Raw genomic sequence first — 44722 nt, forward strand, 5'->3', positions numbered from 1 at the left:
CATAATAAGCGCCTATCATCCATATACCACTTAAAGCAAATCCAGCTATGTTATTCAATACATTATTTCCATCATAATCTTTTCTATAAGCTATACTTGCTGCAATATATGCCATAACTCCTTTTATAACAAAGGTAAAAGGTGCCCATACAGCGTATGGTGAAAGTAAATCAAACATACACATTCCTATAGCTGCAGATAAAAATGCCTTTTTTCTTCCAAGTAGCACTGCTGCCAAGAAGATCATAGTATCTCCAAGATGAACCACACCTTTTACAATAACACCACTTGGTATATTAATAACAGCTGTAGCAATATAAGTCATTGCTGCCATAAGTGCTACTTGTACCATATCTTGAACCTTTACACTACTTGCCGTAACTTTTTTATTTTCCATTACTTAAATTCACTCCTCTTCTATACAAAAACTTTTGTCAAAATTTTTATTCAGTATTAATTATATTGTCATACAAAAAAATATCAAATGTACCCATACAGTTTTATGAGTTATCCATTCCAAGTCAAAAAAACTATATTAATAATTTTAGTGAAAATTGTTAACACTAAAATTACTAACATGGTTTCTTTGAAATAAAAATAAATATCAAAAAGGAGGTGGAGAACTGATTTCTGTAGTAATTGAATCCTGTGATACTACCGTTCTATTTAGTTAATAGAATGAAAAACTATGCAAAAATCAATTTGTCATGGTTTTAGAAATCAGGTAATTGCATATGACTATTTTACGTTGGATAGGCGGTTTCGTATTATTGTTTTGGGTTATAGGTCTTATATTTAGAATAGGAGGCAGCTTCATTAATCTACTATTACTTATAGCTGCAATAGTATTTATTATAGACGCACTATTTGGCAGAAAAAAGGTGTAATAGATTGTAAAAGAGTTCAGTTTATATCTGGGCTCTTTTTGTTTTCAGTATACTTTATAATAGCTAAAATTCTGTGTATACTTAAAGTAATATTGTATGTTATAATTTATTCTGTGTAAGAAGGGGGATATTTTTATGTCTAATTTTATGGAAACAAGGGTATTTAATATAGCTAAAATTTTATTTACTAGAATTGTAGATTTTTTGAATAGATACTATTTTATCTTTATAGGTTTATATTTTTTACGTAAAGCTATACTAACTGCCCTTCACTCTAATTCAGGGGTTGATTATAAAACCTACATATTTGTACTAGCTTTTGCTAGTTTTACGGCATATTCTGAAATAAGAAAAGATGTAAACTGGATTCCATTTATAGCATTAGCCATTCCTTTTATGTTGTTTATATCTTATATAAATGTTCACGGTTATGAATTTTGGGGAAAAATGCTTAGCTGGCAAATTAGCCGGAATATAGTGGTAGACTTAAATCCTATATTTAAAAATATACCATTTAATGACGCTGCATTTATTAGATCATATAAATCAGAAACTCTAACTTGGATTCTCAGAATGGTGTATAATAATGGATTTGTTCTTCCCATATTACTTCCACTTTATAGAGCCTTCGTTTCAAAGGATTTTAAGAAAATGGTTAGGTATGCGTTATCTGGACATGTATTGCAAGTGTTTTTAATAACACCATTTTATCTTACTTTCCACTTGCAAGAAGTATGGTATGTTCTTGGTCATCCTGATGGTCTCGATAGACACTTAAGCCCAGAAGCTGCAGCAGGAGTAGCATTAAACTGTTTTCCTTCAATGCATACATCTATAGCCTTTGCAGCATTTTTACTAGCTAGAAGAGAAAGTAATAAAATCTTTAGTTACCTATGGCAATTTTTCTGCTTAAGCGTCATATTCTCTACAATGTATTTAGAGATACATTGGATTATAGATGTATTTGCCGGTATAATATTTGCTTACGGAACTGTAAAGTTAGTAGATTTTCTACTTGATAAAAGCAAAATATTTCTTCACAAACCTCTTAACATTATCTACTATAAAAAAACGAATTCCAATTATATTGGAAACTACTATACCAACTCTTTACAGTAGCAAAATAAAGAAGGTTTAAACTTTAATCATATTTTAAATGTTAAAGTTTAAACCTTCTTTATGCATATGTTATATCTAAGTTAACTATTCTGATTTACCAATATCTGATAGCACTAATCCTTTATTATGTTCTAATGCCCAACCTATAGCCCATTCGCTTTGGAATATTAGAATATCTCTATCTTTTAAATCCTTAACAATCTTAGTGTCACTTGTCAACACAAGTTTATCCGCACTAACCTCTGAACTTTCTATCCATCTAATTGCTCTATAAGCTAGTCTATCCATTTTTATATCTACATTGTATTCATGCTTCATCCTATATTCTAAAACTTCAAACTGAAGCACACCAACTACACCTACAATAATTTCTTCTATACCTATATTCAATTCCTTAAATACCTGTATAGCTCCTTCTTGAGAAATTTCAGTTACACCTTTTATAAATTGCTTTCTTTTCATAGTATCTAATGTTTTAACTCTAGCAAAATACTCTGGTGCAAAAACTGGTATACCTTGAAACTTAAATTTTTCCGAACCTGAGCATAGTGTATCCCCTATATTAAAAATTCCTGGGTCAAAAACACCTATTATATCTCCAGCGTAAGCCTCTTCTACAATCTCTCTATCCTGTGCTAAAAATTGCTGTGGCTGAGCAAGCTTAATCTTATTACCACCCTGCATATGAAACACTTCCATACCTTTTTGGAATTTACCAGAACAAATTCTCATAAAAGCAATTCTGTCTCTATGGGCAGGATTCATATTTGCTTGAATTTTAAATACAAATGCAGAAAAGTTATCCTGGAACACGTCTACTTCACCTTGATTTGATTCTCTTGGTAAAGGTGATGTTGTTAAGCCTAAAAAGTCTTTCAAAAATGGTTCTACTCCAAAATTAGTTAAAGCACTACCAAAGAATACGGGAGTTAAGGATCCCTCTCTAACCTTTTCTAAACTAAATTCATCTCCAGCTATATCAAGTAACTCTATATCTTCCATTAGTTTTTGATGAAGTGGGACTCCTAACAAATCCTTAAAGACCTCATCATCAACTTTACCTGCTATTGCTTCTACTGCAGTTTGACCATGGTTTCCACCATCAAATACTTCTATTAAATTTTTATTTCTATCATATATGCCTTTAAAGTCCGCTCCTGATCCTATAGGCCAGTTTATTGGATAAGATTTTATTCCTAAGGTATTTTCTATATCTTCCATTAGTTCGAAAGGATCCTTACTTTCTCTATCCATTTTATTTACGAAAGTAAAAATAGGTATACCTCTCAAACTACATACATGAAAAAGCTTTTTTGTTTGTTCCTCAACACCTTTTGCTGCGTCAATTACCATTACAGCGCTATCTGCAGCCATCAACGTTCTATATGTATCTTCACTAAAGTCTTGGTGACCAGGTGTATCTAATATATTTATACAGAACCCATCATAATTAAATTGCATAACCGATGAAGTAACTGAAATACCTCTTTGCTTCTCTATTTCCATCCAGTCAGAAACAGCATGCTTTGATGCTTTTCTAGCTTTTACTGAACCTGCTAATCTTATTGCGCCTCCATATAATAAAAGCTTTTCTGTTAACGTAGTCTTTCCAGCATCCGGGTGTGATATTATAGCAAAGGTTCTTCTTTTCTCAATTTCTCTTACTAATTCTGCCACAGCTCTCTCTCCTCTTCTTATTTTGCTTTCAACAATGATTTTAACTTCATTATATATTAATGTCAACTTGTGTACCTACTTATACTTTAACACTAATTTTTTACTTTTATTTCAATTATGTATAATAAACCCTATATTATTTATATTAAGTATAGATAACCACGCCCGAAATTTAATTTACACTCTGGGATATATTACCATGTTTCGTCACGTTAAATATTTTTAATTAGTCTAAAGCTCAAATTTGATAAAAATCTAAGAACTTTGATAAACTCGCTATGCTCAAACATATCTAAAGTTCTAAGATTTTTTATCAAATTTTCGCTAAGACTAATAAAAAATATTTAAATGTGACTTCAACATTGGTAATATACCCCTACGCATAAATTAAATTTAAGTTGAGGTTATCTATATATACAAGTTTCTATTAAATATATTATAAAACCAATTCATTAAGTTAAACGTTTAGAATATCTTCAAGTTAAACCTTATTTTATTATATAAATCTACAATCATTATTTATTTTACTACTATAAATGATATAATAATTATGGGTCTGTGACAAATTATTTTTATAAAAGTTATCTTGGGGAGGGTTATAATGTATAAATTAGTAGCATTAGATATGGACGGTACTCTATTAGACAAGGATAAAACTATTTCAGAGGAAAACTTTAAAGCAATTCAGGATGCCAGAAAAAAAGGCGTAAAAGTTATTTTAGCTACTGGTAGACCTTTAAAAGGAATTGAAAATTATTTACAGCAGTTAGACTTAGTAAGTGAAGAAGACTATGCTGTAGCCTTTAACGGTGCAGTAGTTCAAAACGTTAAAACTGGAGAAGTTTTGGCTAAAAATTATATGAATATGAATGACATTAAATACCTATATAACTTAAGTAAGGAGCTTGATGTAAATATTCATACTTTAACATTAGATACATGTTTAACACCTAAACTTAACAAATACAGCGAATTTGAAGCTGAAATGAACAATATACCACTTAAAGTAGTTGACTTTGACAACTTAGATCCCAACACTACAATAGTAAAGGTAATGTTTATAGATGAAGAAAATATACTTAACAGAGTAATAGCTAACCTTCCTAGTGAAGCTTATGATAAGTACACAGTAATTAGAAGTGCTCCGTATTTCTTAGAATTTATCAACAAGAAGGTACATAAAGGTTTTGGAATTGAAACCTTAGCTAAAAACCTTGGAATAAAACAAGAGGAAATTATCTGTATGGGGGATGCCGGCAACGATATCCATATGATAGAATATGCTGGTCTTGGAGTAGCAATGGGGAATGCTTTTCCAGAAGTTAAAGAAATAGCTAACTATGTAACAAAGACTAATGATGAACACGGTGTTGCTCATGTAATTAATAAGTTTATACTAGACAAAGAAAAAGTATGTTAAAAAACTGTAGATTGCAGGGTAGTTTCTTACTTCTGCAATCTACAGTTTTTTATACAATGTAACTTTATTTACCAGGTATAAAACCTACCTTTTTCTGCATCTTTCTAAGAACTTTATTTGATGTATAATATGCTTTTTCAGCACCTTTTTTATATACACCTTCAAGGTAATCCTTATCAGATAATATGTCATTAACTTTCTTTTGTACTGGTTCTAATTCGTTAACAATTGCTTCTGCCACATCTGATTTGAATTGAGCATACCCTTGACCTTCATATTTTTTCTCGATTTCATCAAAGCTCATTCCAGTTATTGCACTTAGTATAGTTATTAGATTTTTTATTCCTGGCTGATCATCATTGTATCTAACTAAACCTAAACTATCAGTAACACATCTGTTTATCTTCTTTCTTATAACCTCTGGTGGATCCATGATTAATATATAGCTATTTGGGTTATCTGAGGATTTTGACATTTTCTTAGTTGGCTCCTGTAAGTCCATAATCTTTGCTCCTGTTTCCGGTATATATGGTTCAGGAATAGTGAAAGTTGGACTATATAAGCTATTAAATCTTTCAGCAATATCTCTTGTAAGCTCTAGATGTTGTTTTTGATCTTTTCCAACTGGTACTAAATCAGTATTATACAATAATATATCTGCTGCCATTAATACAGGATAGTTTAGCAATCCTGCACTAACAGATTCCCCATATCTTTTTGACTTATCCTTATACTGAGTCATTCTTCCAAGTTCCCCTATATAGGTAGAGCAATTTAGTATCCATGCCGCCTCTGAATGAGTTGGTACATGAGATTGAATAAATATAGTGTTTTTATCTGGGTCTATTCCTGCTGCTAAGTATATGGCAAGTACTTCTAAGGTTCTTCTTCTTAAATCTTTCGGCTCCTGTTTTACTGTTATTGCATGCAAATCTACCACACAATAATAGCAGTCATATTGATCCTGTAGCTTAACCCAATTTTTTAAGGCTCCTAAATAATTTCCTATAGTTAAGTTACCTGATGGCTGAATTCCACTAAAAATCACTTTCTTCTTGTCTTCCATAAAAACTACCTCCAAGTTATCTCATAAAATATTAAAGCTCTTTACTCAAAAAAACCCTATGATTAAAAAATCATAGGGCGTGTTATGGGCGCTGTACCACCTATATTCGAAAAAACCATAGTAAGTCTTTTCCTCATTAAAGATACATAAACATATCCAGTCTTATAACGTAAGACTCACGTCCAAGAACTACTTTGAATTCATTCTGCTCCTCCAGAACCCATTCAACTTAAACATAACTACTGTAATCCCACCATCTACAGCTCTCTTCCAGTCTGTTTTTAAGCTTACTTGCTTTCTATCAAAAGATTTTATATATTATTCATTTCTAAAATTATATTATTCATTAAATGAGGATTTGTCAATACTTTCATAGAACTTATTATTAAAATAAGTGCCATGTTATAGCTTCATGGTACTTTTATAGATGTTTACTTTTTCCATAATCCATGTAGATTACAATAAGCTCTTGTAAATACTACATCTTCACCCAATCTAAATACAGCTTCTGGTTTTTCACCTGGCTTAAACCACTTTCTATATACTTTATTTGCGGTGTGTACTTCAACCCATTCAATATAATGTTCATCTGTCATAGGATGTTCTACTTCCCCTACTTTTACAATTACTCCATCTAAAGTTTTTTCTATGAATGGAACGTGTTTTTCAACAGCAGCATCTGTTGTATTTTCTGTGAGAAGAGTCATTGGTCTTCCACAGCAGTTCAAAGTTCCTCCAGCTTTATGAAGTACCTCTACTATATTACCACAGACCTCACATTTGTAAACTTGCCTTACCTCTGTCATTATAAAACCCCTCCTTGTTACAACACCTTATATTTATTAATAATTATTCTACACTTATAATTATTCTGCATAAGTTAAAATATTCCTTCTTATTTTATATTTTTAATTTTTCACACTTTTAAATTTAAAAGTTCCAGTTCTATATAGTGGACAAAGCTAGAAATTTAACTTATACGTAGGAATATGTTGTCAAAACTGAAAGCACATTTAAAAACTTTTTTATCAGTCTTAGTGAAGTGTTTTAGAAAATCTTAGAACCTTATATATGTTTGAGCGCAGCGAGTTTATATAAGGTTCTTAGATTTTCTTAAACACGAACTTTAGACTGATTAAAAGTTTTTAACGTGCTGAAGTGTGACAACATGTTCCGGAGTATAAGTTAAATTTCCATCCATGAACCTTACAATTTTATATAACCACTTTAACCTCATGTGAACCTTCCTTCAATATAGGAATTACTCCATCTTCTAATTTGTTGTTATCCAGCCAAATTCCTTTGCCTTCTCCTCTAACAACATTTATATTATACTTACATTGCTCTCTAGTATAATAAATATTGTAACTTTTCCAATCATCGGGTACACAAGGCTCTACAGTAAATCCTTTCTCCCCTTTAAACTTCAGTCCAAGTATGCTTTCAATACCTGTTCTATACATCCAGCCAGCAGCTCCTGTATACCAACTCCAGCCGCCTCTTCCTGTATGAGGTTCCACTGCATAAACATCTGCAGTCATTACATAGGGCTCTACCTTATAAACCTGGGAATTTAAATATGACTTTGAGTGATTTATAGGATTTATCATATGGAAAGTTCTCCAGGCCTTATTATTATACCCCATTTTAGCCATAGCCAATATTACCCATATAGACGCATGTGTGTATTGACCACCATTTTCTCTTACACCTGGTACATATCCCTTGATGTATCCTGGCTCTAAGGTAGATTTATCAAAGGCTGGAGTTAATAAAAGCACTATTCCCTTGTCATCTTTTATAAGATTTCTTTCCAAAGCCTCCATGGCCTCTTTTCTCCTAGACTCTCTTGCGGCACCAGATATTACTGACCAGGATTGTGATAAAGAATCTATTTGACATTCATCATTTTGCAGTGATCCAAGAGGAGTTCCATCATCAAAGTAGGCTCTTCTATACCAGCCTCCATCCCAAGCATTATGCTCTAAGTTTTCCTTTATGAAATCTTTTAGTTCTTTATATTTGTCTGCAGTATCTTTATCTTGTTTTTTCATACATATATCTATAAATTTATCTAATATACTATATAAGAACCAACCAAGCCATACACTCTCTCCTTTACCCTGGTTACCAACAGTACTCATACCATCATTCCAATCTCCAGAGCCCATTAACGGAATATTATGAGGACCAAATTTTAATGATTTTTCTATAGCCTTTATACAGTGTTCATATATAGTTCCTTTTTTATCAGATACCTTAGATATGTTATATCTTTCATCCTCACCTTCTTTTAATTCTTCATCTTCTAAATATGGGGCCTCTTCTTCTAAAATGCTATAATCCCCTGTATTTTTTATATAATCTATAGTGACGTAAGGTAACCACAATAAATCATCAGAGAATCTTGTTCTAATACCACTTTCTACTACAGGATGCCACCAGTGCTGCACATCTCCTTGTAAATATTGTTTAGATGCACTATATATAATATGCTCTCTAGTTATATTGGAATTAAGATAGCTTACAGCCATTACATCTTGCAGCTGATCTCTAAAGCCATAAGCACCTCCTGATTGATAAAAGGCAGTTCTAGCCCAGAATCTGCAGGATATAACCTGATACATAAGCCATCCATTAAGTATTAGATCCATAGACTTATCTGGAGTTTCTACATGTATTGTATTAAGCATCTTCTTCCAGTAAGCTTTACATTTATTTAATTCTTCCTCAGCCTTATTTTCTATACTGTACTTTTCTATAACCTTGTGAATATTTTCAAAACTTTCTTCTTGACCAAACAATACTGTAATTTCTTTTTCTCCATTAGCAGCTACAGTAACCTTAACATTTTCTGCAATACAAGGATCATATCCAGCTCCAACCTTATTAGAAAGCTTAATTTGTTTAAGTGATTTTGGTTCCTCTACACTTCCTCCTCTACCAATAAACTCTTTTCTGTCTCCAGTAAAAGATAACTCATCTCCACCTAATGCCTTCATATAACAAATCAATTTTCCAAAATGTTCGCTATAGGGATTTCTAGCATATATATATTCTTTCTCACTATTAAAACCTGTAAAAATGTATTGGGCTGTTTGTTCATGAGTTACTCCAAGTACCAATTTAGCATAATAACTTATGGACAATTTTCTTTCAAGTTGTGTGTTATTTTTAAGTTTTATTCTGCAAACTTTCACACTTTCATTAATATCAGCAAACATAGTCATTTCGCCCAGTATTCCATACTCTTCATGTTTAAAGGTTGAGTATCCAAATCCATGTTCTATGAAATACTCTCCCTTATTCCTTATAGGTTTAGGTGATATACTCCATATACTTCCTGTAATTTCGTCTCTTATATATACACTTTCACCTTCATTATCTATTACAGGATCATTTGACCAGGTTGTTAACTTGTTTTCTCTACTATTTTTGTTCCAAGTATATGCAACACCATTCTCTGAAACATGAAAACCAAAATTTCCGTTAGAAATTACATTTATCCAAGGAGCAGGTGTATTTTCATAATCCTTTAATAATATAATGTATGAATTACTTGCTTCATCAAAACCACCTATGCCATTAAAATAGTGCAAGTGAGGAAGTGTAAATTTATGTGATACAAAACTATATTCCTTACTTTCTACAGGTAAAAGTTCTATAGTGCTTTCTGTGTTTTCCTCTTCATCTTTAATTTGTGACTTTAACATACCTTTATCCCCGTATATTACAAGTCTAGAAATAGCAATTAGCAGGTTTATATCCTCTTCAACTATAGTAGCTCTATTGTGTAAGAAGATTCCTCCAGACTTATTTTGCTTATCTCTTGCATGGCTTGAGCTTATTAAGTCTCTTACAGCATCCTGAAGTGATTGTATATATGAATTTTCTTGTAAATTAACTACAACTAGATCTACCTTTAACCCCTTTGTACTCCAATACTCATGGGCATTAATCAGTTGCCTTACTAAATCTACATGATGCTCCTCTTTTATTATTAGTAGTACTATAGGAACATCTCCAGAAATACCATAGGTCCATAAAGCCGACTGTCCTTTACTTAAATTTGTAATATATTCATGTCTTTTCTTTAATGAGGTATTAAGAAATAAAATTTTCGATGCCATTGATTGATACATATTTGCTTGTGTTGATTTTATGCCTAGATAGCTTAATTCAAGCTGTGTTGCCGACCAAGTTAAATCAAAGGCTCTATCTACATTACCCAGGTCTTTGTATTTTTTTGCAATATCAATTATTTCCTCTTTTGAATCTGCTACAGCTGTAGTATAAGCTACTCTACAAGTTTCACCTTTTCCTATTGTCACCCTAACTCTCATACTTATTATAGGATCTAAAACTGCTCCTACAGTCATTTTTAATTGTGCATCATTATCCATAGCCAGGGGATTTGATAAAGTTCTCCCTCTGCCTATAAAATTTGCTCTATTAGTTTCGCATTGTGTTTTTCCAATAGCAGTTCCTTCTACTGCTACAGTTTGCATAATCCAAGGCCTTTTCTGCCCTTTGGCTCTCGGTCTTCTATTGGCAATAACACAATCTAATTCCTCTAAATATTCAGTTTTGATAAATAAATTACCAAAAGTAGGATGCACTAAATCTGCATTATATGGAGCTAAGGTTACCTCACAATAGCTGGTAATTTCAATTTCTCTTGTATAATCACTGTTATTTGTTATACTAATTGTTCTAACCTCAGCATTATCTTCATTAGATACTGTTATTTCTGTATTTGTTCTTAAATTACCATCTTTTCTTTTGAACTCTACTTTGTCAAGGGAAAATATAGCTTCATATTCTTCTCCTTCGTACTTGCAAGGTTCGTAGGTTGAACTCCAGTATTCATTTGAATTTAAGTTCTTTATATAAAAAAACATCCCTGTATTATCTGTAGTTACATCCTCTCTCCACCTATAGACCATCATGTCATCTTTTTTCGCATATCCACCACCACTGTTAGTTATCATTAATGAATAAGCACCATTTGATATCAGTTGACATTCTGGCATTTCTGTATTGGCTGTATCATATGGTCTCACAACTAAGCTTTGATTTTTATTTGTAACTTCACGGCTATCATACTGTTGCTCCCTATCATAAATAATAGCCTTAGGAACTCTTTCCTGAAGCAATAGTTCCGTTGCCTTCACAGCAGGAATTTTATGAAATCTCTCCTGAAGAACATTATTGTTTAATACGTTATCTAAGGCCATTAGACTCATTCCCTCATGATGAACCATAAAACATTTTACTATTTCCGCTTCTCTTCCTTTAGCAAGTCTTTCTTTAGTATAATCTATAGCTTCATAAAATCCATATCTTCCTTCCATTCCAATATCTATAAGCTTTTTAATGTTATTTATAGCACCTTGTAATTCAATTTGAAGTGCCATAATAGTAGAATATGGAGATATTACTAATTCGTTAACCAGCCCTCTCTTAAGTCCTAATCCAGGAACTCCAAAGGCCTTATACTGATAATTAGAGTTAACATCAAAATAGTAGAATGCTGATTCAGATATTCCCCATGGGACATTTCTATTTTTACAATATTTCTTTTGGCCTTCAACTACTGATATATAGGTTTTTTCTAACAAGGTGTTAGAGTAGTTTCTCATAATTATAAGAGGCATAAAATACTCGAACATTGTACCGCTCCAAGATACTAAGCTCTTATTCTTTCCAATAGCGGTCATAGCTCTCCCTAGTCTAAACCAGTGAGATTGCTCTATCTCCCCTTTAGCAATGGAAACAAAACTAGCTTGCCTTGACTCTGATGCCAATAAATCATAGTAGCTGTTACCTAGACTATCTCTTTCTACGTCATACCCTATAGAAAAAAGCTGTCTCTTATAATTGTAAAGCATTTTAAAATTAGTATTATTAGATATGTTATCCAATATTTCTCTCAGCTTTTCTATTTTCTTTATTAAACTATTTACTTCTCTCTTACTAGTCACAAATAGTTGCTTTAGTTCTCCTATCCAAGGTTCATTTTCATTTGAACTTTTATATAGTTCATTTAATTGAAGTTCTAGTTCATCAACGTTATCAGAAAAATTAATCAAAGATATATTGGAGCTTATGTTGTTAAATTTATTCATAATATGTGGTTCATCACTAGTTTTCTCTGTTATTAAATCAAGCCACGGAAATATTAATTTCATTTCTTTTAAATATTTTCCTATATCTTCTCTAAGCTTAGTATTCCAATATAGCTTCTTTGTTTTACCAGCTTCTTCTAATCTTATAACCACTGCCCATAATTCATGCAAAAATTCCTTCCATGAAACAGCATTAAATTTCTCACTATTGATTTCATCTGTTATTTGTCCATAGTAATTATTTAAATCATCTATATCTGATAACTCTTCTTTTGCTAGTTTTAAGGTATCTAATAATCCTAGTGCTAGATTTTTATTAAATATAGGTGTAGTTAAGTACTCCTTTAAAGACTGATTAGTAAGCCACAAATATCCAACTAAGTTTCCGCTATCTACTGTAGATATATATCTAGGATAAAGTGGCTGTTTTGTTTTAGTGTCATACCAATTATAATAATGCCCGCTATATTTCTCTAAGGATTCCATGTTATTAATTATAGTATCAATTCTTTCCACTAACTCTAAAATACCTATATAACCTAGGTCAAAGGCTACCAAGTTAGAAGTAATACCCATACCCATATTAGTAGGAGAAGTTCTAGTTGCAATACCATTGCTAGGATCTTCTTGATAGTTATCTGGTGCAAGCCAATTATTTTCTTGTGCTACAAAATCCTCAAAATATGCCCAAGTCTTCCTACATAATCTTCTTAGCAGCGTTTTCTGTTCACTGTCTATGTCTTCTTTCACATCTTTTATATGTCTGCTTATGTTATAAGCAATCCATGGACTTAAAAACCATATTACACAAGATGGAAGCATTAGTATCACAGTCTCTTCAGAATTTCTTAGAGCCATAAATATTATAAATACACTTATTAAGCTGCCAATCCACATAGAGGCTAAAAAATCTTTTAATTTTCGCCCTGAATTTGCTTCTACATCTGCCGCTGTTTGCCATTGCAAGAGATGTTTTTTACTAATAAATAATCGATACAAAGTTCTGACAATAGCATCAAGCATCAGATATGCTTGATAAGGTAAAAAACAAAATATTAAAAAAAACTGTTCAACAGCAATCTTCCAGCTGCTAATTTTTCCCGATAAACTTATTCCTCTGATTGGTGATACTACAATTTCCGATACGTCAAAAAATATGGGACACAGTAATGCAATAAAGGCAACTATAAGCCATTCATCTGGGTTTTCAAATATAATCAATGATACTATTACTAAGATTATAATAGATGGCGCTAAAAGACTTCTTCTCATGTTATCTACTATTTTCCACTTAGATAAACTATTCAATGGGCTCTTTCTAAATAACCAAGGAAGTAATTGCCAATCTCCCCTAACCCATCTGTGTAGTCTTTTTGAACTTGAATTATAATAAGCTGGGTATCCATCCACTAATTCAATATCTGTAACTAATGCAGCTCTAGTATATGATCCTTCTAGTAGATCATGACTTAATACTGAATTTTCAGGAATTTCATCCTTAAGTATACTAATAAATACATCTACATCATATATTCCTTTACCTGTAAAAATACCCTCATCAAATAAATCTTCGTATACATCGGATACAGCACTAGTATATAAATCCATTCCTGTTTCTCCAGAAAATATTCTAGAGAATAAAGTTTTATTAGCGCTTAAGCTTCCTACACTGACTCTTGGCTGCATTAGTCCATGCCCTCTAATCACCTTTTTCTTTGCGTTATCTACATAAGGTCTGTTTAGTACATGAGCCATAGCACCAACTAATTTTTTTGCACTATCCCTTGGCAGCTGTGTATCTGCATCTAAAGTTATAATATATTTAACTTTAGATAAATTATTTATATCTCCACTAATTACATTGTAACTTGTATCTTTGTCTCCTCTAATTAGATTATTGAACTCAACAAGCTTACCCCTCTTTCTTTCCCAGCCAAGCCAAATACCTTCTTTAGAATTATATTGTCTATATCTATTGAAGAAATAAAATATATCCTCTCCACTACTGCTATACTTTTCATTTAATTTTTTTACTAAACCTAGGGCTGTTTTCACTATGGTGTCATCTTCTTCCTCATGTTCTTTATCACTATCTTTAAAATCTCCCAATAACGCGAAATACAAATTTTCTTCTTTGTTTGCTAAATAATAAACCTCTAAATCATTTATCAGATTCTTAACTCTTAATTCTGCATCTAATAGTGTAGGTATTATAACTATGGTGCTGAACTCCTCTGGAATTCTACCTTTAAATTCAATCTTTGGAATATACCTAGGTTTCACAATTTTACTTATATTCCAATTAAAGGTAGATACAATTATTTCACTACAAGGTATTAAAATAATTAATGCTGCTATAATATATTTCCATATTACAGGAGCTGTATCATAGTAGAAACTTATGCTTACTATTGCTGCAGTTAAAACTATTGTTCCTAAAAGTATACTCCCTATATAAAAGCTAACATTTTTACTTCTAGCTTTACTGTCTATAGTATTTATTCCAGCTTCATCAAACTTTATCTTATTTTTTAAACACTGTACTCCATAGTCAACAATATAATATCCCACATGTTTCTTATATTCTTCTAAGCTATGGTTATTCATAGCATCTTCTGCACATTCAATAGCTTTTTTTGCTATAAAAGATTCTGGCATATTTATCTTTCTAGATAGTCTTTCTATATAATGTCTGTAATAATCCCTAGATTGAAAATCCATTTCTTCATATATATGTAGTGGATCTTTTCTTAAGATATTTTCTACATAACTTAATTTTTCAAAGCTATCCCTCCAATTTATAGCCTCAACTTCTCTAATACTGTTAATTGAGTTTCCTATAGATGCTTGGTATGATATTTCTTTCTGATGTTCCACAATAATTATTTTTTCTGCACTAGTTTCTTGACTATCTAATAGTTCATCTATCCACTTATAAACTATAGGATTTTCTACTCCATTATCTCTTATTACTTTCAATAACCTTTCAATAAGCTTAGGAGTAAAAGTTATTTGCTCTGCAGATAGTTTTTTAATTTCATCCTCTATTTTTTCATTAATGGAAGCATCTATAATTCTTTCTGCGATGCTGTCTCCTTTTTTTCTTTCCTTTTGAATAAAGACTATCCTATCTGTTATTTTACTTATATTTTGTATTAGCGCTATTTTAATCATTGCAGGAAGGGCCCATAATTCCCCACTTGTAAGCACAGTATTACTCTGGTATGAATTTATAAAAGTTTCTATAGTTTCTTCATCAATTTTACCATCAGTGTGTGCTACCAATTGTACAGCTAAATAATATACTCTTGGATAACACTTCATGCTACCTTTACTTATGACAGGAAGCTTCTTATAATACTCCTCTGGCATGTTGTGTCTTATATCCTTATACTCCTTTTGGATTAAATAAAGATTATCTAGAAGCCAATCCGCAGCTTGAATAACTTCATTTTTATTTTTAGCTTCTATATCTAGGTAGTCATAACCATCAAGTATTTTTCTGTAACTGGAATCTAAACTTTTTATTAACATCCTCCTGCAATTTGTTCTTTTAGTTACCTTAGAATAATTAGATATCTCAATAGCATGCTTTTTGAGTTCCTCCTTATTTATTTTTAAGCTTGGAACTTCCTCCATTATGTTTTCTTCATCTCTTTCGTTTCTATTAGGTATTATATAGACAGCCGCTATCAATATAATTAGTGCCAATAATATAATATAAAGCATAAAAATCCATCCTTTCATGTAAAAAGAATTCGTGCTTAGATTATTATTCCCACTATAAAGGAAAATATAAATATTAATATAATAAAAATACGCTGTGCAGAAAACTCTACACAGCGTATTTTTATTATATTAATATTTCATTTTCTATAACTTCTTCAAAAGTCTGTCTTCTACAGATTAAAGTGGCTTTTCCTTCTTTCACCATAGCTACAGCAGCTTTAGGTATCTTATTATAGTTGTTTGACATAGAGTATCCATATGCTCCTGTAGCTAGTACTGCTAATATATCTCCACTTTTAGCTTCTGGTAATTGCACATCCGTTAATAAAATATCTCCAGATTCGCAACACTTTCCTGATATAGTGACAACCTCTCTAGAGTTGTCCTCAACTTTGTTAGCTATAATACATTCATATTCAGCATTATATAATGCTGGTCTTATGTTATCAGTCATACCACCATCTACAGATACATATTTTCTAACATCTGGAATATCTTTTATAGACCCTACAGTATATAGAGTAATTCCAGCATTACCAACTATAGATCTTCCTGGTTCTATAGCAAGTGAAGGCAATTTTATATTAAGTTCTTTCGCTACTACTTCAGCTTTATCTAGTATAATTTTACAAAAATCTTCTAGCTTTTTAGGCGAATCCCCTTCTTTGTAATATATACCAAAGCCTCCACCTAAATCCAATTCTTTTACATCATATCCTGTTTCATCTTTAATACTTTTTACTATAGAAAGCATTATTTCTACTTCATCTTCATAAGGCTGAGTTTCAAATATTTGAGATCCTATATGGCAATGAAGTCCCATTAGTTCAATATTTGTCAGTTCTAAGGCTTTTTTTACTGCATCTGTAGTATTATTATTTAACACAGTAAATCCAAACTTCGAATCTATTTGACCTGTTTTTATATAGTCATGAGTATGAGCTTCTATACCAGGTGTTATTCTAAGTAATATTTTTTGTTTAATACCCTTTTCTTTTGCAATAGCATTTATCTTTTCTATTTCATAAAAATTATCTACTACAAATCTTCCTACTTGAAGATTTATTCCCATCTCCATTTCATCTAGAGTTTTATTATTACCATGAAAATATACTTTATCCATTGGGAAACCACTTTTCCAAGCTGTATATAGTTCTCCTCCTGAAACAACATCAAGGCATAAACCTTCGTCATTGATAACTTGGCACATAGCTAAAGTTAAAAATGCTTTTCCTGCATACGCAACTCTGTTAACACCCTCTTCTACTCTAAAAGCCTTATAATATCTTCTACATTGATCTCTTATTAATTCTTCGTCCATTACATACAGTGGTGTTCCAAATTCCTTTGCTAAATCTACTGTGCTTACTCCCCCTACATACAGGGTATTATTTTTAATTTCCATACTTCCGGTTGTTCTCATGCTAGATTTCCTCCTTAAAAAATACTATAGATTGAATTCATTGGCTACTATATTTATTGCTTTTAATTTATCTTCCTGTTTAATGGCACAGGTAATTCTAATTTCAGAAGTAGTAACCATTTTTACCTGTATTTCATTTTCACTAAACAGCTTAAACATTCTTGCTGCCACCCCTGAAGTAGTTTTCATTCCAATTCCTACTATTGAAAACTTTGTTATATCTTCATCAATAGCTATTTGCTCTGTATCTTTACAATATTTTTTTACAATTTGTAGACCTTCATTTAAATCAATTTTTGGAATAGTAAAGGATAAATTAACTTTATTATTTATTGGTGCTGTTTGGCTAATCATATCTATATTAATTCTCTTACTTGCAACACTTTCGAATAAATTTGAAAGTGTGTTTATGTTATTCGGAATATCCTTTATTGTTATAGCTACATCTTCATCGCTTGTTGCTAACCCTGTTACTGGTTTACCTTCCATATTCATATTATCTACCCCCCTAATAACGGTTCCTTTAGTATCACTATTACTTAATCCAACATATATTGGTATGTTATATTTTTGTGCAAGTTCAATAGATCTGGAATGCATTACCTGTGCTCCAAGACTTGATAACTCTAACATTTCTTCATAATCTATTTGTTCTAACTTTTTTGCTTCTTTATATTTTCGTGGATCAACGCTATATATTCCATCAACATCTGTATATATTTCACACACCCCATGAAGATTTACAGCTATAGCAACAGCCGTAGTATCAGAGCCACCTCTTCCTAAAGTTGTAATGTTTCCTTCATGGTTAATTCCTTGAAAACCAGCCACTATAACAATTTTCCCTTCACTTAAACTCTTCTTTATATTTTTTCCATCTATGCTTTCGATTAATGATTTACCATATTGTCCAGTAGTTTTTATTCCAATTTGGTATGCTGTATAGCTTACTGCGTCGTGACCTAAGCTCTTAATAGCCATAGCCAGTAATGCACTTGATATCATTTCTCCAGTAGATAGAAGGGCATCTAACTCTCTTTTATCAGGATTGTCAGTAATTTTATTAGCCATATCTATCAAATCATCCGTAGTATCTCCCATAGCAGAAACTACAACTACAATACTATCTCCTGCAAGCTTCCTTTTTATAACAGTATCAGCTACCATTTTTATTTTATCTATATTTCCAACAGAACTTCCACCATATTTTTGGACTATAACTGCCATAATATCACTCCTAAAAATTTCATATATTTAGAAACATATTCTTATAAAACATAAGTGCAGCAAAGGAACACCTCTGCTGCACAAAAAATTACATACGCAACGTCGTGTACCTTTGTAGCTCTCCACCTTCGTTAATAATTCAAATAAATCAGTAACGAAACTTCTCTTTATAATTTAAGAAAAGCAAGCACTCATTATAAAATCAAAGATTTTATATATGTACTTAAGTGACAACCTTACATATATTATATGCAAAGCCAGACAGTAGTTTCGCCAAACTACTCTCTTCGGCTATAATTCCTTTCCTTGCTCCTCACAGTCCGCCGACTAAAAACAAGTACTATTAATTACAGCACCTCTACCCTAGGTAGTATCCTCTATTAAATTATTTTTAGTTTATCATAAATGCATAGTCATTTCAACATTTATTTATAGATAACCGCAGCTTAAATTTAACTTATACGTAGGGATATATTACTAATGTTGAAGTCACATTTAAATATTTTTTTATTAGTCTAGTGAAAATTTGAGAAAAAATCTTAGAACTTTAGATATGTTTGAGCATAGCGAGTTTATCAAAGTTCTTAGATTTTTCTCAAATTTGAACTTTAGACTAATTAAAAATATTTAACGTGACGAAACATGGTAATATATCCCGGAGTATAAGTTAAATTTCGGGCGCGTTTATTTATATTCAGCACTCTTATGCTCTATAAAATTCGCTAAAAGATTTTAGTGAGTATACATAATCCTTAACTCCGCATAGCTCCCTAATAGAGTGCATAGACAGAATAGCCATTCCCATATCAACTGAATTTATATTTACATGACTAGAAGATATAGGCCCAATAGTAGATCCCCCTCTTTCATCAGAACGATTTACAAAGATTTGTACCGGAACTCCCGCTCTTTCACAGATACTCCTATATATAGCACTAGAAACACTGTCAGAAGTATAACTTTGACTTGCACTTACTTTAATTATTGGTCCCTTATTAATTATAGGTCTATTAACAGGATCACTCTTTTCTCCATAGTTCGGGTGAAGGGCATGACCTAGATCAGCAGAAATCATAAATGAGTTAGATATTGCTCTATAATAATCCTCTTTGTTAGTACTTTCACTTAAAATAATTCGCTCCAGTGTGCTTGATAAGAAAGGTGAATCCGCTCCTTGTTTTGTAGTACTTCCAACTTCTTCGTTATCAAAGCATACCATGACATTAGTACTTTCTGCAGCTTCAGCTCCAACTAAAGCCTTTATTCCTGAATATACTATTGATAAGTCATCTAGTCTTCCACTTGATATAAACTCATCATTAAGTCCCATGATACTTCCTTTTTCAAATTCATATAGAAACAGATCAAAATCTAGTATGTCACTCTCTTCCACATATAGTTCTTGTGCTATAGTTTTAATTAAATATTTTCCTTTTTCAAAGTTTTCGTTTACTAATGAGAGTAACGGTAGTATGTCTTTTTGTTTGTTAAGTTCAACTCCGGAATTTACGCTTCTATTCATGTGTATTGCCAAATTAGGTATTATCAAAAGTGGTCTGTTTATGTTTATAAACTTTATTTGTGGATGAAAAGGATCCTTACTCTTTATTGTAACTCTTCCCGCTATGGACAACGGTCTATCCAGCCATGTATTTATTATAGGCCCTCCATAGACCTCAGTATTTAATTTTATATAAGCTCCCTCTACTTCCATATCTGGATTTGGCTTTACTCTAAAGCCAGGTGAATCCGTGTGTGCTCCAATTATTCTAAAACCATTTTGTGATAACTCACCCTTTCCCACCACAAAAGCAATTAAAGCTGATTGATTTTTTACTACAAAATATTTTCCGCCTTTTTTTAAACTCCAGCGTTCTCCTTCCTTCAACTCAATAAAGCCTTCACCTAATATTATACTTTTTACAGATTCAACAGCATGAAAAGCTGTTGGGCTTTTATAAATAAAATCTATTAACTCCTGTGCCATTGCTAATTCTTCATTCATACTTACTCCTCCATTTTAAGTTAAATTTCGGGCATGGTTATCTATATAAGTATACCAAAATTTCACTTTCTTAATAATAAAAAGATACTACGTTATGTTATAATACTAATATACTTTTCACAACACTAAAATATTTTACAAAAGGTGCTTTTAAATGATTTCAAAGTTTTTAGTAAAAATTTTGTTAAGAATTACGAAAACATTTCTGATGAAAATATTAGGCAGTCTTATGGATACTTAAGTGGCATAATCGGAATAGTTGTTAACCTTAATGCTGTAATAACAATTCATAGAGATTTTACATAAACCCTTAAAAATCTTAAAAAAGTATATACAAAAATACACACTCCTGCATATCATATAATGATTGTAATAAATAAGGAGTGTGTGTTTATGAAGGGTAAGATTAGAAATTTCTTTCCAAGTGGTAACACTTCTTACGGCTTCTATTCTTTTTATCAATATATTATAACTAATGAGTCCCTTACAAAAAAAATCTTTGTCAGCGGAGGCTTAGCTGGAAATAAATCTCGTTTATTAGAAAATGCAGGAGAACTATTTTCTTCTAAAGGATATGATGTTGAGTACCACCATTGTTCATTTAACAGTGATTATATAAATAGTATAGTTATTAATGACTTAAACTTAGCATTATTAGATGGTACTTTAACACATGTAAGGTTATCTTAAAGACAAATTAAGAATTAAGGTAGAATGTATGATCAAAAATTCCAATAAATTATTATTTCCTGTTCTGATGTTTCTTTATTTTTCTCGCCAATTTCTATATAATCAATTAGTTCATTTACCATAGAGTGAGTAATGATTGAAAATTTCTTATATTCTTCCACTATACCTTTGTACTGCTCAACTGAGAGACTTTTCTTCTTTAGTTCATCGATTATTTTCTGCAAGTTTTCTTTTTTTACCACAAAATTCTCTTTTTCTTTCAAAAATACAGAGTTAAATTCACTAAATTCATCTTCTGATATCAATCCCTTTATCTTATCTAAATAGGTATTTTTCAAGGCTTCAATTCTAGATACTATTTCTTTTTCCATGCTTCTCAATTGCTTATTTAAGTACTGTAATCTCACTTCTAGCTGCTGTTCCTTCAATAACATTTCAGCCAATTTATCACTATCACAAAGTAGGTTTATATGTGTTCTCATCCTTTGTAAAACAATTTGTTCTAACTTTTCAAGTCTTATGGAATGACTTGTACAAAGTTTTTTCCTAGAATCCAATAAATAAAGTCTACACCTTAAATAACTATACTTCTTACTGGTACTGTTCTTAGCCATGTTACTTTTGCAGTCTAAGCACTTAACTTTTCCTGCTAGAATATGAGTTATACCATTCCTAGTACTTCTAACATTAGAATTTATCCTGTCCTGAACCATATTAAAGGTCTTTTTATCAATTATAGGTACATGAGTATCCTCCACAGTAATCCATTCATCCGGTCTAAGAATTTTTATTTTTTTAGATTTGCAACTTATCTTTTTACACTTGTGCTGTACCATATTACCAATATATAATTGGTTTTTTAAAATACGCTTTACAGTTGTCTTATTCCAAAAACCATAATGATTTTCTGAATAATTATTTTTATACTTAAAGCCCTTCATTTGTTTGTACTTTGTTGGATTAGGTATATTTCTTTTATTTAAAATACTAGCTATGTGCTGTGTTCCATTTCCTTCAATATATAAATTGAATATTAATCTTACTACCTGGGCAGCTTCCTCATCAACAATTAGTTTATTTTTGTCCTTAGGATCCTTTATATATCCATAGGAAGAAAATGATCCTATAAACTTCCCAGTATTCTGTTTCATTCGGAATACAGCTTTAATAGATTCAGAAATATCCTCACAGTACCACTCGTTAACAAGTCCATTAATTTGACGTGATTTTTTATTGTGTTTATCTAGTGTATCCACTCCATCTACTGCTGTTACAAATCTAATACCCCATTGCAAAAACTTATTATGAAGATACTTTTCTACCAATTCCATATCTCTTGTAAACCTTGATTGTGTCTTGCAAAGTATAATATTAAATTTTCCTTCTCTCGCATCCCTCAGCATAGAATTAAATTCAGGTCTTTCCGCATCAAGCCCAGAATAATCATCATCGCTATATATTTTATAGATATTCCAACCCTTTTCCAGTGCATATTTCATCAACAAGTTTTTTTGATTTTGTATACTCTCACTATCATCAATAGAGCTTTTCTTATTCTTATCCTCATCGCTTAATCTACAATAAATTGCTACCTTGCTCACCTTAATATACACCTCACTAGATTTATAGCGTTCTAAACTAGAAACTTAAATTATACGTAGGAATATGGTGCTGAAGTTTGGCAACATATTCGGTCGTATAAGTTAAGTTTCCACTGCAGAGACTATATCACAGCTTTCTTCTCTATTTTTTATTAGGTTATAAAATAATTTCTCTAAAGTTTCTTTTCTCTTATCTACATCTTCATTTTTGAATTTTTCAATTACCATAATTTTCATTTCTTTTTTACACATAAACATACCCCCATATTAGAATATGAGGGTATGTTTATATTTATTTTAATATTTTATCTTTACTATATTTAAATTTTGACCAAGGAACCCCATACAATTATTATTAATATATTAAAGTACTGCTGATTTACTTTTTATTATGTTACATTATTTTATATACTGTTTAATTGCATTTTGTTAATTAATGTGTAATTTTTATAATAAATAAACAACACCACAAGATAAAACATCTTGTGGTATTTATTCCATAAAAAAAAGCTTTTCCGAATTTATATGTAACCTTAGCGGTTGCTGCACCTTTTTTAAATCCCTCCATCTTTCTTTAGAAACAATCCATTGTAAGTTGTCAAATTGAGATTGTTGTTTTTCTTTATGACTGCTTAAATAAACTGTTACTGTATAGGGGCCTTCACTTATGCGATTTATACTATATTCAAATATATTGTTATCATCTTTCTTCTCTGCTAAATCAATGTGTTGTGCTCTAATACCAACATAAGATATAGAATTATTTATTTTACTGTTAACTTTAAGTGTGCATCCCCAATCCAATGCTTCTACTGTATCTTCTTTTATTTTTCTTGCTCTAGATATATTTTTACATCCCGTAAGTTGTGCTGCCGAAAGAGTTGGAGGCTTTTCAAATATATTTTCTCTTTTTCCACAAGCTGCCACATCTCCTTTATTTAATATTACGAGATCTTTACAAAGTCTGTATACCTCTTCCATATTATGAGATACAAATATAGTACTTCCTTTATAACTGGACAATGTATCCATAATCTGCTTTTCCATATGGCTTCTTAAGTGATTATCTAAAGCAGAGAAAGGCTCATCAAGCAATAATATTTCCGGCTCTATAGCTAAGGCTCTAGCAATAGCTACTCTCTGTTGTTGGCCACCTGAGAGTTGACTTGGAAATCTATTTTCAAGCCCTTCAAGCTTCATCATACTAACCTTCTCTTCTATTATCTGAGCTTGCTGATGTTTTGATAATCCCTTCAATGCAAAGCTTATATTTTCAGCTACTGTCATATTAGGAAATAAAGCATAATTCTGAAACAAAAACCCTACTTTTCTTTTGCGACTTGAAATATTTATACCTTTTTCTGAATCATAAAGAGTTTTGTCATTTAATATAATTTTCCCTTTAGTTGGAGTTTCTAAGCCTGCAATGCATCTTAACGTCATGCTCTTACCAGAACCTGAAGCTCCAAGCAAACCCAGAATATTATTATTAGCAGCATCAAATTTAACCTTTAAGTTAAATCCTGATAACTTTTTTTCAATATCAACATAAAGCCCCATATTACTACCTCCTCAAATTTTTTAAAAATTTTCGTTGGTGATCAGACCAATAATTCATTAATAGCATTACTACCATAGAAATTCCTACAATTAATATTACCCATATAAGTGCCTTATCCATTTCACCACTTTCTGCAGCAAAATAAATAGCAACAGGAATGGTTTGTGTTTTATGAGGTATGTTTCCAGCTACCATAAGAGTAGCTCCAAATTCTCCAAGTGCTCTTGCAAAAGATAATACAGTAGCTGCTGCTATACCAGGCCATGCTAGAGGCAATACAATTCTCCAAAATATTCTCCATTCAGATACGCCTAATGTCCTTGCTGCATTCACTATATTGTTATCTATTTGCTCAAAAGCTCCTCTTGTTGTTTTATACATAAGAGGAAATGCTACAACCGATGCCGCAATGACAGTAGAAGACCAAGAAAAAATTATGCTAGTTCCAAATTTTAAAAGGATTTTGCCTATTGGTCCATTCTTTCCTAATATAAGTAAAAGAAAGAACCCAACTACTGTGGGCGGTAAAACAAGGGGAAGGGTAAATATGGCATCTATAAGACCTTTCACCCTTCCATGATAGTTATTCATCCAATATGCTGCAGCAATTCCTATAAAAAATGTTATAAAAGTAGCTGTAAATGTTGTTTTTAAAGAAATCCATGCCGGTGATGAATCAAATCCCATATTCCTTTCCCCCTATGAAAATAAGTTAATCTTATTTAGCAGCTTTAAAGCCATACTTTTCAAATACTGCTTTAGCCTTATCTTCTGACAGGAATTTAGTAAATTCTTTTGCTGCTTCGACATTTTTACTGTCTTTTAATACAGCAACAGGATATACTACAGGTTTATGTGAATTTTCTGGTGCTGTAGCTACAATATTAACTTTATTAGATACTTTTGCATCAGTCTCATAAACAATACCTGCATCTACGTTTCCTGTTTCAACCCATGTTAAAACCTCTTTTACATCTTTACCTAGAACTGCTTTAGGTTGTACTTTGTCCGCTATCTTCAAAGATGTTAACACATCTTGAGCATATTGTCCTACTGGCACACTTTTAGGTTCTCCAAGTGCTATTTTCTTTACATTATCAGTTGCTAAATCGTTAAAATCTTTAATAGTTGATGAATCCTTTGGAGCTATCAAAACAACATTGTTTTCTAATAGATTTTTATTTGTGTCATCTATTAGTAGCCCTTTCTTTTTTAATGCATCCATTTGCTTTGTAGCTGCAGAAATAAATACATCTGCTGGAGCTCCTTGTTCTATTTGTTGCTGCAAAGTTCCTGATGCTCCAAAATTATATGTAATTGTAACATTAGGTTTTTCTTGAGAATATAATTTTTTAATATCCTCCATAGAATCCTTTAAGCTGGCAGCGGCTGATATAGTCAATGTTATAGCCTTTTCATCCTTAGGATTTGTTGTTGAATTTTGCTTAACACTGCCGCATCCAGCTGAAATAACTGTAATACCTAAAACTAACATAAGAAATAGTTTGCTCTTAAATCTTTTCATAGTATTCCTCCTAAAAACTTATTAAAACCTATTTATATCTTCTAAAAACCACCATGGTGTTGCATAAAAATATAACAAATACATTTTACTTATGTCTTATTATGTTATATCATGTTATACTAATTATAGTTATAATTCTTCAATTTTTCAAGTGGTTTTTTAATAATATGATAATTTAATTATGGTATAATACTATTACTGCGATTTTAAAATATTTGCTGTATATAGGATTATACGTAGGAATATGTTTACAAAGCTGAAAGTACACTTAAAAACTTTCTAATGTAATACAGGGTTGTTTTTTAATATTACTGTTGAACTAAAATATTATATATGTGTATAATTACATGAAACATTGTTTAACTTTCTAAAATCAATAAGATTTATTAATTTTCAAATATATTAAAAGAAAGGAGACTCATTATGTTTGAAGATACATCCTTAACACCACAAGAAGTAGCTGAAATATTAAAAATTACTAAAAATACAGTATATGAACTAATAAAAAGGGGAGAATTAAGCGGATATAAGGTAGGAAAAAAAATTAGAGTTGATTTAAAAGATGTAGAAGAATATAAAAACAGAACAAAAAACAGAGTAAATATTAGCCCTAATAATCAAAAAAATAATATTAATATAACATCACAAATAAACTCTTCTTCCCTAGAAGAAACAAACTTTAATAATGATTTCGTAATCTGCGGCCAAGATGTACTTCTTGATATACTATCTCGTTATCTTGAAATGCATTCACAAGGTGTGCATATTTTACGATCATACATCGGAAGCTATAATAGTCTATTAGGACTTTATCAAGGTAAGGTTCAAATAGCCACTTCTCACCTTTGGGATAGTGATACAAACCAATATAATATTCCATATGTACGAAGACTTGTTCCAGGTATTCCATCAGTAATAATTCATTTAACCTGCCGTATGCAAGGCTTTTATGTGAAAAAAGGTAATCCCAAAAATATTAATGGCTGGGAAGACTTAAAAAGGATCGATATTACCATAGTTAACAGAGAAAAGGGAAGTGGAACAAGGATTCTCCTTGACGAGCAATTACGACGTCTTGGCATTAAAGGCTATACACTAAATGGTTATGATCGAGAGTGTCTTTCTCACTTAGCAGTTGCAAGTACCGTTGCCAGAGGTGGCGCAGACTTAGGCATAGGTAATGAAAAAAATAGTCTACAAGTTCAAGGTGTTGATTTTATTCCACTACAGAAAGAAAGATATGAATTAGTTATGAGACAGGAGGACATGGGTAAACCTCTATTTAAGACAGTCATAGATATACTGCGTTCTGAAGAATTTAAAATGGAGCTTCTAGGCATAGGAGGATACGATCTCAATGAAATAGGAACAATAGTAGCAGAATTATAAGCTATACTGTATATGTGTTATATTGTTCTATACTTACACCATATTAAAACTTTTTTATTCTTTATGAAACTTCACCACATGTAACGGACCCCCAAAACCTTGGAATTACAAACGAAGTATTGAATATAGAAGAATATTGGAATACAGAGCTGTCTAAGGATATCAAAGAAGATATACTGAATATAAGAAATGAAATTAATGGTACCATACAAAGAGCATATAAATATATAGGAGCTGCAAAACTTATTCATGATAACTGGAGCATGTATAATAGAAATGCTCTAAACAATTCAAAGTTATCTCAGCTCAGCGAAGACTTGAAAAATAAAATTTTTACCAACCATGAAATTAAAGATCTCGGTAATGAAAGACATCTTTTTGTTACTGCATTTGTCCCTGATGGTATAGTAACTTTTATAGATGATTTATGTGACGATTGCGAAAAAATATATGTATTAAATGGAGGTCCAGGTACTGGCAAAACTCCTTTACTGAAGTTTATATATACTGAAGCTCTTAAAAGAGGTTTCTTTGTAGAAGTATATCACGATGCACTTGTGCCTGATAAAATTGAACATATAATAATACCTGAACTGAAAACTGCATTAATAAGCGCTAATGAAATTAATGGTAAAAAATTTAATGGCACACAAATATACCTAGAAAACTTTATAGATTATTCTCTTATAAATAAGCTTCAACTAAAAAAAGATAAAGAAATGTTTTATAGTCTGTTGAACATATCTTTAGATATAGTTTCATCCACTAAAAAACTTTATACTAGTCTTGAAACCTATTGTATACAAAATATTAATTTTAACGAGCCGGATGAAGTTTCCGCAAACATAGCAAATAAACTATTAAAGTATGAAAAAGATTGTCTAGAAAAACAAGGCCTATCCATACGTTGTCAGCCGTAAGATTTACTAGTACGTTAACTATAAAGCTATTTTTATATTGTTAACTCTAAAACTCTTTTAACTTAAATTATATAGATACCCATAGTTTAAATTTAACTTATACGTAGGGACATATTACCAATGTTGAAGTCACATTTAAATATTTTTTTATTAGTCTTAGCGAAAATTTGATAAAAAATCTTAGAACTTTAGATATGTTTGAGCATAGCGAGTTTATCAAAGTTCTTAGATTTTTATCAAATTTGAGCTTTAGACTAATAAAAAATATTTAACGTGACGAAACATGGTAATATGTCCCGGAGTATAAGTTAAATTTCGGGCATGGTTATCTATATTAATTTAAACCTTATTTTTTCACCCTAAATCCTTTCGACTTAGAAACCATTCTTCCTATAGAGTTAATTTTACCAGTAATACAGCCTCTGCAATGTGCTGGAGTATCCCCTGTACAAATTTTACCTGGATATAATGCATATAGTTTTCTATATTCACCTTCAGTTACATTTGGCATAACTACATTAGCTCCACTTTGAAGTGCTATTATTCTGCCGTTTTTATCTAAACTTTCCATAGCTGTAGTAGCTGGTATATTAATATCTGGATTCAGAAGCCTAGTTAATGCCATGACCTTTAAGCTTAAAGTGAAATCTCCACCCCCTGCATCTTTTAAAGGAGTGTCTTCATTTGGAATAAATGGCCCTATCCCTACCATGTCAGCTCCTATTTCTTTAAAAAATAATATATCATTAGCTAAGGATTCTATACTTTGATTTGGTAATCCAACTAGACATCCTGTTCCAACCTCATATCCTAAGGTCTTTAAGTCCTCAAGACATCTCTTTCTTTCCTCGTGACTCATTCCTGGGTCCATATCTTCATATAGTTTTTTATCTGTGGTTTCTATCCTTATAAGATACCTATCTGCACCAACCTCTTTATAAGCCTTATACTCTTCAAAGGTTTTCTCTCCTATACTCAACGTAATAGCAATATCTAATTTCTTTATATTTGATATTATATACTTCATTTTATCAACTGTATAATATTCATCTTCACCAGACTGCATTACTACAGTTTTATATCCATATGTCACTGCCTTAGATGCTAGTTCTATTATTTCATCTGGTTCCAATCTATATCTCTTTATATTTTTGTTTGCTGCTCTTAATCCACAATATAAACAGTTACGCTTACATATATTTGAGAACTCAATAAGTCCTCTTAGATGCACTTCATCACCTACATACCTCTTTCTTACTCTATCTGCTGCTTTAAAAAGCTCATCATTTACACTGTCATCCTCTAACAGAGTTATCAATTCTTCTTTATTTAAGCTGTGAGTTTCTTCTGCTTTTTCAATCAAATCTATAACCATAGCAACATTTTTCCTTTCTTTAAATTATTACTTGACTTTTATTAAGTAAGCAAAAAAGCTTTCAGTGAATGAAAGCTTTTTTATTTAATCGAGGAAGTCTTATATATAAATAATTCATGCAAAGCACGTGTAGACATTACATACATTAATTTGTCTTCTTGTTGGCTATCTGTGTTAACAGTGTCTATAACTATAACACTATCAAACTCTAACCCTTTAGCAAAATAACAAGGAAGTATTACCTCTCCACTAGAGTAAATTATATCTTCTCTATCAATCATCTTTATGTGTATTTTACTCTTAATGAGATTTCCTAATATTTTAGTTTCCTCTAAGTCTCTGCAGACTATGGCAATACTTTCGTAATTTCTCTCCTTTAATTTTATAACATTATCTACTATTTTGTCTACAAGCTCAGTGATGTTCTGAACCTGTTTTTCTACAACTTCTTCACCATTTCTTACTAAAGGTACTGTTTTGTTACTTTTTAAGTATTTATTTGCATAATTCATTATTTCCTTTGTAGACCTATAGCTTTTAGATAGTTTAAAGTGCTCTATCTCTGTATCAAGTAATACATGTTCTAAATTAAGCATTGCTGGTTCACCTTTTATGGGAACTATCCTCTGATTACTGTCACCAACTACTGTAAAGGACTTACATCCAGTAAGTTCTTTTATAACCAAAAACTGAAGTGGTGAATAATCTTGAGCTTCATCTATAACTACATGTTTTATCTCTCTTTTATATTTTAACCCATCTAGCTTTATTTTTAAATAGAGAATTGGAGATAGATCATCATAAGTTAACTGTTTATTATTATTAAAATTATTATACAGCTCTATAACATCAGGATTATTAATCCAAGATAGGTTTTTCTTTATCCTCATAACTTCCTTAATAGTATCTCGTATTCTGTTTCTTTTTATAAATTCCAAGTTATTTTGCTGTATTTTTAATTCATCCGGTGATAAGCTTTTTATTGATTCTTCATGTTCTTTTTGTATTTGTCTTACTATACTATCTCTTTTATCTCTTATCTTAGAGTATATAATTCTTTTTATTTTCTTACTTCTTCTAAATAAAGGCATATCTCTAAAATGCTTTTCAAACATTTCATAAATTTCATTACCATCTACGATTACTTCATTATAAAAATCTACGTTTGTTATGTTGAAATAATTATAGTTTAAAGCTTCAATAAAAGAATCTAACTCTTTTATATATTCTACAGAGCCCTTATACATTATTTCTTCATTAAATTCTTTATGGTTGCTGAGGGTTTTTTCCATATAATCTTTAAAACTCATCACATTATCTATATCTAAAATTTCTAAAACAAAGTCTCTAAATGTAGTTTGCTTTACGCCTACCTCTCCTAGGCTCGGTAAAACCATTGATATATAGTCTACAAATATGCTATTAGGGCCCAATATTAACACTTTATCTTGTAGTATATTTCTATAGTTATACAATAAATAAGCAACTCTGTGCAGCGCTATAGTTGTCTTACCACTACCAGCTACTCCATCTACTACTATAGTCTTGTTTCTAGGCTGTCTTATGATATTATCCTGTTCTTGCTGTATTGTCATTACAATATCTTTTAACTTATCTCCCGCATTTTTACTTAAAACCATTTGTAGTATTTCATCTTTAACATCAATGCTGGAATCAAACATACCTAGCAATTTCGCCTTCTTTATTACAAATTGCCTCTTTGACAAAATATTAGCTGTTATATCACCCTCTGGAGCTTTGTATACTACTTCACCTAACTTGCCAGCATAAAACAACGCAGATATTGGAGATCTCCAATCTACAACTATAGGTTCATATTCTTCCTCTTTAGTTACCCCAAATCTACCTATATAAAAGTTTTCAGCACCCAGATCATCTTCAAAATCTATTTTACCAAAATAAGGAGAAGCACTGAGGATATTCAGTTCCCTTAGTCTTCTATCTACATATTTAAAAGTTTCTTCTCTAATATATGCTTCATGATCAAAGTACTCCGCTACCTTATCCTCATCATCTCGATATTCTTCAAGACTTTTCTTTCTTGCATTTACTATATATTCTGCTGCTTGTTTCCTCTTTTGCACAAATACCGATATTTGTTTCTTTATCTCACCAATAACTTCTTCTAACTTTTCCTTTTCAAAATTAAGCTCTAATTCTTTTGTTAACTCTCTTTCTAATTCACTGCTCTCCATAGTCAAATCTCCTTCTAGTTTATATTTTTTTCATAATATTTTATTCAAGAGATTTTTCCTCAGCAACTTTTCCATTGTTGCCTACAAATTCATTCACCATATCCATAAACTCATCACCCATTAGGGTTTCTTTTTCAAGAAGTCTTTCGGATATTATAGTCAATAATTCCTTGTTATCTACAAGTATCTGTTTTGACTTATTATGTGCTTCCTTAATTATTCTCAGCGTTTCATCATCAATAACTGCAGCAGTTTCTGCACTGCAATTTTGAATTGGTCTTCCATCAAGATATCTATTTTGTATAGATTCTAATCCCATCATATCAAATCTTTCTGTCATCCCATACATAGTTACCATACTTCTTGCAGTTTGTGTTGCTCTTTCAATATCATTAGAAGCACCAGTAGATATGCTATTAAATTCTACCTCTTCCGCTGCTCTACCTCCAAGCATTACACATATTTGATCAATCATTTCTTCCTTAGTTATAAGATACTTTTCTTCTGCAGGAAGCTGCATAGTATACCCCAATGCTCCCATGGTTCTTGGGACTATAGTTATCTTGTGCACTGGGTCCGTATGTTTTAATAAAGCTGCTATAAGTGCATGACCCACCTCGTGGAAAGCTACAGCTCTTTTCTCTTTAGGAGATAATATCCTATCCTTTTTTTCCTTACCAGCAATAATTACTTCTACAGCTTCTTCTAAGTCTTCCTGTGCTACTTCTCTCCTATTATTTTTAACAGCTCTTAATGCTGCCTCATTTATGATATTAGCTAAATCTGCCCCTACTGCTCCCGGAGTACTTTTAGCAATGGAATTTAAATCCACTTCCTTAGATATTTTAACTTCTTTAGCATGAACCTTTAAAATATCTTCTCTTCCCTTTAAGTCAGGTCTATCTACTATCACTCTTCTGTCAAATCTACCAGGTCGAAGCAGTGCTTTATCAAGTACTTCTGGTCTGTTAGTAGCTGCTAAAATTACAACTCCCTTAGACGAATCAAATCCATCCATCTCAGCAAGTAACTGATTTAAAGTTTGTTCTCTTTCATCGTTTCCTGATATGTTTCCATCTCTACTCTTTCCAATGGCATCAATTTCGTCTATAAATATGATACAAGGAGCCTTTTGCTGAGCCTGTTCAAATAAGTCTCTAACTCTAGCAGCTCCCATACCAACAAACATTTCAACAAATGCAGACCCTGATATAGAGAAGAAAGGGACTTTTGCTTCCCCTGCAACAGCCTTAGCTATTAAAGTTTTACCTGTTCCCGGAGGACCTACTAATAGTGCTCCCTTAGGAAGCTTTGCACCAATTTCTGTATATTTTTTAGGATTATGCAAAAAATCCACTATTTCTACTAATGATTCCTTAGCTTCTTCTTGTCCAGCCACATCATTAAAAGTTACTCCGGTTTCACTTTCTGCATATATTTTAGCAGTATTTTTGCCAAAAGACATGACTCCGCTTCCCATTTTTTTATCTATTCTACCAAATAGTACTCTTCCTAGGAACATAAAAATTAAAATTGGTAATACCCAATTTATAAAAAAGTTTCTTAGTGGACTATCTTCTTGTGGTGTGCCACCGTATTTTATTTTTGCGGCATCTAGTTTCTTTATTAGATCAGGATCGTCAACTCTTTCAGTATATAATATCTTTCCTTTTTCTCCGTCAGAAGGTTTGGGCACTATTAATAATCTATCTTTAGATATCTGTACTTCTTGAATTTTATTTTGACTTATATAATTTGTAAAATCACTATATTTTATGTGTTGTGTTTTCAAATTAACTATATAGTCGTTTAAGAAGAATATTATTACCGCTACTGCAATGGCATAGTAAATTCCATACTTAAACTTATTACTATCAAACTTATTTTTATTAAACATTATACGCCTCCATACTAATGGTTTTTAGTCTCTAGTTATATTATATCAATAAAAATGATTTTACCTACATTGTTAACAAATAATTTTAAAGTAATTTTTAATTTATACATATTCTTTGCCTAAAAACCATATCTATAGCTTATTCTTCATTCAAATATACTAATGCACTTTCTGCAAAAACAGCAGCAGACTTATATATTATATCCTCATCTATATTAAATTCAGGGTTATGCAATGGCTTTGTAATACCTTTTTCAGCATTATAAGTACCTACCCAAAAAAATGTTCCTGGTACCTTTTCTTCAAAACTAGAGAAATCTTCTCCTATCATTGTTGGTTTGTCTATGATGGTCACATTCTTGTGTCCTAGCACTTTACTGGCAGCCCTACCCACAACTGAAGTTATTTCACTATCATTTATAACGGGTGCATGATAAGGCATATACTTAAATTCATACTCAGCTCTATTAGCTAAACTTATACCGCTAATAATTGATTCCATTATGCTAGGAATCTTAGCTCTAACCTCATGGGTAAGTGTTCTTATGGTTCCTTCCAGTTCAGCTCTATCAGGTATTACATTATGTGCTAATCCGGAATTAAATTTTCCTATAGTAATAACCACTGGCTCCAATGGATCCACTTTTCTGCTTATTACAGTTTGTAAAGCCATATATATTTCACAAGCTACAGCTATAGGATCTATACACTTATGCGGTTGTCCACCATGTCCACCTTTTCCTTGTATAATTATTTTAAAGTTATCTGTAGCTGCCATAAGAGACCCAGCTTTAATTCCTATCTTACCTGCTGGAATACTTGGCCAAACATGAGCACCTATTACTGCATCAACCTTAGGATTTTCTAGCACCCCACTATTTATAACTCTTTCCGCACCTCCCTCTTTCTCTTCTGCTGGTTGAAACAAAAATTTTATATTACCATGAATCTTATCTCTTAGTTGAGATAAAATTGCTGCAGCTCCTATAAGCCAAGCTACATGTGCATCGTGACCGCAAGCGTGCATTAAATTAGGATATTGAGATTTATATTTTACGCTATTCTCTTCCGAAACCCTCAAACAATCCATATCTGCTCTTAGAAGGATTGTCTTTCCTGGATGCTCACCTCTAAGAATACCTAAAACTCCTGTGCCTCCGATATTTCTTTCCACTTCTATTCCATAGTGTTCAAGCCTTTCAGCTATTATCCCTGCAGTTCTTATCTCATTCAAACCTATTTCCGGATGTGCATGTATATCTCTTCTTATGTGTACTAGCAGTTCCTTTATTTCTTCAGCTTTTTTTATAACTATATTCTCATACATTTAAATTTCACCTCTTTTTCATATGTTTCTTTGTATCAACTGATTCTTAGCTTTAAAGTAAGTATTAGATCAAGTAGTCATTGGATAAATAAAAAATGAGGACTTATTTCTGCTCCTCATTTTTTATCCGATAACTTACCTACCCTAATACTGCCATCCTCTATAGGTGCCAGATATGGGGCGGCTACGTCCCTGGATAAGTTCTTCTAAGCTTCAACTGGAGTAAGTATTCCTTACAAGAAAACTCCATCTGAAGCTAAGAATTACTTGATTTTTAATAATTATTTTTTAATATGCTCTTCCCCAGTAAACAAGCTTACTAGCCTTTTTACCGCAGCATACACATGTATCCGATACATTTTCTTGTGCAAATGGCATACATCTAGAAGTTGCTCCAGTTTCTTCCCTAATTTTATCCTCACAAGCTCTGTCCTCACACCACATAGCTTTTACAAAACCTGTTTTGTTTTCAACTATATCTTTGAATTCATCCATATTTGTTGCAACGCTTGTTTTCTGTTCTCTAACTGCCTTTGCAGCTTCAAACATTGAATTGTGTATATCATCCAAAAGTTGTGGTATTTTTGTTTCCAACTCTTCCATTGGAACTATTATTTTTTCTCTAGTATCTCTTCTTACTAAAACTACCTGATTCTTTTCTATATCTTTAGGCCCAACCTCTAAACGAACCGGAACACCTTTCATTTCATATTCGCTGAACTTCCATCCTGGTGTCTTATCGCTACTGTCTACTTTTACTCTAGCTACTTTAGAAATTCTTTCTTTTAATTCATTAGCCTTATCGATAACACCTGGCTTATGCTGAGCTATTGGAATTATTACAACCTGAATAGGTGCTATTCTAGGAGGCATTTTTAATCCATCATTATCTCCATGAACCATTATTATAGCTCCTATTATACGAGTACTCATACCCCATGAAGTTTGATTAACATACTCAAGCTTTCCGCTCTTATCAGAGAACTGTATTCCAAAAGCTTTTGCAAAGTTTTGACCAAAGAAATGAGAAGTTCCTGATTGTAATGCCTTTCCATCATGCATTAATGCTTCTATTGTATAAGTTGCATCTGCTCCTGCAAATTTTTCCTTCTCTGTTTTTCTACCTTTTACTACTGGAATAGCTAGCATATTTTCACAAACTTCTGCGTATATATTTAACATTTTTATAGTTTCTGCCTCTGCTTCTTCTTTAGTAGCATGTATTGTATGTCCTTCTTGCCATAAAAATTCACTAGTTCTTAGAAAAGGTCTTGTGGTCTTTTCCCATCTAACTACTGAACACCATTGATTATATAGCTTTGGTAAGTCCTTATAAGATTGAACTATTTTAGCATAGTGCTCACAAAATAAAGTTTCTGACGTTGGACGAACACATAGCTTTTCTGTTAGCTCTTCATGACCACCTTGTGTAACCCATGCCACCTCTGGAGCAAATCCTTCAACATGATCCTTTTCTTTCTGAAGTAAACTCTCTGGAATAAATACTGGCATATAAACATTTTCGTGTCCTGTTTCTTTAAATCTAGCATCTAGATATTTTTGTATATTTTCCCATAGAGCATAAGAATAAGGACGTAGAATTACACATCCTCTTACACTTGAATAATCAGCTAATTCTGCTTTTTTAATTATATCTGTGTACCATTGAGCAAAATCCACATCCATAGGGGTAATTTGCTCTACTAATTTTTTATCTTTTTCCATACTTTTCTCCTCCTATACTAATGTATAAAAACAAATACTTTTTATAATTATTTACTTACTTAATGATAAAATAAAATATAAAAAACCCCAAATCCCAATAAGGGACCGAGGTTATAATCGGCGGTACCACCCTAGTTAATATATTAATAATATACTCTCTCTAAATTGTATAACGGCAATAATAACCGCTGTATCCTACTATTATTTCAGTACAGAACTCCGAGGTAGGTTCAAAATAGTCTTATAGGAATTTTCCACCCTTAATTCCCTCTCTTTAAAAAGACTTAAATTTTTACTAATCCTCTTCTTAGTATTTATAAAAGTTTAATTTTAGACTTATTTTATATAATAGAATATTGTAATTTAATTGTCAATAGTATAAAAATCTTTATAGTGTCATAGACAAAGAAGTGTATACTCCTACCTAATCTTTCTTTAATGTATCATAATCTTCAATATTCTCTACAATATCCTTTATAACTTCTTCAAATAGTTTATTATCAAAATTCAAATAATAGTATATAAACTGCTCTTTTCTTTCGGCCTTAACAAGTCCTACATCCCTAAGTTTTGCTAAATGTTTTGATATCTTAGGCTGTGTCTCGCCCATTATTCCACACATCTGACAAACACAAAGTTTCTTATGATATAAAAGCACTAAAATTCTTATTCTAGTTTCATCTGAAACCATTTAAAAAAATCAGTTAATTTATCCATTGTATTTCACTTCCTTCGTTAACAAGCAATTATACTTATATACACATATGTGTATATAAGTATATTATATCTATTACCTATACTTGTAAACTGCTACTATAAAATTTATAAAAAAAGGCCAGTACAAACTGACCTTTCTAATATTTACTTCAATTATTGGATTTCTGTATTTCTCTTATAGTTAAAATATTTTCTGCCCCAGGTCAACGCTACATTAACAAGTGCTATCATTACAGGCACTTCAATGAGTGGCCCTATAACTGCAGTAAATGCCTCTTTTGATTCAATTCCAAATACTGCAATAGCAACGGCTATAGCGAGTTCAAAATTATTGCTGGCTGAAGTAAAAGAAAGACTTACTGTTTTGTGATAATCTATTCCTGCCTTATGACTTATAAAGAAAGAAACAGAAAACATTATTATAAAGTATATAACTAAAGGTATTGCTATTCTTATAACATCCATTGGGAGTTCAATTATATACTTACCTTTAAACATGAACATAATAACAATAGTAAACAGTAAAGCAATTAATGCTAATGGGCTAATCTTAGGTATGAACTTTTTAGTATACCACTCAGTTCCCATTTTAGGCTCTAATAGTAGTCTCGTAAGCATACCACCAATAAATGGTATTCCAAGATAAACAGCTACTGATAATGCTACTTCCCCCATAGAAACATGTACAGCTATACCTTGAAGCCCTATCAGATTTGGCAATACTGTAATAAATAAATACGCAAATATTGAATAAAATACAACTTGGAATATGGAGTTAAAAGCAACAAGTGCTGCTGCATACTCATTATCTCCATCAGCAAGACTATTCCATACAATTACCATAGCAATACATCTTGCTAGTCCAATGAGTATAAGCCCTACCATAAAGTGTGGGTAGTTTCTTAAGAATAACACTGCTAGACCAAACATTAATACTGGTCCTATAATCCAATTTTGTATTAAGGACAAAGTTAAAACCTTAGGATTTCTAAATACCTTTCCTATTTGTTTATAGTTTACCTTAGCAAGTGGTGGATACATCATTACAATAAGACCTATAGCAATAGGAATAGATGTTGTTCCTATTGAAAGTGAAGATAGCATATTAGATATACCTGGCAATACCCAACCTAACAGCACGCCTAGTAACATTGCTAAAAAAATCCATAAAGTTAAGTATTTATCTAGCCACGCTAGCTTACCTGTTCTATTACTCAAAATAATTCCCCCTATTTAAATTACATTATCTAAAATTAATTTCATTATTATTAATTCTTTTTGCTAAATCCTTCACTTTTTCTTCTATCTTTTTTGCTGTTATTATAAATTCCTCATCGCTTTTGCCTGATGGGTCATCTAATCCCCAATCTTCCTCATGTTTTGAAGGTAGAAAAGGACAAACTACATTGCAGCCCATTTTTATAACTATATCTACCTCTGGTATATCTTGCAACAATTTAGACTTCTGTGTTTCATTCATATCCACATTGTACAAATCTTTTATTATTCTTACTGCATCCTGATTTATTTGAGGTCTTAACTCTGTTCCTGCTGAATAGGATTCAAAAATATCAGAAGCAAATAGCTTTCCTAGTGCCTCTGCCATTTGAGATCTACAAGAATTGTGAACGCATATAAATGCTACTTTTGGTTTCATAAAATCATCCTCCGTAATATTATTTATTTTAAATTAATTATCAAAACAAACTTTACCCTCTTTTAAATCATCACAACTTACATTACTGCTTTTATACTTCTTTAATCTCTTACAGTCTATAATACATTGTTTTAACTTAATAGCCTGTTCTTCTATTATTTCTTTTAAAAAAGGAAATTCGTCAACTGTATGTTGATTTATCTTGTAATATACGTATTTAGCTACCTTATAATAATCAATTATCCCTGCATTAGTTAACTTATTTAAGTGCCTTGATGCATTTGACTGGTTGATATCAAGCAGAACTTCTATCTCACAAACACATAAATCTCCATCTTTTAGTATATTTAGAATTCTCATACGTGTTTCATCTGATAGTGCCTTCATCACTTGTATTAAATCCAAAGCATTACCCCCCTTCAAATTAACATATTCACTTATAATCATATGATACATTATAACATTCTATTCTGCAACCTGTTTTCTAAAACTTAGCATAATTTTAACATTAAAATAAGATATTAAAAGAGGTTCATCCCGAAATTTTGTGAAACATGCATAGCATGTGATGTCAAGTATAAAATTATTGGTAAATATTTTCAAACAATTCCAAATTAAAATACCTTCACGCCAATTATTTAGAGTTTTACAGAATTCTTTTAGTTCTCGTATATCATATTCCATAACTAAAGCTTCAAAATAGTAGGAAATGGCGTATTATCGACACAGCCATCAACATGTAGTACACTAAAAGAGTATAAAAAGAAAGGAAGTGAGTATTTAGTGGTTTTGTGTAATTGTGATACACTCTCACACTAAAGATAATACATGGAAATAAAAAAAATAAAGGGAAACACATTTTGTATTGATACTGGAATAACATACATACCTTTTTATAAAATTAATGATGAAGAAATTATTATGTTGGATTCAGGATGGGCAAAAGGAGAGAGAGAAGGAATAGATGAGCTTCTGGAAAAAAACAACTTTAAGGTAGTTGGTATAATATGCAGTCATGCTCATATAGACCATATAGGAAACAATTCATATTTCAAGAAAAAATATAACTGTATTATCGCTATGTCAGCCTATGAAGCTTTTCTTTGCAGTTCCTCAATAAATCTCAAGGTTTATTACAGTAGTCAAACATTATCCGATGTTACAGAGCATTTTGGACATATGGTTTGCGAAACAGATATTATGATTTTGGATAATCAAGATAGAATATATGTGTGCGGTATTAAATTTAAAATTCTTCATACACCGGGACACAGTCCTGCACATATATGCATTATTACCCCCGATGATGTTGCGTATTTAGGAGATGCTCTCATAAGCTATGAAGTCATGCAGGGGGCTAAAATGCCTTATGCTTATATACTTAGAGAAGATTTGAAAAGTAAAATAAAGCTTTATGACTTAAAATGTAGTAAATACGTAGTGGCACACAAAGGTATGTATAATGACATTACAAAACTTATAACTGATAATATAAATTTCTATAAGAATAGAGCAGCAAGAGTATATGCTGTTATAGATGGTGCTATGACAATGGAAGATATTCTGAAGGCTGTTATTAAAAATTTTAATATTCATGTAAAAAGCAAATATAGATATACCGTAATAGAAAGAATGTTAAGGTCTTATGTTGAATATTTGAATGAAACAGGAACTATAGAGTTAAATATGGATGATGGATTTCTTAAATATTCAAAAGTCCCATCTGATATTTAGCAAGTTGCAGTAATGGATTTTACAACTGCCTAAAGCTACAAATGGCTCCAGATAAAAGTTGCAATATGGATGTTCCGTGGATGTTAACAATTACAGAGTATACAGCACTAAATGCTTATATTGTAATAGGTATAATTCCATCATTATTTTCACTATATAGAATCTATAAAAATAGAGAATAATACAGCCTGCATCGATTTAGATACAGGCTCTAGTTTTTTCGCGAAAAATGCATTTCTAAATAAATACATTGAAGAAAATTAATCAGATAGTATAAATCCACTTGTAATCTTAAGCGATAACTCATATTATATTGAATACAAAAATGGTTTCATATTTCTATTCAAAAAGAAACTTATAGGTTTTCGAAATTGAAACAATATTATGTGCTTTCTATTCAAAGTAATATTAATACTAAAGTAACTGACCTTAATTCATTACTTGAAAATCAAGAGGGTGGAAAATCATCCAAATATAAATTCAAAATTTCTTAGAAATAAGCTATTTCAATACTAATTTTACAACACACTCTACATGAGCAGTTTGAGGAAACATATCTACTGGTTGAATTTCAACAGTTTTATATCCTAAATCATCTAGTATAGATAAGTCCCTAGCCAAAGTACCTGGATCACAGGATACGTATACTATTCTATCTGGTCTCATACATGCAATTGACTCTAAAAGAGTTCTTTCGCAGCCTTTTCTCGGAGGATCAACAACTACCACATCTGCTTTTACCCCTGTTTTTATGATATCAGGTATAACCACTTCTGACTGACCTACGATAAACTCCACATTGTTAACACCATTCTGGTATGCATTTATCTTTGCATTTTCAATAGCTTCTGGTACTATTTCTACGCCATATACCTTCTTAGCCTTTTGAGATAAGAACAATGAAATAGTGCCTGTGCCACAGTAAGCATCAAATACGATCTCACTACCTGTTAGATTTGCATATTCTAATGCCTTATTATATAGAGCTTCCGTTTGTATAGGATTTACCTGAAAAAAAGAGAGCGGTGATATATTAAACCTAAAGTTTCCTATATAGTCACTTATATTATCTTCTCCCCATATAGTTTCACAGTACGATCCTAAGATTACATTAGTTTTTTTATCGTTTATATTTTGAACAATACTCTTTATACCTTTGATGTTATCTACAATTGACTTTACTAATTCATCCTTATATAATAGTTCCTTTGTTTTGGTTACTATCACTACCATAACTTCATCAGTTTTAAAACCTCTTCTTATCATTATATGTCTTATGACCCCGCTATGCCTTGCTTCATCATAAGGCTCTATTTTATATTTTTCAATCCACTTTTTCACTATATCTACTACTTTATCCGCAATCTCATCTTGAATATCGCAAGTATCCATATGTATTATTTCGTGACTTCTTGAAGCATAAAAGCCTATTCTTACCTTACCATCCTTTTTTCCAACAGGAAGCTGCACCTTATTTCTATATCTATATGGCGTATCCATTCCAATAGTATCATGCAGCACTATTTCTTCAGTACTATTAAAGTGAGTTTTTTCTATAGACTTCTCTTCACATTTGAACTCTTTAATATTTAACTTACCAATTCTCTCAATACAGTCTTTCACTCTTGTTTTCTTAAATTCTAACTGAGCTTCATATGAAAGATGCTGCAGTTGACATCCTCCACACCTGTTGTATATACTGCATACAGGCTCTGCCCTATTATTTGATTTTTCTACCACCTCTAATAGCTTACCAAAGGCAAAGTTTTTATTTACCTTTACAATTCTTATTTTAACTCTTTCATTTAATAATGCTCCTGGCACAAAAACGGTAAAGTCACTAATTTTACCAACACCTTCTCCTTCATGCCCTGTACTTACTATATCTATTATATAATCTTTATTTTTTTCTACTGGAATAATCTTATCCATAACTTCACCACCATGTCAAAGTATTACTTAAATATTCTACATTTCTATTTAGTATTTGTCCATTACATGTAAAAAATATTACTTAAAGTTGAGAATTTATATTGATACCCAAAACTTAAATTTAACTTATACGTAGGAATATGATACCAAAACTGAAGGCACATTTAAAAACTTTTTTAGCAGTCTTAGTGAAGTGTTTTTGGGAAATCTTAGGAGCTTTGATATGTTTGAGGTACGAGTTTATCAAAGTTTCTTAGATTTTCAAAAACACGAGCTTTAGACTGATTAAAAGTTTTTAACGTGCCGAAGTTTGGTAGCATATTCCGGAGTATAAGTTAAATTTCGGGCGTGTTTATATATACCTTAAAGCATTTTTATAAAAAAAATGCACCCTTATTAAAAGGTGCTAGCGAGATAGAATCAGTTGTCTCTTATTTTCTTTCATCGTATTATTTTAACCATATGTTTTTTTATTATACATTATGACTATGTTAAATTTCAATAAATTTTGTAAATTATTCACTAAATGTTAGTTTTGCTTTTTTTAACATCCTTATAATTGGAAGATTATAAGGACATCTTTGTTCACAAGCTCCACACTCAATACAATCCGTAGGCGTTGATTTTAAAGCGGAATATCTATCTTCTGCCCATTTCGCTAAATTATATCTTTCTTTATATCCTTGAAGAAGAAATATATTAGGTATATCTATACCCTTAGTACAAGGTGCACAATATCCACATCTTCTACAAAACTCTGTGCCTAGTTCCTTTGATATATCTTCTGTTCTTTTTCTTTCTTCTTCAGTTAAGAATACATTAGTACTTGCAACTTTAGAATTTTCCTCTACTTCTCTTAGTGTTCCCATACCCGGTATAGCACAAGTTATGTTATTATTTTGCAGTATATACTTTAAAGCCAGTATTCCATCTATAAGTGCTCCTCCAGCCATAGGCTTCATAGCAATGACACCTATATCTAGAGCTTTAGCTCTTTTGAATAAATCCTCTGCTTGATTTTCAACAATATTATATGGATACATAATTGTTTCAAACTTTCCACTTTCAATAGCAATTTTAAGTATTTCTAAACTATGAGATGATATTCCAATATGACCAATCTTACCTTGGTTTTTAAATTCAAGTAATGCCTCGTAAGCACCATCTTCACTTAAAACTTTATTATAGTCCTCCATTGTCTTCACATTATGTAATTGATAAAGATCTATATAGTTTGTCTTTAAGTTATTTAAACTAATATTTACATCCTTAATCATACTTTCCTTATCCCTAGACATTGACTTTGTTGCAATAATCCAATTGTCTCTTCTTCCCTCAAGAGCCTTCCCAATAAACTCTTCTGATATAGTATATCCCCTTGCTGTATCAATAAAGTTCATACCTTTTTTCTCAGCCTCAACTATAACTTCTATAGCCTCAGCCTCACCTATTCTCTGTATCGGAATTCCCCCAAAACCAATTACAGAAACCTTCAACCCCGTACTTCCAAGCTCTTTATATATCATACTACCATCTCCCTTTTACATTATGTAGGATTCTAGGCTGAAAACTTAAATTATGCGTAGGGATATGTTACCAAAACTGAAAGCATATTTAAAAACTTTTTTATCAGTCTTTGTGAAGTGTTTTTAGAAAATCTTAGGAGCTTTGATATGTTTGAGGCACGAGTTTATCAATGCTTCTTAGATTTTCAAAAACACGAACTTTAGACTGATTAAAAGTTTTTAACGTGCTGAAGTTTGGTAACATATCCC

32 protein-coding genes, 1 riboswitch and 2 other annotated features (1 of these 35 running past the window's edge) are annotated in these 44722 nt (G+C 31.5%); of the genes, 8 read left to right on the forward strand and 24 right to left on the reverse strand.

Annotation, left to right across the window (positions count from 1 at the left end):
• Positions 1–397 carry the 5' portion of an ECF transporter S component gene (locus HGI79_RS05200; protein ID WP_185649601.1) on the reverse strand. It extends 173 nt beyond the left edge of the window, so only the first 397 of its 570 coding nucleotides appear in the window; the start codon lies at positions 395–397; its stop codon lies off the left edge, out of view.
• 337 nt (positions 398–734) lie between these two features.
• Between HGI79_RS05200 and HGI79_RS22680 the strand changes: the two genes are divergently transcribed.
• Entirely contained in the window at positions 735–887 is a 153-nt protein-coding gene (locus HGI79_RS22680) for a DUF5670 family protein (protein ID WP_241428142.1), read from the forward strand.
• Positions 888–1022: 135 nt separating this feature from the next.
• Positions 1023–2006, forward strand: coding sequence for a phosphatase PAP2 family protein (locus tag HGI79_RS05205; RefSeq protein WP_185649602.1), 984 nt, complete (start codon positions 1023–1025; stop codon positions 2004–2006).
• A gap of 84 nt (positions 2007–2090) precedes the next feature.
• Here the strand turns inward: HGI79_RS05205 and HGI79_RS05210 are convergent, their stop codons facing one another.
• A complete protein-coding gene (locus HGI79_RS05210) occupies positions 2091–3683 on the reverse strand; it encodes a peptide chain release factor 3 (RefSeq protein ID WP_185649636.1) in 1593 nt (530 codons plus the stop codon).
• Between the two features lie 601 nt (positions 3684–4284).
• Between HGI79_RS05210 and yidA the strand changes: the two genes are divergently transcribed.
• Complete coding sequence (gene yidA / locus HGI79_RS05215; protein WP_185649603.1) at positions 4285–5103, forward strand: sugar-phosphatase; 819 nt, start codon at positions 4285–4287, stop codon at positions 5101–5103.
• A gap of 64 nt (positions 5104–5167) precedes the next feature.
• Here the strand turns inward: yidA and trpS are convergent, their stop codons facing one another.
• The 6 genes from trpS to HGI79_RS05245 form a co-directional block, all read right to left on the reverse strand.
• Complete coding sequence (gene trpS, locus HGI79_RS05220; RefSeq protein WP_185649604.1) at positions 5168–6169, reverse strand: tryptophan--tRNA ligase; 1002 nt, start codon at positions 6167–6169, stop codon at positions 5168–5170.
• 70 nt (positions 6170–6239) lie between these two features.
• Positions 6240–6483, reverse strand: a binding site (T-box leader).
• 117 nt (positions 6484–6600) lie between these two features.
• The gene (locus HGI79_RS05225) at positions 6601–6975 is read right to left on the reverse strand and encodes a desulfoferrodoxin (protein WP_185649605.1); all 375 of its coding nucleotides are present in this window, start codon (positions 6973–6975) and stop codon (positions 6601–6603) included.
• Positions 6976–7383: 408 nt separating this feature from the next.
• The gene (locus tag HGI79_RS05230; RefSeq protein WP_185649606.1) at positions 7384–16026 is read right to left on the reverse strand and encodes a GH36-type glycosyl hydrolase domain-containing protein; all 8643 of its coding nucleotides are present in this window, start codon (positions 16024–16026) and stop codon (positions 7384–7386) included.
• Positions 16027–16150: 124 nt separating this feature from the next.
• Positions 16151–17449, reverse strand: coding sequence for a diaminopimelate decarboxylase (gene lysA, locus HGI79_RS05235; RefSeq protein WP_185649607.1), 1299 nt, complete (start codon positions 17447–17449; stop codon positions 16151–16153).
• A gap of 24 nt (positions 17450–17473) precedes the next feature.
• On the reverse strand, positions 17474–18676 hold the full coding sequence (locus HGI79_RS05240; protein ID WP_185649608.1) for an aspartate kinase: 1203 nt from the start codon (positions 18674–18676) through the stop codon (positions 17474–17476).
• A gap of 173 nt (positions 18677–18849) precedes the next feature.
• Positions 18850–19045, reverse strand: a riboswitch (Lysine riboswitch).
• 334 nt (positions 19046–19379) lie between these two features.
• A complete protein-coding gene (locus tag HGI79_RS05245; protein ID WP_185649609.1) occupies positions 19380–20681 on the reverse strand; it encodes a M18 family aminopeptidase in 1302 nt (433 codons plus the stop codon).
• Between the two features lie 393 nt (positions 20682–21074).
• Here HGI79_RS05245 and HGI79_RS05250 point away from each other — a divergent pair, with 393 nt between their 5' ends.
• Positions 21075–21371: an ATPase gene (locus tag HGI79_RS05250; RefSeq protein WP_185649610.1), complete on the forward strand. Its 297-nt coding sequence runs from the start codon at positions 21075–21077 to the stop codon at positions 21369–21371.
• 32 nt (positions 21372–21403) lie between these two features.
• Here the strand turns inward: HGI79_RS05250 and HGI79_RS05255 are convergent, their stop codons facing one another.
• The 5 genes from HGI79_RS05255 to modA all read right to left on the reverse strand — a co-directional run bounded on the left by HGI79_RS05255 (position 21404) and on the right by modA (position 26058).
• Positions 21404–22972, reverse strand: coding sequence for a recombinase family protein (locus HGI79_RS05255; RefSeq protein ID WP_185649611.1), 1569 nt, complete (start codon positions 22970–22972; stop codon positions 21404–21406).
• Between the two features lie 102 nt (positions 22973–23074).
• Positions 23075–23224, reverse strand: coding sequence for a hypothetical protein (locus HGI79_RS05260; RefSeq protein WP_185649612.1), 150 nt, complete (start codon positions 23222–23224; stop codon positions 23075–23077).
• Between the two features lie 240 nt (positions 23225–23464).
• Complete coding sequence (locus HGI79_RS05265) at positions 23465–24532, reverse strand: sulfate/molybdate ABC transporter ATP-binding protein (RefSeq protein ID WP_185649613.1); 1068 nt, start codon at positions 24530–24532, stop codon at positions 23465–23467.
• A 4-nt stretch (positions 24533–24536) separates the two neighbouring features.
• Positions 24537–25220 (reverse strand): molybdate ABC transporter permease subunit, encoded by a 684-nt coding sequence (modB, locus tag HGI79_RS05270; RefSeq protein WP_185649614.1) that lies wholly within the window; start codon positions 25218–25220, stop codon positions 24537–24539.
• A gap of 31 nt (positions 25221–25251) precedes the next feature.
• Positions 25252–26058, reverse strand: coding sequence for a molybdate ABC transporter substrate-binding protein (gene modA, locus HGI79_RS05275; RefSeq protein WP_185649615.1), 807 nt, complete (start codon positions 26056–26058; stop codon positions 25252–25254).
• Between the two features lie 423 nt (positions 26059–26481).
• On the opposite strand from modA, the gene HGI79_RS05280 reads away from it, so the two are divergent.
• Both HGI79_RS05280 and HGI79_RS05285 read left to right on the forward strand, forming a co-directional pair.
• On the forward strand, positions 26482–27447 hold the full coding sequence (locus HGI79_RS05280; protein ID WP_185649616.1) for a helix-turn-helix transcriptional regulator: 966 nt from the start codon (positions 26482–26484) through the stop codon (positions 27445–27447).
• A 119-nt stretch (positions 27448–27566) separates the two neighbouring features.
• The gene (locus tag HGI79_RS05285) at positions 27567–28367 is read left to right on the forward strand and encodes an ATPase (RefSeq protein WP_185649617.1); all 801 of its coding nucleotides are present in this window, start codon (positions 27567–27569) and stop codon (positions 28365–28367) included.
• Positions 28368–28713: 346 nt separating this feature from the next.
• On the opposite strand, the gene hydE is transcribed toward HGI79_RS05285, so the two are convergent.
• From hydE to HGI79_RS05330, 9 genes are all read right to left on the reverse strand, one after another.
• Positions 28714–29742: a [FeFe] hydrogenase H-cluster radical SAM maturase HydE gene (hydE, locus tag HGI79_RS05290; protein WP_185649618.1), complete on the reverse strand. Its 1029-nt coding sequence runs from the start codon at positions 29740–29742 to the stop codon at positions 28714–28716.
• A gap of 80 nt (positions 29743–29822) precedes the next feature.
• Positions 29823–31958: a UvrD-helicase domain-containing protein gene (locus HGI79_RS05295; RefSeq protein ID WP_185649619.1), complete on the reverse strand. Its 2136-nt coding sequence runs from the start codon at positions 31956–31958 to the stop codon at positions 29823–29825.
• 40 nt (positions 31959–31998) lie between these two features.
• Positions 31999–33855, reverse strand: a complete 1857-nt coding sequence (gene ftsH, locus HGI79_RS05300; protein ID WP_185649620.1) for an ATP-dependent zinc metalloprotease FtsH — start codon at positions 33853–33855, stop codon at positions 31999–32001.
• Positions 33856–33994: 139 nt separating this feature from the next.
• Complete coding sequence (locus HGI79_RS05305) at positions 33995–35182, reverse strand: M20 family metallopeptidase (protein WP_185649621.1); 1188 nt, start codon at positions 35180–35182, stop codon at positions 33995–33997.
• Positions 35183–35470: 288 nt separating this feature from the next.
• Complete coding sequence (proS, locus tag HGI79_RS05310) at positions 35471–36907, reverse strand: proline--tRNA ligase (RefSeq protein ID WP_185649622.1); 1437 nt, start codon at positions 36905–36907, stop codon at positions 35471–35473.
• Between the two features lie 97 nt (positions 36908–37004).
• Positions 37005–37225, reverse strand: a binding site (T-box leader).
• Between the two features lie 106 nt (positions 37226–37331).
• On the reverse strand, positions 37332–37598 hold the full coding sequence (locus HGI79_RS05315) for a metalloregulator ArsR/SmtB family transcription factor (protein WP_241428143.1): 267 nt from the start codon (positions 37596–37598) through the stop codon (positions 37332–37334).
• A gap of 179 nt (positions 37599–37777) precedes the next feature.
• Positions 37778–38842 (reverse strand): ACR3 family arsenite efflux transporter, encoded by a 1065-nt coding sequence (gene arsB / locus HGI79_RS05320; RefSeq protein WP_185649623.1) that lies wholly within the window; start codon positions 38840–38842, stop codon positions 37778–37780.
• A gap of 25 nt (positions 38843–38867) precedes the next feature.
• On the reverse strand, positions 38868–39281 hold the full coding sequence (locus HGI79_RS05325; protein WP_185649624.1) for an arsenate reductase ArsC: 414 nt from the start codon (positions 39279–39281) through the stop codon (positions 38868–38870).
• 33 nt (positions 39282–39314) lie between these two features.
• Entirely contained in the window at positions 39315–39686 is a 372-nt protein-coding gene (locus HGI79_RS05330; RefSeq protein WP_185649625.1) for a helix-turn-helix transcriptional regulator, read from the reverse strand.
• 423 nt (positions 39687–40109) lie between these two features.
• On the opposite strand from HGI79_RS05330, the gene HGI79_RS05335 reads away from it, so the two are divergent.
• Both HGI79_RS05335 and HGI79_RS05340 read left to right on the forward strand, forming a co-directional pair.
• Positions 40110–41015, forward strand: a complete 906-nt coding sequence (locus tag HGI79_RS05335) for an MBL fold metallo-hydrolase (RefSeq protein ID WP_185649626.1) — start codon at positions 40110–40112, stop codon at positions 41013–41015.
• Between the two features lie 41 nt (positions 41016–41056).
• Positions 41057–41197 (forward strand): hypothetical protein, encoded by a 141-nt coding sequence (locus tag HGI79_RS05340; RefSeq protein ID WP_185649627.1) that lies wholly within the window; start codon positions 41057–41059, stop codon positions 41195–41197.
• Positions 41198–41516: 319 nt separating this feature from the next.
• Here HGI79_RS05340 and rlmD read toward each other — a convergent pair whose 3' ends face one another.
• On the reverse strand, positions 41517–42947 hold the full coding sequence (gene rlmD, locus HGI79_RS05345; protein WP_185649628.1) for a 23S rRNA (uracil(1939)-C(5))-methyltransferase RlmD: 1431 nt from the start codon (positions 42945–42947) through the stop codon (positions 41517–41519).
• A 515-nt stretch (positions 42948–43462) separates the two neighbouring features.
• Entirely contained in the window at positions 43463–44473 is a 1011-nt protein-coding gene (locus HGI79_RS05350; protein WP_185649629.1) for an aldo/keto reductase, read from the reverse strand.
• Between the last annotated feature and the right edge of the window lie 249 nt (positions 44474–44722).

The organism is Clostridium sp. DJ247, assembly GCF_014231265.1.

What these genes read in the sequence shown, in the direction of transcription:
- trpS (WP_185649604.1), bottom strand. Translation starts at nt 6,169, where the DNA reads ATGGAAGACAAGAAGAAAGTGATTTTTAGTGGAATTCAGCCATCAGGT.
- HGI79_RS05225 (WP_185649605.1), bottom strand. Translation starts at nt 6,975, where the DNA reads ATGACAGAGGTAAGGCAAGTTTACAAATGTGAGGTCTGTGGTAATATA.
- HGI79_RS22680 (WP_241428142.1), top strand. Translation starts at nt 735, where the DNA reads ATGACTATTTTACGTTGGATAGGCGGTTTCGTATTATTGTTTTGGGTT.
- yidA (WP_185649603.1), top strand. Translation starts at nt 4,285, where the DNA reads ATGTATAAATTAGTAGCATTAGATATGGACGGTACTCTATTAGACAAG.
- HGI79_RS05340 (WP_185649627.1), top strand. Translation starts at nt 41,057, where the DNA reads ATGGCTCCAGATAAAAGTTGCAATATGGATGTTCCGTGGATGTTAACA.
- HGI79_RS05295 (WP_185649619.1), bottom strand. Translation starts at nt 31,958, where the DNA reads ATGGAGAGCAGTGAATTAGAAAGAGAGTTAACAAAAGAATTAGAGCTT.
- modB (WP_185649614.1), bottom strand. Translation starts at nt 25,220, where the DNA reads ATGGGATTTGATTCATCACCGGCATGGATTTCTTTAAAAACAACATTT.
- HGI79_RS05350 (WP_185649629.1), bottom strand. Translation starts at nt 44,473, where the DNA reads ATGATATATAAAGAGCTTGGAAGTACGGGGTTGAAGGTTTCTGTAATT.
- HGI79_RS05280 (WP_185649616.1), top strand. Translation starts at nt 26,482, where the DNA reads ATGTTTGAAGATACATCCTTAACACCACAAGAAGTAGCTGAAATATTA.
- rlmD (WP_185649628.1), bottom strand. Translation starts at nt 42,947, where the DNA reads ATGGATAAGATTATTCCAGTAGAAAAAAATAAAGATTATATAATAGAT.
- proS (WP_185649622.1), bottom strand. Translation starts at nt 36,907, where the DNA reads ATGGAAAAAGATAAAAAATTAGTAGAGCAAATTACCCCTATGGATGTG.
- lysA (WP_185649607.1), bottom strand. Translation starts at nt 17,449, where the DNA reads ATGAGAACAACCGGAAGTATGGAAATTAAAAATAATACCCTGTATGTA.
- hydE (WP_185649618.1), bottom strand. Translation starts at nt 29,742, where the DNA reads ATGGTTATAGATTTGATTGAAAAAGCAGAAGAAACTCACAGCTTAAAT.
- HGI79_RS05230 (WP_185649606.1), bottom strand. Translation starts at nt 16,026, where the DNA reads ATGCTTTATATTATATTATTGGCACTAATTATATTGATAGCGGCTGTC.
- HGI79_RS05315 (WP_241428143.1), bottom strand. Translation starts at nt 37,598, where the DNA reads ATGGTTTCAGATGAAACTAGAATAAGAATTTTAGTGCTTTTATATCAT.
- HGI79_RS05325 (WP_185649624.1), bottom strand. Translation starts at nt 39,281, where the DNA reads ATGAAACCAAAAGTAGCATTTATATGCGTTCACAATTCTTGTAGATCT.
- HGI79_RS05250 (WP_185649610.1), top strand. Translation starts at nt 21,075, where the DNA reads ATGAAGGGTAAGATTAGAAATTTCTTTCCAAGTGGTAACACTTCTTAC.
- HGI79_RS05245 (WP_185649609.1), bottom strand. Translation starts at nt 20,681, where the DNA reads ATGAATGAAGAATTAGCAATGGCACAGGAGTTAATAGATTTTATTTAT.
- HGI79_RS05205 (WP_185649602.1), top strand. Translation starts at nt 1,023, where the DNA reads ATGTCTAATTTTATGGAAACAAGGGTATTTAATATAGCTAAAATTTTA.
- HGI79_RS05240 (WP_185649608.1), bottom strand. Translation starts at nt 18,676, where the DNA reads ATGGCAGTTATAGTCCAAAAATATGGTGGAAGTTCTGTTGGAAATATA.
- modA (WP_185649615.1), bottom strand. Translation starts at nt 26,058, where the DNA reads ATGAAAAGATTTAAGAGCAAACTATTTCTTATGTTAGTTTTAGGTATT.
- HGI79_RS05335 (WP_185649626.1), top strand. Translation starts at nt 40,110, where the DNA reads ATGGAAATAAAAAAAATAAAGGGAAACACATTTTGTATTGATACTGGA.
- HGI79_RS05305 (WP_185649621.1), bottom strand. Translation starts at nt 35,182, where the DNA reads ATGTATGAGAATATAGTTATAAAAAAAGCTGAAGAAATAAAGGAACTG.
- ftsH (WP_185649620.1), bottom strand. Translation starts at nt 33,855, where the DNA reads ATGTTTAATAAAAATAAGTTTGATAGTAATAAGTTTAAGTATGGAATT.
- HGI79_RS05260 (WP_185649612.1), bottom strand. Translation starts at nt 23,224, where the DNA reads ATGTGTAAAAAAGAAATGAAAATTATGGTAATTGAAAAATTCAAAAAT.
- HGI79_RS05265 (WP_185649613.1), bottom strand. Translation starts at nt 24,532, where the DNA reads ATGGGGCTTTATGTTGATATTGAAAAAAAGTTATCAGGATTTAACTTA.